Here is a 57,671-nt window from a genome sequence, read left to right as displayed (position 1 = left end):
CACGACTTCGTCGACATGCAGGACGGCAAGGTCCGCAACCGCCTCCAGGCGCGCACGACCATGGCGACCGGCGCCGAGGCGCTCAAGACCTTCGCGGTCTCCCGCCTCCTCTTCGACAACGTCCCGCACGTCAAGGTCTTCTGGGTGATGCACGGCGTGCAGACCGCCCAGCTCGCCCTGCAGCACGGGGCGGACGACATGGACGGCTCGGTCGTCGAGTACAAGATCACGCACGATGCCGACAACTACGGCACGCCCAACAAGCTCTCCCGCGAAGACCTCCTCGACCTGATTCGCGACGCCGGCTTCCAGCCCGTCGAGCGCAACACTCGCTACGAGGTCATCCGCGAGTACCCGGGGCCGGACGCGGAGCGACGGGAGTCGCCGCAGCCGATGCGGCTCTGACGCACGGGGCCACGCCGCGGCCGTGACGTACGGGTCCGGCCGCGGCGCAGACCGACCGCTGTGCTGAGCCCAAAACGGACATGGTTCACTGGACGGGCAGGATTCTCGTCATGAAAAGGGGCCAGCCGTGGCAGCCAAGCTGAACGCCACTCTCCGCTACAGCCTGATGCGCATCGGTATCTTCGCCGCCAGCTTCCTCGTGCTGTGGGCCCTGGTCTACTTCGGCCTGCTGCCGCGCGGCCTGGGCGAATCCAACTACCTGTGGGTGCTGATGCTCGCCATCGTCATCTCCGCCCCGCTCAGCTTCGTCCTCCTGCGCAAGCAGCGCGATGCCATGTCCGAGCAGATCGTCACGGGCGTCGACCGCGCCAAGACCAGGCTCGCGAACAACCGCAGCATGGAAGACGGCATGCTGTAAGGCTCATCACACCCGAAAGCCCCTGGACCCCTGTGTCCAGGGGCTTCGGCGTTCCCGGGCCCCGTCGGCCCAAAGCAGCCCTTTGAGTTCCTCAAAGTTCAAGTGTTAACGTGTTCGACATGAAGACAGCAGCCGCGCCACGCGACCCCCAGGGCATCCCGCTCGTCGCGCGCCTGCACGTCGATCTCTGCCGCTGCCTTTCTGCTGCGTGTACCGCACGGCCGCGCGCGGCCTGTTGCCGCGCCTGACTCAGCGACATTCCGCAGCGGCGCCGTCGAGTCCCTCACGGCAGTCGCTCCGTTGTGAAGTCCGCCGGAACCTCGCCCGCACCCCGCACGAGATTCCACGCAACACGTACGTCCCCATCCCCCCGCGCACCTCACCTGGAGTGCCCCCGTGTCCTCGACTGTCAAGGACTCCTCGCGGAAGCCCGGCTTCCGCATACCGCTGCCCTTCTGGGCGCAGATCCTCATCGGTCTCGTGGTCGGTGTCGGCCTCGGCGCCATCGCCCGCAACGGCGAGGTCGACTGGCTGGTCACCACCCTCGACCAGGTCGGCTCGATCTTCGTCCAGCTCCTGAAGCTGGCCGTCGCCCCGCTGGTCTTCTTCGCGATCCTGGTGTCCATCACCAACCTCCGCAAGGTCAACAACGCGGCCCGCCTGGCCTCGCGCACCCTGCTCTGGTTCATGATCACCTCGCTGATCGCGGTGACCATCGGCCTCGTCATCGGCCTGCTCACCAACCCGGGCTCCGGCACCGGCCTCACCCCCGAGGACGGCGCGAAGCCCGAGCACGCCGGCTCCTGGCTCGACTTCCTGACCGGCATCATCCCGACCGACGTCATCACGCCGTTCACCGAGCTGAACGTGCTGCAGATCGTCTTCATGGCCGCCGTCGCCGGTATCGCCATCCTGAAGATCGGCGAGAAGGCCAAGCCGGTCCTCGAACTCAGCGAGTCCATCCTCGCGCTGCTGCAGAAGGCCCTGTGGTGGGTCATCCTGCTCTCCCCGATCGGCACCGCCGGCCTCATCGGTCGCGCCATCGCCACCTACGGCTGGGACCTGATCAGCAAGTACGCGACCTTCACCGCGGACATCTACATCGGTTGCGCCCTGGTCCTCTTCGGCGTCTACCCGCTGCTGCTCGCGACCGTCGCCAAGGTCAACCCGCTGCAGTTCTTCAAGGGTGCCTGGCCCGCCATCCAGCTGGCCTTCGTCTCCCGCTCCTCGGTCGGCACCATGCCCCTCACCCAGAAGGTCACCGAGCGCCTCGGCGTCCCGAAGGAGTACACCTCCTTCGCCGTCCCGTTCGGCGCCACGACCAAGATGGACGGCTGCGCCGCGATCTACCCGTCGATCGCCGCGATCTTCGTCGCGCACATCTTCGACGTGCAGCTCGGCATCAAGGAGTACCTGCTGATCGTCTTCGTCTCGGTCATCGGCTCCGCGGCCACCGCGGGTCTGACCGGCGCGACGGTCATGCTCACCCTGACCCTCTCCACCCTGGGCCTCCCGATGGAGGGCGTGGGCCTGCTCCTGGCGATCGACCCGATCCTGGACATGATGCGCACCGCCACGAACGTCGCAGGTCAGTCGGTGGTGCCGGTGATCGTCGCGGCCCGTGAGGGCATCCTCGACAAGACGAAGTACGCCAGGGCCTCGGCCTCCCCGATCGACGAGCCGTCCCAGGACGAGGAGCTGGACAACGCCCAGCCGGTCCCGGTCCCGGCCTGACCGGACGAGGCGTACACGCATCGGTGCCCGCACCCCTCCACAGGGGTGCGGGCACCGCGCTGTTTGCCGCGGGTTCCTGCGGGGATGTGCGTCCGCGCTGGTGCTTGACGCGACGACCCTCCGATTCCGGTCAGTCCCCTTCCGGTCCGCAGGAGGACCCTCGGCTCGGGAGCGATCCGTACAGCAGGAAGTCGTTGGCCTTGTCGCGTACGCACTTCGACGAGGCGTAGCCCGTGTGTCCCTCGCCTCGGTTGTCGAGGACCACGGCCGGGTCGCCGAGGCGGCGGGCGGTCTCGATCGTCCAGCGGTAGGGGGTGGCCGGGTCGCCGCGGGTGCCGACGAGCAGCATGTCCGGGGTGTCGACGTCCTTGATCTTGCGGATGAAGTCGGTGCCCTTGGGGCGGCCGGCGCAGAGCATCACCTCGTAGAGCCGGGTGGGGCCGAACACCGGTGAGGCGGCCTCGAAGTCGGCCTCCAGCTTGTTGAGCAGCTCCTCGTTCCCCAGGTCTGCGGCGGTGAACCGGTCCGGGTCGTCGGCGCAGTTCACGGCGATGAGGGAGGCATTCGGGTTGTCGAACGGCACATCCTCCTCGTACGGACCGACCTGGCGGCTGACGGCCTCGGGTGACGGCAGCAGCAGTGCGCCGGAGAGGCGGAGCAGTGAGCGCGGGTCGCCGTCGAGGACCAGGGAGAGCAGGCCCTGTGAGAGGTACGGCCACATGTCGCGGTTGTAGAGCGCGCGGCTCATCGAGACGACGAGGTCGGCGCCCGTGAACTGGCCGAAAGGCGTCTGAGCGGGGAACTCGTTCAGCTGCTCGACCAGCTTGACGATGTTCTCCTTGGCCTCGCGGGAGTTGGGGCCGAGCGCGCAGCCGGTGTTCCGCGAGCACCAGGTGACGAAGTTGTCCAGGGCGGTCTGCTGCCCTTCCGCCCCGGCCAGCGCCTGTTCGGTGAGCGATTCGGTCAGTGTGTCCACGCCGTCGAGGACGAAGCGGCCGACATGGTCCGGGAACTGCGCGGCGTAGACGGCGCCGAGTCGTGTCCCGTAGGAGAAGCCGAGGTAGTCGAGCTTCTTCTCGCCGAGCGCCGCGCGGATGATGTCGAGATCGCGGGAGACGTCCACCGTCCCCATGTGCGCGAGCACCGGTCCGGAGTGCTTGCGGCACACCTTGTACTGGGCCTTGAGCATCTCCAGGGCGAGCACCGTGTCGTCGCCGTCCTGTCCGGGCTGCAGCTGGGGCATGTCCGAGCCGTCGCCGCAGGTCACGGGGGAGCTGAGGCCGACGCCGCGGGGGTCGAAGCTCACCACGTCGTAGGCGTTGGTCAGTTCGCTGAAGATCTTCTCGCCGCCTGCCAGGGCGGGCACTCCGGGGCCGCCCGGCCCGCCGAAGTTCAGCACCACCGAGCCGCGCGGGTCCTTCGCGGAGGAGCGGAAACGAGCCATTTTCAGCTTCAGGCTGTCCTTGCCGGGCTCGGCGTAGTCGAGCGGCACCTCGACCGTGCCGCACTGCAGGTCCTCGGGTGCGTGGGCGAGGCCCGTGCACGTGCCCCATTTGATCCGCTGCTCGTAGAAGCCCCGCAGGTCCGGCTGCTCGTCGTGGTTGTCACGTCCGGGCGGCCCGGCGGTTTCGGCGCCGTCCGCGGGCGCGACGGCCGCGGCTCCGGCCGCGAGCAGTGCCAGAGCGGCCAGTGAGGCGATCGCGCGTATGTGCATGGCAGCCCTTCGCCGGTCTGCCCCTTCGGCCACCATAGGTGGGCTCGGGAGGGGCGGCATCCGGGACGGCGGCGGGCCGCCGGGCTCACCTGGGCGGCGTCCAGGGCTGCCCGTCCAGCAGGTTCGCGAGCCCTGCCCAGGCGAAGTTCATCAGGGTGGTCGCGGCTTCGCGTGCCGTGACGTGGGGCGTCGCATTGGCCCATACGGCCAGTGATTCGGCCGCGCCGACCAGCGCTTCGGCCAGCCCGGCGACCTCGCCTTCGGGCAGCGCCGGATTGCTGTGTGCCGCACGGGCCGCCTCGGCGATGAGCAGGGTCACGAACGCGACGATCTCCTCGCGCATCACCGCCACTTCCCGCGCGAACGGCTCCCCGTGGGTGCGGGCCTGGCTGTGCAGCACCGCCCAGCCGTCCGGGTACTCGGCGGTATGCGTGAAGAACGCGAGCAGCCCGGCCCACAGCTGCCCGTCGGCGGGTTCACCAGGCGTGATCCCGCTGCGTACGGCCTCGACGAGCGCGGCGGCCTCCCGCCGGATGCACGCCGTGAACAGGTCTTCCTTGGAGTTCAGATACAGGTAGACGAGCGGCTTCGACACCCCCGCGAGCTCCGCGATCTCGTCCATCGAGGCGGCCCGGTATCCGCGGCGTCCGAAGGTGGTGACGGCGGCCTCCATCATCTGCCGCTCCCGCTCGGCCCGCGGCATCCGCTTGCCGCGCCGGCCGCCCTTCTTCGCCTCGCCGTTCCCCGCGCCCTGCACCCCGTCCGCCTTCCCCCACGACTCCTGCACGTGAGGGTCACCCTACGCAGGCGTCTGCGGTATGCGGAAAAGGCAGGAGCCCCGCATACCCGTACGTGACGGGGAGGGGGCTCCTTGGGTGGTGCACTCTTGCCTGGGTCAGGAACGGCCCGGGCGGATCAAGCGAGTGTCGCCTCGATCAGATCAGATCAGAGCGGGGTGACGTTCTCCGCCTGCGGGCCCTTCGGGCCCTGCGTGACGTCGAAGTTCACGGCCTGGTTCTCCTCGAGGGAGCGGAAGCCGGACGCGTTGATCGCGGAGTAGTGGACGAAGACATCCGGGCCGCCGCCTTCCTGGGCGATGAAGCCAAAGCCCTTTTCAGCGTTGAACCACTTGACGGTTCCGGTAGCCATAAAGCCCTCCTATGGGCCATAGGGTCGCCCTGCTCCAGAACCTGCGGCGAGTGTCACCACTACTGCGAAAGTCCTAAAACGACGAGAGCCCGCGGTCACATGCTCCGCAGGCTCTGTACTGCAAGGGAAACCAAACTGCAACTTGCGGCGAGCCTAGCACGCAGTCCGCGGCCAGGGATAGAGGGCAAGATCACGTCACTCGAACGTTTGACAGGGTCGATCCGGGCGTTGACGAAGAGTGACATTTCGGTAGGAAACGGGCGAGCCGTGACGGGGCGAGTGGAACCCCCCGGCCTCCGCCGCGCGCCGGGGCGGAGCTAGTCTCGCGATGTGGACATTTCTCCCGTGGGTTTCCGTCGCAGCCGGCCGCGCGTCGGTCATATCCAGTTCCTGAACTGTCTGCCCCTGTATTGGGGACTTGCCAGGACGGGCAGTCTGCTCGACCTCGAGCTCTCCAAGGACACCCCGGAGAAACTCAGCGAACAGCTCGTCCGCGGCGATCTGGACATCGGTCCGGTCACCCTCGTGGAATTCCTGAAGCACGCCGACCAGCTCGTCGCTCTGCCCGATATCGCGGTGGGCTGCGACGGCCCGGTGATGTCCTGCGTGATCGTCTCGCAGACGCCGCTCGACCGGCTCGACGGGGCGCGCGTCGCCCTCGGATCCACCTCGCGCACCTCCGTACGCCTGGCGCAGCTGCTGCTTGCCGAGCAGGTCGGGGTGCGGCCCGACTACTACACGTGCCCGCCCGACCTCGGCCTGATGATGCAGGAGGCGGAGGCGGCCGTACTGATCGGGGACGCCGCCCTGCGCGCGAACCTGCACGATGCGCCGCGGCTCGGTCTGCAGGTGCACGACCTGGGCGCGATGTGGAAGGAGTGGACCGGCCTGCCGTTCGTCTTCGCGGTCTGGGCGGTCCGGCGCGACTACCTGGAGCGTGAACCCGAGGTGGTGGCGAAGGTGCACGAGGCGTTCCTGGCCTCGCGCGATGTCTCCCTGGAGGAGGTCGCCAAGGTCGCCGAGCAGGCCGCGCGCTGGGAGTCCTTCGACGCCGGCGTCCTCGAGCGCTACTTCACGACGCTCGACTTCCGCTTCGGCGCGGAGCAGCTTGCGGGCGTCACGGAGTTCGCCCGCAGGGTCGGGCCGACGACGGGGTTCGCGGCCGATGTGCGGGTGGATCTGCTGACGGCGTAGGGCCGCCCGTCCGCCACGGCTCGCGCCCGTCCGCCCTCGGTGGCGTCCCGTCCGCCCTCCCTCCCCGTCCCGTCCGCCCTCCCCCGAAGACCGGGAACGCGGACCCCAGGGGGCCGGTGCCAGGTTCGGGCCTACTCTGCTGGGTAGCGCACGCAGGCTGGTGACACCCGGGGGAGGCCGACACCATGCAGCCGCTCGAAGCGGGTGAACCCGCCGCCATCGGCCCGTACCGGCTGCTCGGCCGGCTCGGCGCGGGCGGGATGGGCCGGGTCTACCTCGGTCGCAGCGTCGGCGGGCGGACCGTCGCCGTGAAGGTCGTCCATCCGCACTTCGCCCTCGACGAGCAGTTCCGCGAACGCTTCCGCCGCGAGGTCGCGGCCGCCCGCCGCGTCGGCGGCGCCTGGACCGCGCCGGTGCTCGACGCGGACGCCGAGGCCTCCGTGCCCTGGGTGGCCACCGGCTATGTCGCCGGGCCCTCGCTGGCCGACGCGGTCGGCGAGCGCGGCGCGCTGCGCTCGCTGCCCGATCATTCGGTACGGGTCCTGGGCGCCGGACTCGGCGAGGCGCTCGCGGCCGTGCACGCGCTCGGCCTCGTCCACCGGGACGTCAAACCCTCCAACGTACTCCTCGCCCTGGACGGCCCGCGCCTGATCGACTTCGGGATCGCCCGCGCCACGGACGGCACCGCCTCGCTCACCTCCACCGGCGTCTCCATCGGCTCGCCCGGCTACATGGCCCCCGAACAGATCCTCGGCAAGGGCGTCACGGGCGCCTCGGACGTCTTCTCGCTCGGCGCGGTCCTCGCGTACGCGGCCACCGGCGCCGCGCCGTTCACCGGCGACTCCTCGGCGGCCCTGCTCTACCAGGTCGTGCACACCGATCCTGAAGTGCCGCTGCCCGGCGGTGACCTGCGCGAGGTGATCCTCGACTGCCTCGCCAAGGAACCCTCGGCCCGCCCGGCCCCCCAGGAGGTGGCGCGGCGCCTTGCGCCCGGCGGGGCGGCGGAGCTGGTGGCGGCCGGGTGGCTGCCCGGTCCGCTGGTGGAGCAGGTCAGCAGGACCGCGGTGAGGCTGCTCGACCTGGAACCGGAGAGCGCGCCGCCGGATTCCGGGCCCGTGGGGTTCAGCCGGCCGTCGATGGGGGCGGGGGTGTTCGGGCCGCCGGACCCCTCGTACGCCCCGGCTCCTACCTCGGCGCCGGGCTCCATGCCGTCCTCGCCTCCGCCTCCGCCTCCGGCTCCGGCTTCGGAGCCGGCCGGGACCCCGCCCCCGACCTCACCCTCGGAACCGACTCCGCCCCCGGCCTCGGAGCCGATGCCGTCCCCGACCCCACCCCCGGGCCCGCCCGCGCCACCCGGCAAGCTCTCCTTCTCCGTCACCGCGGACTCCACCCGGACCGGCAACGCCCGCGGTCGCCGAGTCAGTTGCACGCTCGCCCTCGCCGTGGCGAGTGCCTTCGCCGCGGTGAGCCTCGGCGCGGTGTTCGTTTTCGACCTGCTGCCCGGCGACGGCGGCAAGGGGGCGCAGGGCGCGAAACCGCCGACGCCCTCGGAGTCGGCGGGGCCTTCGCCGTCCGCGGAGCCCTCCGATGCCCAGACGGAACCCGAGGCCACGGGCGGGCCCGAGACCCTGGACAAGATCCCTGAGCGCTACCTCGGAACCTGGCGGGGCAAGGCCGAGATCCTCGACGGCCTGGTCCCGGCGGGCACCGTGGAGGTGACGGTGCGGCAGGCGGCCGTGGGCGAGCAGCTCGGCAGCGCGAGCATGACCGACGAGCTGGGCGCGAGCACCTGCACCGACATCCTGATTCTGACCTCCGTCACGGACGAGGAACTGGTCGCGAAGGGTCGGGCGAAGAACAAGGGGGACTCCCGCTGCACCCAGAACGACCACGTGGTGCGGCTGACCCCGGTCGACGACGACCTGCTGTACAAGTCGAAGAACCCGGACGGCGGCGATCCCGAGGCCCGGCTGTCGAAGACCGGGTAGGCGTGACCGTCGAAGCCGGGTGGACCCGGCCGTCGAAGACGGGACCTGTCCGGGCGCCGAAGACCGGGTAGGTCCAGGTCGTGTCGGACCCCTGGCGTACGCTGGATCGGTCCGTCCAACCCGTCCGAAAGGGACTGCCCGGTGACCGAGAAGGCCGCACTCCAGTCGATTCTCGACCGCGCCGCAGACGGTGGGCGGATCACCCCGGAAGAGGCCCTCGACCTCTACCGTCACGCCCCGCTGCACGCGCTCGGCAGCGCCGCGGACGCAGTGCGCCGCCGCCGCTACGCCGGTACGGAGCACATCGCCACGTACATCATCGAGCGGAACATCAACTACACCAACGTCTGCGTGACGGCCTGCAAGTTCTGCGCCTTCTACGCCCCGCCGAAGGACACCGCGAAGGGCTGGACCCGCGATCTCGACGACATCCTGCGCCGCTGCGCGGAGACGGTCGAGCTCGGCGGCACGCAGATCATGTTCCAGGGCGGCCACCACCCGGACTACGGCGTGGAGTACTACGAGGAGCACTTCTCGGCGATCAAGAAGGCGTACCCGGAGCTTGTCATCCACTCCCTCGGCGCCTCCGAGGTCGAGCACATGGCCCGGATCTCCGACGTCTCCGTCGAGGAGGCGATCCGCCGGATCCACGCCGCCGGTCTCGACTCCTTCGCGGGCGCGGGCGCCGAGCTGCTGCCCGAGCGGCCCCGCAAGGCGATCGCGCCGCTCAAGGAGTCCGGAGAGCGCTGGCTGGAGATCATGGAGATCGCGCACAACCTGGGCGTGGAGTCCACCTCCACGATGCTCATGGGCACGGGCGAGACCAATGCCGAGCGTATCGAGCACCTGCGGATGATCCGCGACGTCCAGGACCGTACGGGCGGCTTCCGCGCCTTCATCCCGTACACGTACCAGCCGCAGAACAACAAGCTGCGCGGGCAGACACAGGCGACCCTCTTCGAGTATCTGCGGATGATCGCGATCGCCCGCGTCTTCCTGGACAACGTGGCACACATCCAGGGCTCCTGGCTGACCACCGGCAAGGAGGTCGGCCAGCTCACGCTGCACTACGGGGCGGACGACCTCGGCTCGGTGATGCTGGAGGAGAACGTGGTCTCCTCGGCGGGCGCCAAGCACCGCTCGAACCTGCAGGAGATCATCGAGATGATCCGTACCGCGGACCGTGTCCCGGCGCAGCGCTCCACGACGTACGAGCACCTCGCCGTGCACGACGACCCGGCGGACGACCCGGTCGACGCGCGCGTCGCCTCGCACATCTCCTCGACGGCGATCGAGGGCGGCACCGCGCACCCGGAGCTCAAGCTGCTCCCCGCCAACTGAGCGGGCCGCCTTGCTGACACTGCACGCCACGTCCGGCGGGGACGCGGTCCTCGTCTCCGGCGAGATCGTCGAAGCCCTCGGGCCGTACGAGGAACTGTCCGCCGCGCACCCCTCGGCCCGGGTGCGGCGCTGGCCCGGACTGCTCACGCCCGGACTGCTCAACCCGTACGGTCCGGAGATCCTCGAATCGACGTACCACCCGGATCCGCGTGAGGCGGACAGTTTCGGCACGGCGCCGATCGGCGGCGCCCGCGCCCGCGAGATCTTCAGCGCCGAGCCCTCCCGCCTCGGGCCGAGCGCCCGACGGGGCGTGCAGCGGCTGCTCGCGCACGGGACGGTGGCGATCGGCGGCGAGCTGAAGTCCAAGCCCGCGCTGGACGCGGTCCGGGGTGCGGGCCTCGTCTTCGCGGCCCGCCCCGCCCAACTCCCCGGCCCGGTCTCGCTCTCGCCCCGGCCGCTGGTCCTCCTCCCGCCGCTGGCGGTGGGCGGCCCGGCCCGCTTCGCCGTCTTCGACGTCCCGGCCCGCGAGGAGCTGGTCCGCCTCGGCGCGTCCACGTGCGTGGCCACGGTGATCGGCGGACGGCTGGTGTACCGGGGGCGGTGACCCGGCCCCCGGGTGGCCCACCCGCCCGTCGGTGCTCCGCGCAACTGGGCCACAATGGGCGGGTGACCCGCGCATCCCTGGACAAGCAGCCGCACGAAGTCGCCTCGATGTTCGACGACGTCGCGGAGAAGTACGACCTCACCAACGACGTGCTCTCCCTCGGTCAGGACCGGGTGTGGCGCAAGGCCGTGGCGCGGGCGGTGGACGCGAGACCGGCGCAGAAGGTCCTCGACCTCGCCGCCGGCACCGCCACGTCGAGCCTCCCCTTCGCACAGACCGGCGCGTACGTCGTCCCCTGCGACTTCTCCCTCGGCATGCTCCGGGTGGGCAAGCGCAACCACCCGCATCTGCCGTTCACCGCGGGCGATGCGACGAAACTCCCGTTCCGCGACGACAGCTTCGACGCCGTGACGATCTCCTTCGGCCTGCGCAACGTGCAGGAGACGGACCAGGCGCTGCGCGAGCTGTACCGGGTGACGAAGCCCGGCGGCCGCGTCGTCATCTGCGAGTTCAGCCACCCGACGTGGGCCCCGTTCCGCACCGTCTACACCGAGTACCTGATGCGCGCGCTGCCGCCGGTCGCCCGCGCGGTCTCGTCCAACCCCGACGCGTACGTCTATCTCGCCGAGTCCATCCGCGACTGGCCCGACCAGCCCGCACTCGCGGCGAAGCTGCAGAAGGCGGGCTGGTCCGAGGTCGCCTGGCGCAATCTCTCGGGCGGCATCGTCGCGCTGCACCGCGGCTTCAAGCCCGCCTGAGCCGACGGCGGAAGAGCCGGAAGAGCCGGAAGAGCCGGAAGAAGCGGAAGAAGCGGAAGAAAGCGCGGAGAGCTGCCCCATGCCGTACGAGGACCAGGCGCCGAAGGCCGAGGACTATCTGCCGGTGCTCGAGGAGATCGCGGCCGGTGCGCTCACCGGTCTCGGCCGCTCCGCCGACTACATCCCGGCGCTCGCCGGCGTCGATCCTGACCGTTTCGGCATGGCGGTCGCGGATCTCGACGGCGGGGTGTGCGGGGTGGGGGAGTGGCACACCTCGTTCTCCGTCCAGTCGGTCACCAAGGTCTTCGCGCTCGCCCTCGTCCTCGCGCACGAGGGGACCACGCTCTGGGAGCACGTGGGGCGCGAGCCCTCCGGCAACCCCTTCAACTCCCTGGTGCAACTGGAGTACGAGCACGGTCTGCCGCGCAATCCGTTCATCAACGCGGGCGCCCTCGTCGTCACCGACCGGCTGCAGAGCCTGACCGGTGACGCGAGCGCCGACCTGCTCGACTTCCTGCGCGCCGAGAGCGGCAATCCGGCCCTCGACTTCGACCCGGAGGTTGCCGCGTCCGAGGCCGCGCACGGCGACCGCAATGCCGCGCTCGCGCATTTCATGGCCTCGTACGGCCATATCCGCCAGCCCGTGCCGACCCTCCTCGACCACTACTTCCGGCAGTGCTCGATCGAGATGAACTGCGCCGATCTCGCCCGCGCCACCGGCTTCCTGGCCCGGCACGGCCTGCGGGCGGACGGCTCACGGCTGCTCAGCCGCAGCGAGGCCAAGCAGGTCAACGCGGTGATGATGACCTGCGGGACGTACGACGCGGCCGGGGACTTCGCGTACCGGGTCGGGCTGCCTGGCAAGAGCGGCGTCGGCGGCGGGATCGTGGCGGTCGTGCCCGGGAGATGCACGGTGTGCGTGTGGAGCCCGGGGCTCGACGAGCGCGGGAACTCGGTGGCGGGTGTCGCGGCGCTCGACCGGTTCACGACGCTGACGGGGCTGTCCGTCTTCTGAGCGCCGACGGGATATAGCCTCGTGCGGGCCCTGGTCGTACGGGAGTTGACGGGAGTTGACGGGAATCGTCGGCGGGAACCGTGGCGGGGCCGAGCTGAGTCCGTACGGATGCGGAACACCGCTCCCGTCTGTCGTCCCCCGAGGTCCTGGAGCCCGCTTTGTCCCCTGACAGGCCTGAACGGCCTTGCCCTGACTGCGGCACCCCCTTCCTGGAGGAGGCCCGCTTCTGCATGAAGTGCGGGCGGGCGAGGGGGGAAATGCCGCCTCCGGCCGCGGATCCCGGTCCCCCGCCTCCGGCCGCGGATCCCGGTCCCCCGCCTCCGGCCGCGGATCCCGGCACCTTGCCGTCGGCTTCGTCCGCCCCGCCCCAGCCGCCGAACGCCTCCGCGCAGGGAAGCCCGCCGCCTCCGGCCACCGCTCCCGGCGCCCCGACCGCCGCTCCCGGCGTCCCGGCCACCGCTCCCGGCGTCCCGGCCGCCCCGCCGCCACCCGTGTACATACCCGTTCCCACGGCAACCGCCCCCGGCGCGCCCTCCCCGCTCGGTGCCTTCCTCGGCCGTGTGTTCCGCACCGGCTGGGCCGCGTCCGTGCAGGCCGTGCTGTGGCCGGTCGGGATGCTGCTGATCGCCTCGGTCGCGCTCTCCATCCCGTCGTACGGGCTGGACGAGGACGACGTCGTCTCGGGCACCGACCGCTTCCGTATCGTCCTGGCGCTGCTGCTGCAGGGCCTCGGCGGCGGCTTCGAGGTGAGCGGTCCGGGCAGCCGGTACGGCGGTGGTGACGATCTCTTCGGGTCGGGCGACGGCGGGTTCGGGGACGGCGGTGCCTTCGGGCGCGGCGGCGCCCGGTCCGAGATCTTCTCGCTCTCCGTCGCCCCGCTGACCCTCACCGTCCTGTGGATCGTGGCCGTGCTCATCGGCGCCCGGCTGCTGCGCACCCGCCAGGCCCTCGCGCCCGCCCCCTCCCGTACCGCCGGTCTCGAAGCGGCCGTACGGATCGCGCTGCTCGCGAGTGCCGCGGTCCTGGTGCTCGCTCTGATCGCCCAGCCCACCATCGAGGGCGTCGAGTTCTCCTCGCTCCCCTTCCTCGCCGTGCTCGGCACACTGGCCCTCACGCTCGCCACCGCGGGCGCGGTCCTGCACCGGGACGATCTCGCGCAGTGGCTCGCGGCGCGCCCGGGCGCGCAACGTCTCGTACGGGTCACGGCAACCGCCCTGCGTGCCCTGGCCGTTGTGCTCGCGCTCGCCGCCGCCACCGGGTATGCCTGGCTCGCCTCCCTCGATGACATGGGCAAGGAGGGCCTGCTCGTCCTCGTCGCCTTCCTGCCGAACATCGGCGCCGCGGCGCTCGGCCTCGGCTGGGGCGGCGCGCTGGAGCTCACCGCGCGCGGCAGCTCGGGATTCGGCAGTCGTACGGAGACCGAGAAGCTCGACCTGTCCGAGCTCGCCGATCTGACCGGTGACTGGGTCATGGCGGTCGGCCTCGGGCTCGGCGCGGTCTGCGCCCTCACCGTCGCCGTGACGGCGGCCCGCCGCCATCCGAACCGTGGCGAGCAGGCCCTGGCGGCCGGTCTGTTCTTCGGCCTGCTGCTGCTCGTGTGCGCGCTGTCCGCCCTGGGCGTCGACGGCAGAAGCGGGGGGATCGTCGGCCTCGGCGGCGCGGGCGCGGCCGAGGCCGCGCTGGACATCCCGGAGATGCTGCTGTTCGGTCTGCTGTGGCTGTCGGCGGCGACGTTCCTCGGGCCGTACGTGCAGCGGATGCTGGGCACGAACACGATGCCGCCCGCACCCTACGCATCGACAGCGGCGCCGGGGCTGTCCGCACCGACAACGGCAACGGGTCCGTACGCTCCGACACCGGCCCCGGGTCCGTACGCTCCGACACCGCCCCCGGGCCCGTACGCGCCGCAGCAGGGACCCGGGGCCGACACGGCCCCGGCGCCCTTGCCGGCGGATCCGTCCCCGACCGGGGAACGGCCGCAGGCCCCCACCGCGCCGCCCGAGCCCGTGTACGACCTCGGGACGGTGGGGCAGCCGGAGACGCTGGCCTCCGGCCCGGCGGCTCCGCCCGCCGAGCGCTCCCGCGTCACCCTCTGGATCGTCACCCTCACCGCGGCCCTGGCGCTCGGCGGCGGTGCGGCGGCCGGGTTCCTGCTGTTGCAGGACGAGGGGAGGGAGCCGGGCGGCGACGGCGATGCCAAGCCCACCGCCTCCGCGAGCCCGGGTCGGAGTGAGCACGAGAGCCCGGGTGCGAGCGGCAGCGAGCCCCCGGGTCCGGAGCGTTCCACCGCCCCCACCGCTGAGGACTCCGAGAGCCCGGCGACGCAGGCCGACATCCGTATCGTCACCGACCCGGCAGGCTTCTCCTTCGCCATCCCGAAACTGTGGAGCCGGGCGGGCGAGGAGAACGGGCAGGTCACGTACGCCGGTTCGACCGGGTTCGCGCACTTCCTGGTCGGCGTCGTGCCGGACGCCGAGGTCTCCTCGTACGAGAACTTCCGGAAGATCGAGGAGCGCTCGCGGCAGAAGACCGACTACCGGCGGATCCGCCTGGAGGAGAACACCTTCCGCGGGCAGCCGGGCGCGATCTGGGAGTACACGTACACGGAGGAGCAGACCGGGCGCACCGTGCACGCCATCGACCAGGGCTATGTCGCCGAGGACGGCACGGAGTACGCCATCTACTACACGGACTACGAGGACGGCTGGGAGCTGAGCGGCCAGGACTTCTTCGACAAGGCCCTCGCCACCTGGAGGGTCATCGACTGAGCCCAGGCACGAACCGGACCTCGTGCACGGAACCGGACCCCGTGCACGGGACCGACCCCCGTGCACGGGACCGACCCCCGTGCACGGAACGACCCCGTGCACGGAACTACCCCGTGCACGGGACCGGACCTCACGGCGGTGCCGGGCGGTGTGCTCAGAGCGTCAGCCGGTACCGGTGCCCGCGCTTGCCGCCCACCGGTGTCGTGAACACCTCCGCGAGCTCCATTCCCAGCCGCTCGGTCACCGCGATCGACCGCTGGTTGCGGGCATCGACCATCGCGACCACATCCGCCACCCCGGCGGCCCGCAGCCGTTCCAGCGTGGTCAGCGCGGCGGCCGTCGCGAGCCCCTTCCCCCAGGCGCCCCGCCCGAGCCGCCAGCCAATCTCTATCGCCCCGTACGGCCCCCAGTCCCGGTGCGGCCAGGGCTGCGCCCCGGTGAAGCCGACGACGTGCCCCTCCTCGTCCAGAATCGTCCACAGACAGAACCCGAGCTCGGCGTCGTGCCGCCGCTGCCGGGCCGTCAGCTCCTCGTAAACCGAGAGCTCGGCGGACCTGCCGCCGTGGAACTCCATCACCTCGGGGTCGTCGAACACCCGGTGCCAGGCGTACGCGTCCTCCTCGGTCGGGACACGCAGGCGGTCGGCGGGCAGAGGGGCGTAAGAGCGAGGTGTATCCGGCGTCATCCGGGCAGCCCTTCGGTTCGTGATCAAGTCGCCCCCATAGACTGCCCTTGTCCAGTGCTTTCGGCACGCAGATTCCGTGACTCCAGGGGAGAACCCGCCGTGACCGAGCCGCTCGCCCCGAAGAACCAGCCGCCCACGATCGACTCGGAGCACTCCGCGGACGTGATCGTCGTCGGAGCCGGACCGGCCGGATCCACGACCGCGTACTACCTCGCGAAGGCCGGACTCGACGTCCTGCTCCTGGAGAAGACGGCGTTCCCGCGCGAGAAGGTGTGCGGCGACGGCCTGACACCGCGCGCCACCAAGCAGCTGGTGTCGATGGGCATCGACATCTCCGAGGAGGCCGGCTGGCTGCGTAACAAGGGCCTGCGCATCATCGGCGGCGGCGTACGGCTCCAGCTCGACTGGCCGGACCTCGCCTCGTACCCGGACTACGGACTCGTCCGCAAGCGCGACGACTTCGACGAGCAACTGGCCCGCCAGGCGCAGAAGGCGGGAGCACGGCTGTACGAGCGCTGCAACGTCGGCGCGCCGATTCTCGACGACCGCACGGGGCATGTCACGGGCGTGCACGCGAAGCTGGGCGAGGACAAGCGGGAAGTCACCTTCCACGCCCCGCTCGTGGTCGCCGCCGACGGCAACTCCTCGCGTATCTCGCTGGCCATGGGCCTGCACCGCCGCGAGGACCGTCCCATGGGCGTGGCCGTCCGCACGTACTTCACCTCGCCGCGCCATGACGACGACTACCTGGAGTCCTGGCTGGAACTCTGGGACCGCCGCGGCTCCGAGGACCGGCTGCTTCCCGGCTACGGCTGGATCTTCGGCATGGGCGACGGCACCTCCAACGTGGGCCTGGGCATCCTCAACTCCTCCAAGGCCTTCCGCGAACTCGACTGGCGCGAGGTCCTCAAGGCCTGGTGCGCCTCGATGCCGGAGGACTGGGGCTACACGCCGGAGAACATGACGGGCCCGATCCGCGGCGCGGCCCTCCCCATGGCCTTCAACCGCCAGCCGCACTACTCCAAGGGCCTGCTCCTCGTCGGCGACGCGGGCGGCCTCGTCAACCCGTTCAACGGCGAGGGCATCGCCTACGCGATGGAATCCGGCCAGATCGCCGCCGACGTCATCACCCAGGCCCACGCCCGGGCCACCCCCGCCCAGCGCGAACTGGCCCTGCACCACTACCCGAAGGTCCTCAAGGAGACCTACGGCGGTTACTACACCCTGGGCCGCGCCTTCGTGAAGCTGATCGGCAATCCGAAGGTCATGAAGATCGCCACCCAGCGCGGTCTGACCCACCCGATGCTGATGCGCTTCACCCTGAAGATGCTCGCCAACCTCACCGACCCCTCGGGCGGCGACGCCATGGACCGCATCATCAACGGCCTCTCGAAGGTGGCCCCGAAGGCATAAGCCCCGGTTCTCCGGAACGCCACGGCGTAACCCCGGTCCCCGGTCCCCCGGGCACACATAAGGGCCGCTGCATCCCCCGAGAGGAAGCAGCGGCCCTTGGCTCTGTGGTCGGCCGTGTGCGTCAGAGCACGCGCACCGCACCCGAGGCCGGGTAGCCCGAGAGGTCCTGAATGACGACGCCCTTCGAGGGGTTGGCCGCGTCCAGGTACTGGCCGTTCCCGATGTAGACGCCCGTGTGGTACGCCGAGCCCTTGCCGCCCCAGTAGAGGATGTCGCCGACCTGGAGGTTGGACGTGCCGACCTCGGTGCCGACCATCGACTGGTCCTGGGAGACGCGGGGCAGGTCCACACCGGCCTGGCGGAAGGCGGCCTGGACGAGGGAGGAGCAGTCCCACGCGTTGGGGCCGGTGGCGCCCATGACGTAGGCGTCGCCGAGCTGGGCCTTGAGGAAGGAGATGACGGCCGAGACCGAACCCGAGGCGGGCGCGGGGGCGGTCGAGGTGGTGGAGGCGGTGCTGAGCGTGGCGCGCTCGGCGGTGCGGGCGGCGCGCTCCTGCGCGGCACGCTCGGCGGCCTTCTTCTTGGCCTCCGCCTCGGCCTCGGCCTTCGCCTCGGCCTTTGCCTTGGCCTTCTTGGCGTCCTTCGCGGCCTGCTCGGCAGCCGCGTCCTTGTCCGCCTGGAGCTGGTACGCGTCGGCCGCCTGCTGGGTGGCGTCGGCCGTGGCGGCCACTGCGCTCTCCAGGTCGGCGGAGAGCGTGGGCATCTCGATGGTCTCGGTCACCGGTTCGGCGGCGTGGGCCGAGCCGGAGGAGCCTGCCACCGCGAGGGTGCTGAGGACGCCACCGGCAACTCCGGCGCGCAGCTTGGTGGTGCGCTGCGGGCGGGGCTTCCGGTGGCTGGGTATGTGAGCGGAGTGGGACATGAGAACAACGGGTATCAGGGCGCCCGGGTTCCCTTCAAGAAACGTGTCCTGCGCCACAGTTGTGACCGAAGCGTGTCGAACGCCGGGCGTGTCGGGCCTTATTGACGCCGTAACGGGCAAAAGGGACAGCCTTGATTGGGGCTGTGATCACGGGTTTCCGGGATTACGTCCGGTTTGCCCCGCGCTTACCACCGTTGGATGTTGTTGGCCAAGCCCGGCTGTTCGGCGGGTCCGCGCGTGTGGTGGAGGTCACGGAATGGTTACCGCGGCAACCCGCGGCGGCCGTTCGCCGTCCGGATGTCACTGTCCGGGCGCCGGGTCGGTGCGCCTCCACCGCCGATCGATCGTGAACGTGTGCACAGGTTCGGCCGCCGGGTGGATGTGTGGCAGTCGTCGGGCGAGGGTGCGGCGGTCGTCGGGCGGGATCGCGGTGGGGTCGCGGTGGGTCGCGGTGGGTCGCGGTGGGGTCGCCCGCGTCAGGCAAGGCTCCCCTTATCAGGTGGTTGCCCGAGCCGCCAATTTGCTTGCCACCGCCAACGCTTGATAGTGCAAGCAGTCTCTTGACCAGCGTCGACGAGCCAATTGATCACCATTGGTGACCGCCTCGGAGCTTCGCGTATGAAGATCACCGCTCATCCGACTTCATGATCGTTCGTCAGGTGGTGGAGATCACAAAGGCGTTGTCGTACCCCGTGTCGCAGATCACAGACCGGCGGGCATAGGATGCGGGGCAGTTGGGCTTGTGAACTGCCTCACATAAGCGCGATCTTGGTGAGGTGGGCCACGCGCCCGATGCCGGGACAGGTGACGGGAGAGAACCCCGTACGCAGGTCCGTCCGCCGAAGCAGTCACTGTCGACTGAGAGGAGCGAGGAGCGGTGAACGCCTATGCGCCCATCCTCGTACTGGGAGCCCTAGCGGCCGGCTTTGCGATCTTCTCCGTGGTGATGGCCACGCTTATCGGTCCAAAGCGGTACAACCGCGCCAAACTCGCAGCCTATGAGTGCGGTATCGAGCCGACGCCGACTCCGGCCGGCGGCGGGCGTTTCCCGATCAAGTACTACCTGACGGCGATGCTCTTCATCATTTTCGATATCGAGATCGTCTTCCTCTATCCCTGGGCCGTCAGCTTCGACGCCCTGGGTGTTTTCGGGCTCGTGGAGATGTTGCTCTTCGTGCTCACCGTCTTCGTCGCCTACGCGTACGTATGGCGGCGCGGCGGCCTGGAATGGGACTGAGGGGCTGAGGGGTCTACCAATGGGACTCGAAGAGAAGCTGCCGAGCGGATTTCTGCTCACGACGGTCGAACAGGCAGCGGGCTGGGTGCGCAAGGCATCCGTCTTCCCCGCGACCTTCGGCCTCGCCTGCTGCGCCATCGAGATGATGACGACCGGAGCGGGGCGCTATGACCTCGCCCGCTTCGGCATGGAGGTGTTCCGCGGTTCCCCGCGGCAGGCGGATCTGATGATCGTCGCGGGCCGGGTCAGCCAGAAGATGGCGCCGGTCCTCAGGCAGGTCTACGACCAGATGCCGAACCCCAAGTGGGTCATCTCCATGGGGGTGTGCGCCTCCTCCGGCGGCATGTTCAACAACTACGCGATCGTCCAGGGCGTCGACCACGTCGTGCCCGTCGACATCTATCTGCCCGGCTGCCCGCCGCGGCCCGAGATGCTGTTGGACGCGATCCTCAAGCTGCACGAGAAGATCCAGACCTCGAAGCTCGGCGTCAACGCCGAGGAGGCCGCCCGCGAGGCGGAGGAAGCAGCACTCAAGGCACTCCCCACGATCGAGATGAAGGGGCTGCTCCGGTGAGTGACAACTCCTCAGCGAACGACGGGACCAACGGCTCCGACGGCGTGAACCCCGAGAAGGACCTCGGCGCCTCCAACCTCCCCGGTCAGCGCGGCGAACACGGCGAGGAGATCCGCGTCCAGCGCGGCATGTTCGGCGCCAACAACGGCGGCGACACCTCCGGCTACGGCGGCCTCGTCCGCTCCGTACGCCTGCCGGGCCCGTCCACACGGCCGTACGGCGGGTACTTCGACGAGGTCGCCGACGAACTCGAAGGCGCTCTGGAGGAGCAGGACCTGCTGCCGGAGAACGCGATCGAGAAGACGGTCGTCGACCGCGACGAGCTGACCTTCCACATCGCACGCGAGCACCTCGTCCAGGTCGCCCGCACCCTGCGCGACGATCCGGCGCTGCGCTTCGAGCTGTGCACCGGCGTCTCGGGTGTCCACTACCCGAACGACAAGGGCCGCGAGCTGCACGCCGTCTACCACCTGCGCTCGCTCACCCACGGCCGGCTCATCCGGCTGGAGGTCAGCGCCCCCGACGGTGATCCGCACGTCCCGTCCCTGGTCGGCATCTATCCGACCAACGACTGGCACGAGCGCGAGACCTACGACTTCTTCGGGCTGGTCTTCGACGGTCACCCGGCGCTGACGCGGATCATGATGCCGGACGACTGGCAGGGCTTCCCGCAGCGCAAGGACTACCCGCTCGGCGGCGTCGCGGTCGAGTACAAGGGCGCCCAGATCCCGGCTCCGGACCAGCGGAGGTCGTACAGCTGATGTCCACTTCCCACGAAACCTCCCAGGCCTCCGCGCGCGAGACCACCGAGGGCACCGTCTACACGGTCACCGGCGGCGACTGGGACGAGATCGCCCAGAGCGCGGCGAAGTCGGACGATGAGCGGATCATCGTCAACATGGGCCCGCAGCACCCGTCCACGCACGGTGTGCTCCGCCTGATCCTGGAGATCGACGGCGAGACCGTCACCGAGGCCCGCTGCGGCATCGGCTATCTCCACACCGGCATCGAGAAGAACCTCGAATACCGGACCTGGACGCAGGGCACCACCTTCGTCACGCGCATGGACTATCTGACGTCGTTCTACAACGAGACGGCGTACTGCCTGGGCGTCGAGAAACTTCTCGGCATCGAGGACGAGATCCCGGACCGCGCGAACATCATCCGCGTCCTGCTCATGGAGCTGAACCGGCTCTCCTCGCACCTCGTCGCCATCGCCACCGGCGGCATGGAGCTCGGCGCGACCACGATCATGATCTACGGGTTCCGGGACCGCGAACTGATCCTCGACCTGTACGAGCTGATCACCGGCCTGCGCATGAACCACGCGTACATCCGCCCGGGCGGCCTCGCCCAGGACCTGCCGCCGGGCGCGATGGACCGGATGCGCGAGTTCGTGAAGACCATGAAGAAGAACCTTCCCGAGTACGACAAGCTCGCCACCGGGAACCCGATCTTCAAGGCCCGCATGCAGGACGTCGGCTACCTCGACCTCGCGGGCTGCATGGCGCTCGGCGCCACCGGACCGATCCTGCGCTCGGCGGGGCTCCCACACGATCTGCGCAAGACCGACCCGTACTGCGGTTACGAGACCTACGACTTCGAGGTACCGACCGCCGAGACCTGCGACTCCTACGGGCGCTTCCTGATCCGGCTCGAAGAGATGCGGCAGTCGCTGCGGATCGTCGAGCAGTGTCTGGACCGCCTGGAACCCGGGCCGGTCATGGTCGGCGACAAGAAGATCGCCTGGCCCGCGCAGCTCGCGCTCGGCCCGGACGGGCTCGGCAACTCGCTCGACCACATCAAGAAGATCATGGGCACCTCCATGGAGGCCCTGATCCACCACTTCAAGCTGGTGACCGAGGGCTTCCGGGTCCCGCCCGGACAGACCTACGCGGCCGTCGAGTCACCCAAGGGCGAACTCGGTGTCCATGTCGTCTCCGACGGCGGCACCCGCCCCTACCGGGTCCACTTCCGCGACCCGTCCTTCACCAATCTGCAGGCCATGGCGGCGATGTGCGAGGGCGGCCAGGTCGCCGACGTCATCGTCGCCGTCGCATCCATCGACCCCGTGATGGGAGGCGTCGACCGGTGACCATGTCACAGGGTTCCTCCGAGGGCGTCAGCCTGGGCATGCCCCAGCTGCCGGCCCCCGACTACCCGGCCGATGTCCGTGCCCGGCTCGAAGCGGATGCCAAGGAGGTGATCGCCCGCTATCCGGACTCGCGCTCGGCGCTGCTGCCGCTGCTGCATCTCGTGCAGTCCGAGGAGGGCCATGTCACCCGGACCGGCATGCAGTTCTGCGCCGACGTGCTCGGGCTGACGACGGCCGAGGTCACGGCGGTGGCGACCTTCTACACGATGTACCGCCGCAAGCCCTCCGGCGACTACCAGGTCGGCGTCTGCACCAACACACTGTGCGCGGTGATGGGCGGCGACGCCATCTTCGAGGACCTCAAGGCGCATCTCGGTGTCGGCAACAACGAGACCACCGAGGACGGCAAGGTCACCCTCGAGCACATCGAGTGCAACGCGGCCTGCGATTTCGCGCCCGTCGTGATGGTGAACTGGGAGTTCTTCGACAACCAGACCCCCACCAGCGCGCGGCAGCTCGTCGACGACCTGCGCGCGGGGCGCGAGGTGCAGCCCACGCGCGGCGCGCGCCTGTGCACCTTCAGGGAGACCGCGCGGATCCTGGCCGGCTTCCCCGATGAGCGCGAGGGCGCGGTGGACGAGTCCGGCGGCGCCGGGCCCGCCTCGCTCGTGGGCCTGAGGTTCGCCAAGGGCGAGACCCCGGTGCCGCACCCCCGTGACGAGGCGCGCTCCGAACGCACGGACACCGAGGAGGGGGAGTGATGACGATGGCGGCCGAAATCAACGAGACGAGCCCGGAGAAGCTGCTCGCTCCCGTGCTCTCCGCGTTCTGGGACGAGGACAAGCCCTGGACCCTGGAGACCTACCGGCGCCACGAGGGCTACGAGGGCCTGCGCAAGGCGCTCGCGATGACGCCCGACGACCTCATCGCGTACGTCAAGGACTCAGGTCTTCGCGGACGCGGCGGCGCGGGCTTCCCCACCGGCATGAAGTGGCAGTTCATCCCGCAGGGTGACGGAAAGCCGCACTATCTGGTTGTCAACGCCGACGAATCGGAGCCGGGGACGTGCAAGGACATCCCGCTCCTGTTCGCGAACCCGCACAGCCTCATCGAGGGCATTGTCATCGCCTGTTATGCCATCAGGTCCTCGCATGCCTTCATCTATCTGCGCGGTGAAGTCGTCCCGGTGCTGCGGCGGTTGCACGAGGCCGTGCGTGAGGCCTACGAGGCCGGCTACCTCGGCGAGAACATCCTGGGCAGTGGCCTCGACCTGGACCTCACCGTGCACGCGGGCGCGGGTGCGTACATCTGCGGTGAGGAGACCGCACTGCTCGACTCGCTCGAAGGCCGCCGTGGTCAACCGCGGCTCCGTCCCCCCTTTCCTGCTGTGGCAGGTCTCTACGCCTGCCCGACTGTGGTGAACAACGTGGAATCGATCGCGTCGGTTCCCGCGATCCTCAACAAGGGCAAGGACTGGTTCCGTTCGATGGGCAGCGAGAAGTCCCCGGGCTTCACGCTCTACTCGCTCAGCGGCCATGTCGCGGGCCCCGGCCAGTACGAGGCGCCGCTGGGGATCACACTCCGGCAGCTGCTCGACATGAGCGGCGGGATGCGGCCGGGCCACCGCCTCAAGTTCTGGACCCCGGGCGGCTCCTCCACTCCCATGTTCACGGATGAGCACCTCGACGTCCCGCTGGACTACGAGGGCGTGGGCGCCGCGGGCTCGATGCTCGGCACCAAGGCGCTGCAGTGCTTCGACGAGACCACCTGTGTGGTCCGGGCCGTCACCCGCTGGACCGAGTTCTACGCCCATGAGTCCTGCGGCAAGTGCACGCCCTGCCGCGAAGGCACCTACTGGCTGGTCCAGTTGCTCCGCGACATCGAGGCCGGCAAGGGAACGATGTCCGATCTCGACAAGCTGAACGACATCGCCGACAACATCAACGGCAAGTCCTTCTGCGCCCTCGGCGACGGCGCCGCCTCGCCGATCTTCTCCTCGCTCAAGTACTTCCGCGAGGAGTACGAGCAGCACATCACCGGCAAGGGCTGCCCCTTCGACCCCGCCAGGTCGACGCTCTGGGCGGACAACCACACGGAGGTGAACGCATGACGGTCACAACTAGCGCTCCCTCCGGGGGCGGGGAGGCGGCGGTACCGCCGGAAGACCTGGTCTCGCTGACCATCGACGGCGTGGAACTGACCGTCCCCAAGGGCACCTTGGTGATCCGCGCCGCCGAGCAGCTCGGCATCGAGATCCCGCGCTTCTGCGACCACCCGCTGCTCGACCCCGCGGGCGCCTGCCGCCAGTGCATCGTCGAGGTCGAGGGCCAGCGCAAGCCGATGGCCTCCTGCACCATCACCTGCACCGACGGCATGGTCGTCAAGACCCATCTGACCTCGCCGGTCGCGGAGAAGGCGCAGAAGGGTGTGATGGAGCTGCTGCTCATCAACCACCCGCTCGACTGCCCGGTCTGCGACAAGGGCGGCGAGTGCCCGCTGCAGAACCAGGCCATGTCGCACGGCCAGTCCGACTCGCGCTTCGAGGGGCAGAAGCGCACGTACGAGAAGCCCGTTCCGATCTCCACGCAGGTGCTGCTCGACCGTGAGCGCTGTGTGCTCTGCGCGCGCTGCACCCGGTTCTCGAACCAGGTCGCGGGCGATCCGATGATCGAACTGATCGAGCGCGGTGCGCTGCAGCAGGTCGGCACCGGTGAGGGCGACCCCTTCGAGTCGTACTTCTCCGGGAACACCATCCAGATCTGCCCGGTGGGCGCGCTGACCTCGGCCGCGTACCGCTTCCGCTCCCGCCCCTTCGACCTGGTCTCCTCGCCGTCGGTGTGCGAGCACTGTGCGGGCGGCTGCGCCACCCGCACCGACCACCGGCGCGGCAAGGTGATGCGGCGCCTCGCCGAGAACGACCCCGAGGTCAACGAGGAGTGGATGTGCGACAAGGGGAGGTTCGGCTTCCGGTACGCGCAGCAGCGTGACCGGCTGACGACTCCGCTCGTACGGTCCGCCGAAGGCGTCCTTGAGCCCGCTTCGTGGCCCGAAGCGCTCGAAACGGCCGCTCAGGGACTGCTCGCCGCCCGCGGTCGCGCCGGCGTCCTGGCCGGCGGCCGCCTGACCGCCGAGGACGCCTACGCGTACAGCAAGTTCGCGCGCGTGGCCCTCGGCACCAACGACGTCGACTTCCGCGCCCGCGTCCACTCCGCCGAGGAGGCCGACTTCCTGGCCGCCCAGGTGGCCGGACGGGGCCGCGACCTCGACGGTTCGGGGGTCACGTACAAGAAGCTGGAGCAGGCGCCCGCGGTCCTGCTCGTCGGGATCGAGGCCGAGGAGGAGGCGCCCGGCGTCTTCCTGAAGCTGCGCAAGGCCTGGCGCAAGTCCGGCCAGCGCACCTTCGGCCTTGCGCCCTACGCGACCCGCGGCCTGGAGAAGGCGGGCGGCACCCTGCTTCCCGCCGCCCCCGGCACCGAGACCGAGTGGCTCGACGCGCTCGCCTCCGGCGTCGGGCTCGACGAGGCGGGCTCGAAGGCCGCCGAGGCGCTGCGCGGCGAAGGCTCTGTGATCATCGTCGGCGAGCGGCTCGCCTCCGTCGCGGGCGCGCTGACCGCGGCCGTACGGGCGGCCACCGCGACCGGCGCGCAGCTGCTCTGGATCCCGCGCAGGGCGGGGGAGCGCGGCGCCATCGAGGCCGGGGCGCTGCCCTCGCTCCTGCCGTCCGGACGACCGGCGACCGACCCGCGGGCCCGCGAGGAGGTAGCCGTCGCCTGGGGACTCGCCGAACTCCCGCACCGCTACGGGCGCGACACCGGCCAGATGGTCGAGGCCGCGGCCACCGGGGAGCTCGGTGCACTGGTCGTCTCGGGCGTCGAACCGGCGGATCTGCCGGATCCGGCGCGGGCCCGCGAGGCGCTGAAGGCGGCGTTCGTGGTCTCGCTCGAGCTGCGGCCGGGCGAGGTCACCGAGGTCGCCGACGTCGTCCTCCCGGTCGCGGCGGTCGCCGAGAAGTCCGGGACCTTCCTCAACTGGGAGGGCCGGGCCCGGCCCTTCCAGGCCGCCCTGAAGCCGGACATGATGACCCGCACCCTCTCGCCCACCGACGCCCGCGTCCTGCACATGCTCGCGGACGCCATGGACGTGCACCTCGCGCTGCCGGACAACGCGTCCATCCACCGCGAGCTGGCCCGCCTCGGCCCCTGGGACGGGCCGCGCGCCACCGAACCCCTGGAGTCCGCAGGGCAGTTGCCCCGTCCCGGCTCAGGCGAGGCGGTGCTCGCGGGGCACCGGCTGCTGCTCGACCGGGGCAGGCTCCAGGAGGGCGACACGGCACTCGCGGGCACCCGGCACGCGGCCGTCGCCCGGCTCTCCGCGGCCACGGCCGCCGAGGCCGGAGTCAAGGACGGCGACACGCTCGCCGTCGCCGGGCCCGCCGGATCCGTGCAACTTCCGCTGCAGGTCACCGAGATGCCCGACCGGGTGGTCTGGCTCCCGCTGAACTCGGTCGGCGGCGGTATCGCCTCCGACACCGGGGCGCACCCGGGTGAGCTGGTCAGGATCGGCCCGGCCACGGGCGCCGCGGGCGCAACCGGTGCTCCGGGTGCGTCGGGCGCCGGGGACGCGTCGGGCGCTTCGGGTGCGCCGGGCGCTTCGGGCGCTTCGGGTCCCGAGGATGTCGCGGAGGTGGAGGCATGAGCCCCGTACTGAGTCTTGCCGCGGAAGTGGAAGAGGACCTGTCGCTCTTCGGCACGGACCCCTGGTGGCTGATCGCGATCAAGGCCGTCTTCTGCTTCGCGTTCCTGATGCTGACCGTGCTGCTCTGCATTGTGTGGGAGCGCAAGGTCGTCGCCTGGATGCAGCGGCGCATCGGCCCCAACCGGCACGGCCCCTGGGGCTTGCTTCAGTCCCTCGCGGACGGCGTGAAGCTCATGCTCAAGGAAGACGTCATCGTCAAGCGCGCCGACAAGGCCGTGTACGTCCTGGCGCCGATCCTCGCCGCCATCCCCGCCTTCATGGCGGTCGCGGTGATCCCCTTCGGGCCCGCCGGCAACGAGGTCTCGATCTTCGGGACGCGCACCACGATGCAGCTCACCGACCTGCCGGTCGCGATGCTGTACATCCTGGCGATCGGCTCCGTCGGCGTGTACGGCTTCGTCCTCGGCGGCTGGTCCTCGGGCTCGACGTACCCGCTGCTCGGCGGTCTGCGCTCGGTGGCCCAGATGATCTCGTACGAGATCGCCATGGGCGCGGCCTTCGCCTCCGTGTTCCTGTACTCGGGCTCGATGTCGACCTCGACGATCGTGGAATCGCAGCAGGACCGCTGGTACATGGTGCTGCTGCCGGTCTCCTTCCTGATCTACATGGTGACGATGGTCGGCGAGTCCAGCCGCGCCCCCTTCGACATGCCGGAGTCCGAGGGCGACCTGGTCGGCGGCTTCAACACCGAGTACAGCTCCATCAAGTTCGCGCTCTTCATGCTCGCCGAGTACGTGCACATGGTGACCGTGTCGATGATCGCGGTGACGCTGTTCCTCGGCGGCTGGCGGGCCCCGTACCCGGTCAGCGGCTTCTGGGAGGGCGCGAACCACGGCTGGTGGCCGATGCTCTGGTTCGTCCTCAAGACCCAGGTGCTCGTCTTCTTCTTCATCTGGCTGCGCGGCACGCTGCCCCGCGTGCGCTACGACCAGCTGATGAAGCTCGGCTGGAAGGTGCTCATCCCGGTCTCCGTGGCCTGGCTGATGCTCGTCGCGACCGTGTCCACGCTCCGCAAGGAGGGCTTCGAGTTCACCGAGATCGTGATGTACGTGGCGGGCGGTGTGGTCGCGCTGCTGCTCCTGTCGTTCGTGGCGGACATGTACCGCGACCGGAAGGCGGCGGAGCCCGCCGAACAGCAGCCGGAACCCGCCGTCTTCGACCCGATGGCCGGCGGATTCCCCGTACCGCCGAAGCCCGGCCAGACGCTTCCCCCGGTGCCGCGGCGGCGCTCGCGGCAGGAGCGGGAGCTCGTTGTCAGTGGCGGGACGGATACTCCCAGTGACGGAAAGGAGGCGGACGGTGTCTGAGGAAAAAGCTGAGCCGATCGAGCCGGCGGAGCCCGCCGGGTCCGGCGGGCTGCCCGCGCGGCCTGTCGTTTCGGGTGAGGGCAAGGACACGGCGCAGGGGTTCCACAACCCCGTGGCCGGGTTCGCGGTCACGTTCACCGCCATGTTCAAGAAGCGGCTGACCGAGCAGTACCCGGAGCAGCCGAAGACCACGGCGCCGCGCTTCCACGGCCGGCATCAGCTCAACCGGCACCCCGACGGGCTCGAGAAGTGCGTCGGCTGCGAGTTGTGCGCCTGGGCCTGTCCTGCCGATGCGATCTACGTGGAAGGCGCGGACAACACCGAGGAGGAGCGCTACTCGCCCGGTGAGCGCTACGGGCGGGTCTACCAGATCAACTACGCCCGCTGCATTCTCTGCGGGCTGTGCATCGAGGCCTGCCCCACCCGCGCGCTGACCATGACCAACGAGTTCGAGCTCGCCGACTCCAGCCGCGCCAACCTCATCTACACGAAGGAGCAGCTGCTCGCCGGGCTCGAAGAGGGCATGGTCGACAGCCCGCACGCCATCTACCCGGGGATGGACGAGGGTGACTACTACCGGGGGCTCGTCACCGAGGCGGCGCCCGGGACCGAGCGCCAGGTCGCCCTCTCCAAGGGCGAGGTGCAGGAGGGCGATTCGACCTTCGGCGAGTCCGAGCCGGCCTCCGAGAAGGTGATCGGCCGATGAGCACACTCGCCGCCTACGCCACCTCCACCGGTGAGGCCGTCCAGTTCTGGGTGCTCGCCACCGTCGCCGTGATCGGCGCGCTGTGCACCATCCTGATGAAGAAGTCCGTGCACAGCGCGCTGTGCCTGGCCGGCACGATGGTCATCCTGGCGGTGTTCTACCTCGCCAACGGCGCGTACTTCCTGGGCATCGTGCAGATCGTCGTCTACACCGGCGCGATCATGATGCTGTTCCTCTTCGTGGTCATGCTCGTCGGTGTCACCGCGGCGGACTCCCTGAAGGAGACCATCAAGGGCCAGCGCTGGCTGGCTGCCCTGTGCGGCCTCGGCTTCGCGGTGCTGCTCACCGCGGGCATCGGGAACGCCGCGCTGCAGGAGTTCAACGGCCTCGCGGCGGCCAATGCCAACGGCAACGTCTGGGGACTGGCGAACCTGCTCTTCTCCAAGTACGTCTTCGCCTTCGAGGTCACCGGCGCCCTGCTCATCACGGCCGCGGTCGGCGCGATGGTGCTCACCCACCGCGAGCGCACCGAACGCGCCAAGACCCAGCGCGAGCTGGCCGAACAGCGCGTTCGCGAGGGCAAGCACCTGCCCCCGCTGCCCGCACCCGGCGTCTACGCCCGGCACAACGCCGTGGACATCGCCGGTCTGCTCCCCGACGGCACCCCCTCCGAACTGACCGTCAACCCGACGCTGCGGGAGCGCGGCCAGATCCGGGACGTATCCGCCGAGGCGCTGAACGACCTGGCGGCCCTGGAGCAGCGTTCCGCCGAGCGGCTCGGCCGGGAGCTCGAACCGGAGGCCGGCGGCCGGAGCACCGGCACGGACGTGGGCGAGGACGCCGACCGTATCTCCCACCGGAACTCCGACCGGAACTCCGACCGGAACTCCGACCGTGAAGAGGAGGCTGCGAAGTGAATCCGGTCAACTACCTCTACCTCGCCGCCCTGTTGTTCGCGATCGGCGCCACCGGCGTGCTGATCCGGCGGAACGCGATCGTCGTGTTCATGTGCATCGAGCTGATGCTCAACGCCTGCAACCTGACGCTCGTGACGTTCTCGCGGATGCACGGCAACCTCGACGGCCAGGTCATCGCCTTCTTCACGATGGTCGTCGCCGCCGCCGAGGTCGTGGTCGGTCTCGCGATCATCGTGTCCCTGTTCCGTGCCCGCCACTCGGCCTCGGTCGACGACGCCAGCCTGATGAAGCTCTAAAGGGGCCGGGAGAATCGTGGAGAATCTGATTGCGCTGCTCATCGCGGCGCCTCTGCTCGGAGCGGTGGTCCTGCTGTGCGGCGGGCGCCGGCTCGACAAGACCGGTCATGTGATCGGCACGGCCCTCGCGTTCGCCTCGTTCGGTGTGGCGGTGGCGCTGTTCACCGACCTGCTCGGGCGGGGCGCCGAGGACCGCAGCCTGCACCAGCACCTGTTCAGCTGGATCCCCGTCGGCGGCTTCCAGGCCGATGTTGCCTTCCAGCTCGACCAGCTGTCGATGACGTTCGTACTCCTGATCACCGGCGTGGGCTCACTGATCCACGTCTATTCGATGGGGTACATGGCGCACGACGAGCGCAGGCGCCGCTTCTTCGGCTATCTGAACCTGTTCCTCGCGGCGATGCTGATCCTGGTCCTCGCCGACAACTACCTGCTGCTCTACGTGGGCTGGGAGGGCGTCGGTCTGGCGTCGTACCTGCTCATCGGCTTCTGGCAGCACAAGCCGAGCGCGGCCACCGCGGCCAAGAAGGCCTTCCTGGTCAACCGCGTCGGCGACGTGGGCCTGTCCATCGCGATCATGCTGATGTTCACCACGTTCGGGACCTTCGCCTTCGGCGATGTGCTCACGGCCACCGGTGAGACCAGCGAGGGCAAGCTGACCGCGATCGGCCTGATGTTGCTGCTCGCCGCCTGCGGCAAGTCGGCCCAGGTGCCGCTGCAGTCCTGGCTCGGGGACGCGATGGAGGGCCCGACCCCGGTCTCGGCCCTCATCCACGCCGCGACCATGGTGACCGCGGGCGTGTACCTGATCACCCGCTCCGGGGCCATCTTCGAGGGCGCGCCGAACGCCCAACTCGCCGTGGTCATCGTCGGGGCGGTCACGCTGCTCTTCGGTGCGATCGTCGGTTGCGCCAAGGACGACATCAAGAAGGCCCTCGCGGGCTCCACGATGTCGCAGATCGGCTACATGATCCTGGCCGCCGGTCTCGGTCCGATCGGCTACGCCTTCGCGATCATGCACCTGGTGACGCACGGCTTCTTCAAGGCCGGACTCTTCCTCGGCGCCGGATCCGTCATGCACGGCATGAACGACGAGGTCGACATGCGCAAGTACGGAGGCCTGCGCAAGTACATGCCGGTCACGTTCATCACGTTCGGCCTCGGCTACCTCGCCATCATCGGCTTCCCGGGCCTGTCCGGCTTCTGGTCCAAGGACAAGATCATCGAAGCGGCGTTCGCGTACGACGACGGGATCCGCGGCTGGATCTTCGGCGGCGTCGCGCTCCTGGGCGCGGGCATCACCGCGTTCTACATGACCCGCGTGATGCTGATGACCTTCTTCGGCGAGAAGCGCTGGCAGCCCGACGCGGAGGGCCGAGAGCCGCACCCGCACGAGTCGCCCAGGTCGATGACGATCCCGATGATCGTGCTCGCCTTCGGCTCGGTCTTCGCCGGCGGTCTCTTCTCGCTGAACGAGTCCTTCGTGAAGTGGCTCGAACCGGTCACGAAGTTCGAGCACCCGCACCCGGTGCTGAGCATCCCGGCGATCACGGCCTCCACCATCGTGGTGCTCCTGATCGGTGTCGCCGTCGCCTGGTTCATGTACGGCAGGCGGCCGGTGCCGGTGGCCGCCCCGCGCGGCTCGCTGCTCACCCGGGCCGCCCGCCGCGACCTCCTCCAGGACGACTTCAACCACGTGGTCCTGGTCCGCGGCGGCGAGCACCTCACGCGCTCCCTGGTGTACGTCGACCACAGCCTGGTGGACGGCGTAGTCAACGGCACGGCCGCCTCGTTCGGCGGGCTCTCCGGCCGGCTGCGCCGACTGCAGAACGGCTTCGCCCGCAGTTACGCGGTCTCGATGTTGGGCGGTACGGCGGTCCTGGTTGCCGCGACCCTGCTGATGAGGGCGGTCTGATCCATGTCCTTTCTTCTGACAGCCACGGCCGCGGTGCCTGCGGTCGGTGCGATCGCCACCGCCGCCGTACCCGCCGCCAGGCGCACCGCGGCCAAATGGCTCGCGCTGTTCTTCTCGCTTGCCACGCTGGCCCTGGCGGCCGTCGTCGCGCTCCGGTTCGACACCGCAGCCGGCGCCGAGCGCTACCAGCTCACCGAATCGCATGCCTGGATCGCGGACTTCGGCGTCCGTTACGAACTGGGCGTGGACGGCATCGGGGTGGCCCTCATCGGGCTGACCGCGCTGCTCATCCCGTTCATCATCATGGCGGGCTGGCATGATGCCGACCCGCAGGAGACAGGCAGCAGCCGCTGGAGGCCCACCCAGGGTTTCTTCGCGCTGATCCTGATGGTGGAAGCGATGGTGATCCTCTCCTTCGAGGCCACCGACGTCTTCCTCTTCTACATCCTGTTCGAAGCCATGCTCATCCCGATGTACTTCCTCATCGGCGGCTTCGGCGACCGCGCCCACTCGGGCTCGGACCAGAACGCGGCGGCCCAGCGCTCCTACGCCGCCGTGAAGTTCCTGCTCTACAACCTGGTCGGCGGCCTGATCATGCTGGCCGCGGTGATCGGCCTCTACGTCGTCGCCGGCACCTTCTCGCTGAGCGAGATCGCCTCGATGCGGGCCTCCGGCGAACTGGAGATGGCCACCAACACCGAGCGGCTGCTCTTCCTCGGCTTCTTCTTCGCCTTCGCGGTGAAGGCCCCGCTGTGGCCGCTGCACACCTGGCTGCCGAACGCGATGGGCGAGGCCACGGCCCCGGTCGCGGTGCTCATCACGGCGGTCGTCGACAAGGTCGGCACCTTCGCGATGCTCCGCTTCTGCCTGGGCCTCTTCCCCAACGCCTCGGAATGGGCCACCCCGGTCATCCTGGCCCTGGCCCTGGTCTCCATCGTCTACGGGGCGCTGCTCGCCGTCGGCCAGCGGGACATCAAGCGCCTGGTGGCGTACGCGTCGATCTCGCACTTCGGGTTCATCATCATGGGCATCTTCGCGATGACCACCCAAGGCCAGTCCGGCGCGACGCTCTACATGGTCAACCACGGCATCTCGACCGCCGCGCTGATGCTGGTCGCCGGGTTCCTGATCTCCCGGCGCGGCTCGCGGCTCATCGCGGACTACGGCGGAGTGCAGAAGGTGGCGCCGGTCCTTGCCGGCACCTTCCTGATCGGCTCGCTCGCCACCCTCTCGCTGCCCGGGCTCGCCCCGTTCGTCAGCGAATTCCTGGTCCTGGTCGGCACGTTCTCCCGCTATCCGGTGATCGGCATCATCGCCACCCTCGGCATCGTGCTCGGCGCGCTGTACTCGCTGGTCCTCTACCAGCGGACGATGACGGGTCCGGTGAAGAACGAAACGGTCAGGATGCCCGATCTCAGGCTGCGTGAACTGCTCGTCGCAGGCCCGCTGATCGTGCTCCTCGTCGTCCTCGGCGTGTACCCGAAGCCGGTGACCGAACTGGTCGACCCGGCGGTCAAGCACACGCTGTCCGATGTGTACGGGGACGAGAACCCCGACCCCGAGCCTGAGGTGGAGGCGGCCAAGTGAGTGCAACAGCCGTCCACAGCCTGTGGACAATCGCGGCGGAGAAGCCGCCCATCGACGCCCCGCATATCGAGTACAGCCTGATCGCCCCCACGCTGATCGTGATCGGCGCGGCGGTGCTCGGCATCCTCGTCGAGGCGTTCGTACCGCGCCGCTCGCGGTACCACGCGCAGCTCTTCCTCTCCGTGGTCGCGCTCGTCGCGGCCTTCGCCTCGGTGGTGGCCCTCGCGGTACAGGGCCATGCGACCACCGAGTCGGGGATCGCGGCCATGGGCGCGCTCGCGGTCGACGGGCCCGCCCTGTTCCTGCAGGGCACGATTCTCCTGGTCGGCCTGGTCTCCGTCTTCACCTTCGCCGAGCGCCGGCTCGACCCGGCGGCACACGGCAACAAGGTGGACTCGTTCGCGGCCCAGGCCGCGTCCGTGCCCGGCGGCGAGAGCGAGCAGGCCGCGGTGAAGGCCGGGTTCACCACGACCGAGGTCTTCCCGCTCGTGCTGTTCGCGATCGGCGGCATGCTGATCTTCCCCGCGGCGAACGACCTCCTGACGCTCTTCATCGCCCTTGAGGTCTTCTCCCTCCCGCTCTACCTGCTCTGCGCCCTGGCCCGCCGCAAGCGGCTCCTGTCCCAGGAAGCGGCGGTCAAGTACTTCCTCCTCGGCGCCTTCTCCTCCGCCTTCCTGCTCTTCGGCATCGCGCTGCTCTACGGATACGCGGGGACGGCCTCGTACGCCGGCATCGCGGACGTCGTCGACGGCGCGGTGGAGAACGTGAACCCCGCGCTCATCGGCACCATGGGCAACGACGCGCTGCTGCTGCTCGGCTCCGCGCTGATCCTGATGGGCCTGCTCTTCAAGGTCGGCGCCGTCCCGTTCCACATGTGGACCCCGGACGTCTACCAGGGCGCGCCCACCCCGGTCACCGGCTTCATGGCGGCGGCCACGAAGGTCGCGGCCTTCGGCGCGCTGCTGCGTCTGCTGTACGTCGTTCTCCCCGGTCTGCGCTGGGACTGGCGCCCGGTCATGTGGGGCGTCGCGATCGTCACGATGCTGCTCGGCGCGATCGTCGCGATCACGCAGACCGACATCAAGCGGCTGCTCGCGTACTCCTCCATCGCGCACGCGGGCTTCATCCTCGCGGGTGTCATCGCGACGACTCCGGACGGCATCTCCTCCGTTCTCTTCTACCTCCTGGCCTACTCCTTCGTGACGATCGGCGCGTTCGCCGTGGTCACGCTGGTGCGGGACGCGGGTGGCGAGGCGAGTCACCTGTCCAAGTGGGCGGGCCTGGGGCGGCGTTCACCGCTCGTGGCGGCCGTCTTCGCGGTCTTCCTGCTCGCCTTCGCGGGCATCCCGCTGACGTCCGGCTTCGCGGGCAAGTTCGCGGTCTTCAAGGCGGCGGCGGAGGGTGGCGCGGGCGCGCTGGTCGTGGTCGGCGTCATCTCCTCGGCGATCGCGGCGTTCTTCTACATCCGCGTGATCGTCCTGATGTTCTTCAGCGAACCCAAGCCCGAGGGCCCGACGGTGGCGGTCCCGTCGCCCCTGACGATGACGGCCATCGCCTTCGGCGTCGCGGTCACGGTGGTCCTGGGCGTGGCCCCGCAGTACTTCCTGGACTTGGCGGGCCAGGCGAGCGTGTTCGTGCGCTGAGGTTTCTGGGAGGTGGGGGCGCTGGGCGCCCCCACCTCCACCTGGCTGTGGGCAGTCGTGCCGCAGGGCGGCACGTGTGGGCACAGCGGCACCCGCGACCGGGGCGGTCCCCGGGGGCCACCCCGCCGCACGCAAACGCGCCTGCACCCGTGCCGGCCACCCCCACGTCCCGAGTTATCCACAGGGCTGTGGATAACTCGGGACGTGTCCGATGCGACCTCTATCGTGAAGGGAGAGGTCGAAAGACGGCCCATGGGACACGGGGGACAGAATGATGGGCGGTATCGCAGTGATGGACGAGACGAGGCCGGCGGACCCCGCCGACCCCGCGCTCTCGGAGAGCGACACCCGGCGCACCTTGCGCAGAGTCTTCGGATACGACCGCTTCCGCGGCGACCAGGAAGCGATCATCGACCACATCGTCGCCGGCGGCGACGCCGTCGTCCTGATGCCGACCGGCGGCGGAAAATCCCTCTGCTACCAGATCCCGTCCCTCGTCAGACCCGGCACCGGCGTGGTGATCTCCCCACTCATCGCCCTGATGCAGGACCAGGTCGACGCCCTGCGCACCCTCGGCGTCCGCGCCGGCTTCATCAACTCCACGCTGGACTACGACGAGCAGCGCATGGTGGAGGCCGAGTTCGTGGCGGGCGAGCTCGACCTGCTCTATCTCGCCCCCGAGCGCCTGCGCCTCGACTCCACCCTGGACCTCCTGACCCGCGGCAAGATCTCCCTCTTCGCCATCGACGAGGCCCACTGCGTGGCCCAGTGGGGTCACGACTTCCGCCCCGACTACCTCGCCCTCTCCCTCCTCGGCGAGCGCTGGCCCGACGTCCCGCGGATCGCTCTGACGGCGACGGCGACCCGGGCCACCCACCAGGAGATCACCAAGAACCTCGGCATGGACGGCGCCCGCCACTTCGAGGCGAGTTTCGACCGGCCCAACATCCAGTACCGCATCGTCGGCAAGGACGACCCCAAGAAGCAGCTCCTGCGCTTCCTCAAGGAGGAGCACCCGGGCGATGCGGGCATCGTCTACTGCCTCTCGCGCAACTCCGTGGAGAAGACCGCGGAGTTCCTGAGCCGCAACGGCATCCCGGCCGTGCCGTATCACGCGGGCCTGGACGCTCGGACCCGCGCGCTGCACCAGTCCCGCTTCCTGCGCGAGGAGGGCCTGGTGGTCGTCGCCACCATCGCCTTCGGCATGGGCATCGACAAGCCGGACGTCCGTTTCGTGGCCCACCTCGACCTGCCCAAGTCCGTCGAGGGCTACTACCAGGAGACGGGCCGCGCGGGCCGCGACGGGCTGCCGTCCACGGCCTGGATGGCCTACGGCCTGCAGGACGTGGTGCAGCAGCGCAAGCTGATCCAGAGCGGCGAGGGCGATCAGGCCTTCCAGCGCCGGGCCGCCGCCCATCTCGACGCGATGCTGGCGCTGTGCGAGACGGTGCAGTGCCGCAGGTCCCAGCTCCTCGCGTACTTCGGACAGCGTCAGGAGAGCGCGGCCTGCGGCAACTGCGACACCTGCCTCACCCCGCCGCAGAGCTGGGACGGCACGGTCGCCGCGCAGAAGGTGCTCTCCACCGTCGTGCGGCTGCAGCGCGAGCGCGGCCAGAAGTTCGGTACGGGGCAGATCATCGACATCCTGCTCGGCCGCAGGACGGCGAAGGTGATCCAGTTCGACCACGATCAGCTGTCGGTGTTCGGCATCGGCGAAGAGCTGTCGGAGGCCGAATGGCGGGGCGTCGTCAGGCAGTTGCTGGCGCAGCGGCTGCTCGCGGTGGAGGGGGAGTACGGGACCCTGGTGCTCACCCCGGACAGCGGCTCGGTGCTGGCCCGGCAGCGTGAGGTGCCGCTGCGCAAGGAGCCCGCGAGGGCTCCCGCGGCGAAGAGCGCGGCGGCCAAGGGGGAGCGCAGGGCAAAGGCGGCGGCGGATCTGCCCGAGGAGCTGCAGCCGCTCTTCGAGACGCTGCGGTCCTGGCGGGCGGCTCAGGCCAAGGAGCAGGGCGTCCCGGCGTATGTGGTCTTCCCCGACGCGACCCTCAGGGAGATCACTCTCGTCGCCCCGTCCTCGATCGACGAACTGGCCGCGATCAGCGGCGTGGGCGAGAAGAAGCTGGCGACGTACGGGGAGAAGGTCCTCGCGGTGCTGGCCGAGTGGAACGCAGGCGGGGCCGGGGAGCTGACCGCGGGGGACGCTCCGGAACCGGCGGCCGGGGAGACGACCGAGGAGGCGACCGGGGTGACGGCCGAGGAGGCGACGGGGTGATGACCGGGTGACGGCCGGGGAGACGACCGAGGGGGAGTGACCGTCCCGCCCGGCCCGTGACCACGGACCGGGCGGGGGAGTGGCCGCAGGGAGCGGCCGGGGAGCGCGGCCGGGCTCAGCCCGGGACCACCCTGCCCGTCACCTCGCCGAGGCCGACCCGTACGCCGTCCGGGCCGGGAGCCCAGGCTGTGAGGGTCACCTCGTCGCCGTCCTCCAGGAAGGTGCGCTTGCCGGAGGGGAGTTCGAGCGGGGTCCTGCCGTTCCAGGTCAGCTCGATCAGCGAGCCGCGCTGGTGCGGCTCGGGCCCGCTGACCGTGCCCGAGGCGTACAGGTCACCGGTGCGCAGCGAGGCGCCGCCGACCGTCATGTGCGCGAGCATCTGCGCGGGCGACCAGTACATGCCGGCGTACGGGGGCTCGGAGATGACCTCTCCGTTGAGCTTGACGGTGATGCGCAGGTCGTAGCCGCCGGGCTCCTCCTCGCCGGAGTCGTCAAGATACGGAAGGAGCGGCACATCACGCGGGGGCAGGGCGACCCGCGCCGAGTCCAGCGCTTCGAGCGGGGTGATCCACGCGGAGACGGAGGTGGCGAAGGACTTGGCCACGTGCGGGCCGAGCGGCACGTACTCCCAGGGCTGGATGTCGCGGGCCGACCAGTCGTTGAGCAGGCAGAGACCGAAGACATGATCACGGAAGGAGGACAGCGGAACGGGCGAACCCATCGGTGAGGGCGCACCGACCACGAAGCCGACCTCGGACTCGATGTCCAGCTTCGCCGAAGCACCGAAGCTCGGCGCCTCGTCCGCGGGCGCCTTGCGCTGGCCGCTCGGGCGGATCACATCGGTGCCGGAGACCACCACGGTGCCGGCCCGGCCGTGGTAACCCACCGGCAGATGCTTCCAGTTGGGCAGCAGCGCATCGCCGTTCGGGCGGAACATCCGGCCGAGGTTGGTCGCGTGGTGCTCGCTCGCGTAGAAGTCGACGTAGTCCGCGACCTCGAAGGGCAGGTGCAGCTCGACGGTGTCGAGGGGGTGCAGGAGCGGCGCCACGACATCACGGTGCGCGGGCACGGTCACCCAGGCGGTGAGCGCGCGGCGGACATCGCGCCAGGTCTGGCGGCCCGCCGCGAGCAGCGGGTTCAGGGTGGGCTGGGCGAGCAGTGGCGCGTACGGGGAGCCGAGCGCGTGCGCGGCAGCCCCGGCGTCGAGCACCCGGTCGCCGAGCCGTACGCCGACCCTGCGCAGCGGCTCACCCGTGGAGGTGGGCAGGGAGAAGACGCCGTACGGCAGGTTGTGCGGGCCGAAGGGGTCGCCCTCGGGAAGGTCGAGCGGGGTGGGCTCGGGCATGGGACGCTGCCTCGCTTTCCATGTGCGGTTGGCCACACGGTACAAGCGGGAGGCGGCGGAGGGGCAGGGTGTCCCGGGCCGTCGGCCCGGGTGACGGGTGTGGTTCCGGTGACGCCAGGCGATTATGGTCGATCCATGTCGGCTTGTCCGAGGTCTATCGATATATCCGTATCCTGGACCGCATGGCAGGACCACCCGCGTACGACCTGATCGCCACCGACCTCGACGGCACGTTGCTGCGCGGTGGCGACACCGTCTCGGTGCGCTCGCGCGCCGCATTGAAGCGGGCCGCCGCGGCCGGCGCTCGGCACATTGTCGTCACCGGACGGCCGGTGCCGCACGTGCGCCATCTGCTCCTCGAGCTCGGCTACGAGGGGCTCGCGGTCTGCGGTCAGGGTGCACAGGTCTATGACGCGGGCAGCAACGAGCTGGTCGGTTCGCTGACCATGGACCGGGCTCTCGCCGATGTGGCGCTCGGCAAGATCGAGGCCGAGGTCGGTGAGGTCTTCGCGGCCGTGAACCAGGACGGTGTCGAGGGCCTGATGCTCATGGAGCCGGGCTACGAGACGCAGCACCCCGCTTTGCCGGCGGTGCGGGTGCCGGACCGTTCCGAGCTGTGGACCGAACCGATCACCAAGGTCCTGATGCGCCATGCCTCCCTCTCCGACGACGCACTGGCCGCGGCGGCCCGCAGTGCGGCGGACGGCCTGGTCTCGGTGACGATGGCGGGCCCGGGGACGGTCGAACTGCAGCCGCTCGGCGTCACGAAGGCCACCGGCCTCGTGCTCGCCGCCGAGCGGATGGGCATCGCCCCGGAGGCGACGATCGCCTTCGGCGACATGCCGAACGACATCCCGATGTTCCGCTGGGCGGGCCACGGCGTGGCGATGGCGAACGCCCACGCGGAGCTGAAGGCGGTGGCGGACGAGGTCACCACGTCGAACGAGGAGGACGGTGTCGCGGCGGTCCTGGAGCGGATCTTCGCCGGGTGAGGCGACCTCGACCGGGCAGGCGCTCGCCGTGATCGAAACGCGACCGGATACGCTGACTTGAGTGATGGCAGCGACACATCGACAAACCGTGTCATCGACCGTGTGAGTGCCGTGTGACCGACCCTGTGTTCGTCAGCAGACAGGAGAACCCCTCGTGACCGTCGTCGGGCCGTTCGGGCTGAACGTGCGGGACCAGGCCCTCGAAGCCGATGTCCAGGCCGGGTTGGCTGCCGTCGAGGAGGGGCTCCTCGAGGCCACCAAGAGCGGGGTCCCGTTCATCACGGAGGCCGCGCAGCATCTCGTACGCGCGGGCGGCAAGCGGTTCAGGCCGCTGCTCGTGCATCTCGCGGCCCAGTTCGGCGATCCGTACGCGCCGGGCATCGTGCCCGCCGCGGTCGTCGTCGAGCTGACGCATCTCGCGACGCTCTACCACGACGACGTGATGGACGAGGCGGATGTCCGCCGCGGCGTCGAGAGCGCCAACCAGCGCTGGGGCAATTCGGTGGCCGTCCTGACCGGCGACTTCCTCTTCGCCCGCGCCTCCTACATCCTGGCCGACCTCGGCCCGGACGCCGTCCGTATCCAGGCGGAGGCCTTCGAACGCCTTGTCACCGGCCAGATCCTGGAGACCGCGGGCCCGACGGAGGGCCGCGACCCGGTCGACCACTATCTGGACGTGCTCGGCGGCAAGACCGGTTCGCTGGTCGCCGTGTCCTGCCGTTTCGGCGCCATGATGTCGGGCGCCGACGAGACGGTCGTCGATGTCCTGACCCAGTACGGCGAGCGCCTCGGTGTCGCCTTCCAGCTCGCCGACGACGTCCTGGACATCGCCTCCGACTCCCACGAGTCCGGCAAGACCCCCGGCACCGACCTGCGCGAGGGCATCCCCACGCTGCCGGTCCTGCATCTGCGTGCCCAGGCCGCGCAGCACGGCCGCCCCGAGGACCTCGCCCTGTGCGAGCTGCTCGACGGCGACCTCACCGACGACGCCCGGCACGCCGAGGCCCTCGCCCTGCTGCGGGTGCACCCGGCCCTCGACCAGGCCCGCCGCGACACCGTGCGCTACGCGGAGGAGGCCCGTGCCGCCCTCGCCCCGCTGCCGGACTGCGATGCCAAGGCCGCGCTGCGCGAGCTGTGCGACGCGGTGGTGCACCGGGCGGGCTGAGCCCTGGCCGGTGCGCGCCCCGGGCCTTCGGCCGGGTCAGCGCCCCGCAGGCCCGGCGGCCCATCCCTTACGGGTGGGGGAGGCCGGCACCCCCGTATGTCATCCCACAGAAGTACGTGGAGTTGATTCCGGGGGCTGACGCTTCCGGGCGGGCGATTTGGTCGTATGGAGAGGTACACACGACGACGAGATCAGCCCGCCGCACCACGGAGGTATGGCACACATGGCACCGAACGCACCCTACGAACCGGCTCCCGTTCGCGATGAGGCCGATGACCTGCGCAGCGGCCGGCGCAAGGCGGCGCGTTACCTCGTGCCCGCCGCCGTGGCCGGTGTGGCCGCGCTGACGATCGGTCTCGTACCGGCGTTCGCCGGCTCGGGCGATCCCGATCTGCCGGAGATCAGCGCGCAGGAACTGATCGAGAAGATCGCCGCTTCGAAGACCGAGCAGTTCTCCGGCAATGTGAAGATCACGACCGACCTGGGCCTGCCGGCCATCGCCTCCTTCGCCGAGTCCTTCACCTCCGGCCTCGGCGAGGACGGCGCGGACGGCAAGGGGACACCGGACCCGCAGAGCAAGCTCCTGGAGCTCGCCACCGGCACGCACCACCTGCGCGTCGCCGCCGACGGCCCCGAGAAGCAGAAGCTGACGATCCTCGGCAAGGGCTCCGACTTCAGCCTGATCCACAACGGCGAGGACTCCTGGGCGTACGACAGCGGCTCCAAGGAGGCCGTGCACACGGAGGGCGAGCCGGGCGAGGCGCACGAGGGGCCCGAGGTGCCCGAGCAGCCGGCGACCCCGGCGGAGCTGGCCGAGGAGGTCCTGGAGGCCGCCGACCCGAGCACGAAGCTCAGCGTCGACGGCACCTCGCGGATCGCGGGCCAGGAGGCCTACCGGCTGAAGCTGGAGCCGAAGCAGTCCGGCTCCACGATCGGCTCGGTCACGATCGACGTGGACGCGGACACCTACGTACCGCTGAAGTTCGCCCTCCACGCCACCGACGGCGGCAAGCCCGTCATCGACGCGGGCTTCACCAAGGTCGACTTCTCGCAGCCCGCGGCCTCGGAGTTCACCCTGCCGAAGGGCACCAAGGTCACGGAGGCCGAGGACCTGGAGAAGGACTTCGAGGACGACTTCGAGGACTTCGGGAAGGACTTCGAGAAGGAGTTCGGGAAGGACGGCTTCGGCAAGGGCGACAAGCACCCCTGGGGCGAGGGCGAGGGCGCCGACTTCGCCGAGAACGTGAACGTCATCGGCGAGGGCTGGTCCACCATCCTCGCCTTCGACACCGGCGGCCAGGGCATGCCGGACGCCGACGAGATGAAGGACGCCCCGGCCGGGCTCTCCGGGCTGCTCGACTCCTTCGGAGACAAGGTCTCCGGCGACTTCGGCTCGGGCACGGTCTTCAAGACCCGGCTGATCAACGTCCTGATGACGGAGGACGGCAAGGTCTACGCCGGCGCGGTCACCAAGGACGCGCTGGTGAAGGCGGCGGACGAGGCCGCGAAGTAGCCGTACGGCACGGACGAGGCCTCGAAGCAGCCGCACGGCACCGACAAGGCCTCGAAGCAGCCGCACGGCAGGTTTACGGCCCATGAGCGGGGCCGGAGGGCAAGCCGCCCTCCGGGCCCGCTCGGGCACGTCCGGTGCGCGGCCCCGCTACGAGGAGGCGTGCTCCCGGGCGGGCGCGGACGGGGCACCCGCGGACGGGGCACCCGCGGACTGCGCCTCGGCCGCCGCCGCGAGCCGCTGCACCTCGGCCCGGTTGCGCCGGGAGGTCCGCAGCGCGTCCCAGGTCAGAGTGGTCAGCGCCAGCCAGACGAGGGCGAAACCGGCCCAGCGCTCGGCGGGCATGGCCTCGTGGAAGTACCAGACGCCGAGCAGGAACTGGAAGACCGGCGCCAGGTACTGCAGCAGCCCGAGCGTCGAGAGCGGCACGCGGATGGCGGCCGCCCCGAAGAGCACCAGCGGCAGCGCCGTGACCACACCGGTTGCCGCGAGCAGCGCGGCATGCCCGCCCCCGTGCATGCCGAAGGCGGCCTCGCCGCGCGAGCCGAGCCACAGCAGATAGCCGAGCGCGGGCAGGAACTGCACGGCGGTCTCGGCGGCGAGCGATTCGAGCCCGCCGAGGCCCAGCTTCTTCTTGACCAGGCCGTAGGTGGCGAAGGAGAAGGCGAGCGTGAGGGAGATCCAGGGCGGCTGCCCGTAGCCGACGGCGAGCACGAGCACCGCCGCGAAGCCGATGCCGACGGCCGCCCATTGGGCGGGCCGCAGCCGTTCCTTGAGCAGCAGGACGCCCATGGAGATGGTGACGAGCGGATTGATGAAGTAGCCGAGCGAGGCCTCAACGACATGGCCGGTGTTCACCGACCAGATGTACAGGCCCCAGTTCACGGTGATGACACCCGCGGCGAGGGTCACGAGCCCGAGTCTGCGCGGGCTGCGGAGCAGTTCGCCGGCCCAGGCCCAGCGCCGTACGAAGAGCAGCGCGAGCAGCACGAACGCGAGGGACCACACCATCCGGTGCGCGAGGATCTCGACCGATCCGGCGGGTTTGAGCAGCGGCCAGAACAGCGGCACGAGCCCCCACAGCCCGTACGCGGTAAACCCGTAGACCAGTCCGGCACGACCCTCACCCGACGGTTTCACGGCCCCTCCTCGTCTCACATCGTGACCCGCACACGAAGGTAGCGGCCGAAGGCCTCCGCTGTCATGCCCGTATCGCTATACGGTCATGACAGCCGCGTCCGTGCGTGCGACCTGGGCTGTGGCGCAGGCCCGCATGCTTCGCACACGCCGTCATCCTTCGCACCTGCCCGCACACGACGAGGCCCGGCCCTGAGCAGACTCAGGACCGGGCCTCGTGCCAGAGGTGGTGCGGACTAGCCGACGACCGTCCAGGTGTCGCCGCCCGCGAGCAGCGCCCCCAGATCCCCCTTGCCGTCTCTCTCGATGGCCTCGTCGAGCTGGTCGGCCATGAGGGTGTCGTAGACGGGGCGGTCGGTGGAGCGGAAGACGCCGATCGGGGTGTGGTGCAGGGTGTCCGGATCGGCGAGGCGGGAGAGGGCGAAGGCCGTGGTGGGGGACGCGGCGTGGGCGTCGTGGACCAGGATCTGCGACTGGTTCTCCTCGCTGACCTCGACGACCTTGAGGTCACCGGTCACGGAGTCCCGTACGACGCCCTTGGCGCGGTCCGCGCCGAAGCGGATCGGCTGACCGTGCTCCAGGCGGATCACCGCCTCCTCGGCCTGCTGCTTGTCCTTCAGCACCTCGAAGGCGCCGTCGTTGAAGATGTTGCAGTTCTGGTAGATCTCCACGAGGGCGGTGCCCGGGTGGTCGGCGGCCTGGCGCAGCACCTCGGTGAGGTGCTTGCGGTCGGAGTCGACCGTCCGCGCCACGAACGAGGCCTCGGCGCCGATCGCGAGCGACACCGGGTTGAAGGGCGCGTCCAGCGAGCCCATCGGCGTCGACTTGGTGATCTTGCCGACCTCGGAGGTGGGCGAGTACTGGCCCTTGGTGAGGCCGTAGATCCGGTTGTTGAACAGCAGGATCTTGAGGTTCACATTGCGGCGCAGCGCGTGGATCAGGTGGTTGCCGCCGATGGACAGCGCGTCGCCGTCACCGGTGACGACCCAGACGCTCAGGTCGCGGCGCGAGGAGGCGAGGCCGGTGGCGATCGCCGGGGCGCGGCCGTGGATGGAGTGCATCCCGTACGTGTTCATGTAGTACGGGAAGCGGCTGGAGCAGCCGATGCCCGAGACGAAGACGATGTTCTCCCTGGCCAGTCCGAGCTCGGGCATGAAGCCCTGCACCGCGGCGAGCACCGCGTAGTCGCCGCAGCCGGGGCACCAGCGCACTTCCTGATCGGACTTGAAGTCCTTCATGGACTGCTTGGCCTCGGCCTTCGGCACGAGGGAGAGCGCCTCGGTCGTGCCCGGACCTTCCGTGATCGTCTCAGCCATCGATGGCCTCCTTGAGAGCCGTGGCGAGCTGCTCGGCCTTGAACGGCATGCCGTTGACCTGGTTGTACGAGTGGGCGTCGACCAGGTACTTCGCGCGCAACAGGCCGGCGAGCTGGCCGAGGTTCATCTCGGGAACCACCACCTTGTCGTAACGCTTGAGGACCTCGCCGAGATTCCGCGGGAACGGGTTGAGGTGCCGCAGATGGGCCTGCGCCACGCTCTGTCCGGCCGTGCGCAGGCGGCGTACGGCCGCCGTGATCGGTCCGTACGTCGAACCCCAGCCGAGGACGAGGAGGCGGGCCTCGCCGTTGGGGTCGTCGACCTCCAGGTCCGGGACCTCGATGCCGTCGATCTTGGCCTGGCGGGTGCGGACCATGAAGTCGTGGTTGGCCGGGTCGTAGGAGATGTTGCCGGTGCCGTCCTGCTTCTCGATGCCGCCGATGCGGTGTTCGAGACCGGGAGTGCCGGGGACGGCCCACGGACGGGCGAGGGTCTGCGGATCGCGCTTGTACGGCCAGAAGACCTCGGTGCCGTCGTCGAGGGTGTGGTTGGGCCCCTGGGCGAACCGGGTGCGCAGGTCCGGCAGCTCGTCGACCTCCGGGATCCGCCACGGTTCGGAGCCGTTGGCGAGGTAGCCGTCGGAGAGCAGGAACACCGGGGTGCGGTATTCGAGCGCGATCCGGGCCGCCTCGATCGCCGCGTCGAAGCAGTCGGCCGGGGTCTGCGGGGCGACAACCGGCACCGGTGCCTCGCCGTTGCGGCCGTACATGGCCTGCAGCAGGTCGGCCTGCTCGGTCTTGGTCGGCAGGCCGGTGGACGGGCCGCCGCGCTGGATGTCGACGATGAGCAGCGGCAGCTCCAGGCTGACCGCGAGACCGATCGTCTCGGACTTCAGCGCCACGCCCGGTCCCGAGGTGGTGGTCACCGCGAGGCTGCCGCCGAAGGCCGCGCCGAGCGCGGCGCCGATGCCGGCGATCTCGTCCTCGGCCTGGAAGGTCCGCACACCGAAGTTCTTGTGCTTGGACAGCTCGTGCAGGATGTCGGAGGCCGGGGTGATCGGGTACGAGCCCAGGTAGAGCGGCAGGTCCGCCTGCTGCGAGGCGGCGACCAGGCCGTACGAGAGGGCCAGGTTGCCGGAGATGTTGCGGTAGGTGCCCGTCGGGAACGCCTTCGCCGCCGGCAGCACCTCGTAGGAGACCGCGAAGTCCTCGGTGGTCTCGCCGAAGTTCCAGCCTGCGCGGAACGCCGCGAGGTTGGCCTTCATGATCTCGGGCTTGCGGGCGAACTTCTGCTTGAGGAAGTTCTCCGTGCCCTCGGTCGGGCGGTGGTACATCCAGCTCAGCAGGCCGAGCGCGAACATGTTCTTCGAACGGCCCGCGTCCTTGCGCGAGAGTTCGAAGTTCTTGAGCGCCTCGACGGTGAGCGTGGTCAGCGGCACCGGGTGCACGCTGTAGCCGTCCAGCGAGCCGTCCTCCAGGGGACTGGTCTCGTAGCCGACCTTCTGCATCGCGCGCTTGCTGAATTCATCGGTGTTGATGATGACCTCGGCGCCGCGCGGCACATCGCCGATATTGGCCTTGAGCGCGGCCGGGTTCATCGCCACCAGCACGTTCGGGGCGTCGCCCGGCGTGAGGATGTCGTGATCGGCGAAGTGCAGCTGGAAGCTGGAGACGCCCGGGAGCGTGCCGGCGGGCGCGCGGATCTCGGCCGGGAAGTTCGGCAGGGTGGACAGATCGTTGCCGAACGACGCGGTCTCGGAGGTGAAACGGTCACCCGTCAGCTGCATTCCGTCGCCCGAGTCGCCCGCGAACCGGATGATCACCCGGTCCAGACGGCGGACCTCTTTGTCCGCGGACGGTTTGCGCTGTTCACCGACAACGTCACCCACCACGGCATCGCCTGCGGCGCTCTCTGCCTGCTCGGCTGGGCTACTGACCTGGCTGGTCACTGAACTGGACCTCCCTCGAGGCTGCGGCACGGGAAGTGACCGGCCGACCGGTCCTTCCAGGGCCACCCTACGTCGGTAAGGGTCGCCTTCCTGAGGGCGCTCAGATGGTGGACGCCCAAATGAGACGGTCGGCTGTCCGGATCCGCCCCCATTTGCTCACCCACCGACCTCTTGCCGCCCTTCACTGGAGACGCTCCGTGCTCATCCTTTGGTTCTAGGTCCCCGGCCCTGGTCCGGGAGTTCGCGGCCGGACCCCGTCATCATCTGACAGGGTGTCAGCTCGCTAGGAGTTGAGATAGGTCAGGACCGCCAGAACGCGACGGTGATCCCCGTCACTGGGTGACAGGCCGAGCTTCAGGAAGATGTTGCTGACGTGCTTCTCCACCGCCCCGTCGCTCACCACCAGCTGCCGGGCGATCGCCGAATTGGTCCTGCCCTCGGCCATCAGGCCCAGCACCTCGCGCTCGCGCGGGGTCAGCCCGGCCAGCACATCCTGCTTCCGGCTGCGCCCGAGCAGCTGCGCGACCACCTCCGGGTCGAGGGCCGTACCTCCCTCGGCGACCCGTACGACCGCGTCGACGAACTCCCTGACCTCCGCCACCCGGTCCTTGAGCAGATAGCCGATGCCGCGGCTCGACCCGGCGATCAGCTCGGTCGCGTACTGCTCCTCCACATACTGCGAAAGGACCAGGACCCCCAGATCCGGGTACTTCGCGCGCAGCTGGACGGCCGCGCGCACGCCTTCGTCCGTATGGGTCGGCGGCATCCGCACGTCCGCCACGACCACATCGGGGAGGCTGCCCTGCCCGTCGAGCTCGTCGACGGTCTTCACCAGCGCGTCCCCGTCACCCACGCCCGCCACCACGTCATGCCCCAGGTCGGTCAGCAACCGGGTCAGGCCCTCCCTGAGCAGCACTGAATCCTCGGCGATGACCACCCGCACCCTGTCCTCCACGATCCGTCCGTCCCCCCGGCTCCGGGGAGCGTGCCGGCGGACCCCCGTCGACACGCTCCGAGTCTGCCTCCAGCATCCCAGGGTCCGGGGGGATCCGCGGTTGACTTGGGGAGGCGGGCGTGTGCTTCGGAAGCTGTACTCAGACCCCGCTCCGGGCCCGAGGCGCCTGGGCCTGATCCGAAGCGGGGTCTGGCAACAACTTCTTTTCTGGCAACAACTTCTTATCGGCCGCGCCAGGGCAGCTCGGCCGTGACCGACGTCGGCCCGCCCTCCGGCGAGTCGACCGCCAGGATCCCGTCCACCGCGTCGAGCCGCTCGGCCAGACCACTCAGCCCGGAGCCCTGGCCGAGCCCGGCCCCGCCGATCCCGTCATCCATGACCTGCAGCATCAGCCGGTCCTCCGAGCGCCACACATCCACCGTGGCCCGCCGGGCCCGGGCGTGCTTGCTGACGTTCTGCAGCAGCTCCGAGACCGTGTAGTACGCGATTCCCTCGATCGCCGCCGCCGGGCGGTACGGCAGATCCACCTCGACCTGCACCGGAACCGTGCACTTGGCCGCGAGCGAGGAGAGCGCGGCATCGAGCCCGCGGTCGGTGAGCACCGCCGGATGGATCCCACGGGCCAGATCCCGCAGCTCCTGCAGTGCCGTCTTCACCTCGCCGTGCGCCTCGTCGACCATCCGCGCCGCGGCCTGCGGGTCCTCCCGGAGCTTCTCCTTGGCCAGGCCCAGATCCATCGCGAGACCCACCAGGCGGGCCTGCGCGCCGTCGTGCAGATCGCGCTCGATCCGCCGCAGATCCGCCGCCGCGGTGTCCACGACCGCGCCGCGGTCCGACTCCAGCTCCACGACCCGGGTGACGAGCCGGGAAGGACCGAGCAGCCCGAGCACCATCAGCCGGTCCACGCCGGTCAGCGCCCGCAGCACCCACGGTGTCACCAGCACCACGAGCAGGCCGATCAGGCAGGTCACGCCGATCTCGAAGGGGTTGTCCAGATAGAACTGGTGCGTTTCGTCGCCGTAGAGCTGGAGCCCGTCCTGCCCGGCGTACATCGGGAAGACCCACTGCCACAGCGGATACGTGAACAAGGTCCAGCCGACGCTCCAGAACGTCACCGCCACCACGAACGCGAACGTCGCCCACGGGAAGTGCAGCAGCGCGTAGAGCACATGCCGCCAGGACGAGCCGCTCTTGAGCACCGCGCCCATCCACGCCAGCGCGCCCTGCTTCCGCTGCCGCAGCGGCTCCGGGCTCTCCACGTCGAGGCCGAGCAGCGCGCGGGCACGGGCGCGCTCCACCGCGCCGAGGCCGCGCAGTCCCACGAGGCAGCCGGCGAGCACCGGGACGCCGAGGAAGGTGACGAGCAGGCCCGCGCCGAGCGAGATCATCGTGACGGCGAAGCTGAAGGTCAGGACGGCCATCGGCAGGCTGACAAGGAGATAGCCGAACTCCCGCCAGGTCCGCGCCTCGACGGGCGCCCGCAGCGCGGGCGGGAGGAAGTGGGAGCGCCCGGGCGTGCGCCGGGCCGGGCCGCTGCCCGCGGAGTCCGTGCCCTCGTCCTCGAACCGGGACCAGGCCTGCTGTCCGTATTCGGTAGCCATCGGTGTCGTCCGTTCTCCTCGTTGCAGCCTTCTGTGGCCTTCTGTGGCCTTCTGCGTCCTCTGCGGCCCTCTTCGACACGTCCAGCCTCGCGATCCGAGGCCCCCGGCACCATGCGGCCCGTCTCCGTTTCCACCCGGGGGTTTTCCCCACCCCGAGTGGAGCGAGGGCTACGCCCGGTCCCGCCACGGCACCTCGGCCGTCACCGTCGTCCCCTCGCCCCGGGGTGACTCGACCACGAACAGCCCGTCCACCGCGCCGAGCCGCTCGGCCAGGCCCGCCATCCCCGTACCGCCGTCGAGGCGCGCGCCGCCGAGGCCGTCATCGCTGACCTGCAGCATCAGCCGCTGCTCCGAGCGCCAGACGTCCACCGCCGCCACCCGGGCGGAGCTGTGCTTGCTGATGTTCTGCAGCAGCTCGGAGACCGTGAAGTACGCGATGCCCTCGATCGCGGGCGCCGGTCGCTCGGCCAGATCGACCGTGACCTTCACCGGCACGGTGCACCGCGAGGCCACCGAGGACAGTGCGGCATCGAGCCCGCGGTCGGTGAGGACCGCGGGATGGATCCCGCGGGCCAGATCGCGCAGCTCCTGCAGGGCGAGCTTCACCTCACCGTGTGCCTCGTCGACCATCGAGGCCGCCGCATCCGGATCCTGGAGCAGCTTCTCCTTGGCGAGGCCGAGCCCCATCGCCAGATTCACCAGCCGGGCCTGCGCGCCGTCGTGCAGATCGCGCTCGATCCGCCGCAGATCCGCCGCCGCGGTGTCGACGACCACCCCGCGGTCGGATTCGAGCTCGGCGATCCGCCGCTCCAGCTCATCCGAGGGCGAGAGCAGTCCGCGCACCATCGCCCGGTCCGCGTTGGTCAGCATCCGCGCGATGAACGGCAGCACCGGCCACAGCACGAACAGCGAGGTCAGGGTCATGGCGAAGGTGAACACGCCCCACGGAAGCCGGATGAACCCGTACAGCACCGTGCGCCAGCCGACCGGGTCCTTCAGCCCGTTCCACACCCGGGCCACCGCCCCGTCGCCCTGCCGGGGCAGCGGGCTCGGCTCCTCGATCCGCAGGCCGAGCAGCCCGCGCGCCCGCGCCCGTTCCCAGCGGCCGAGCAGCCGGGCGCCCGCCAGGCCGAGCGCGAGTACGGGCAGCCCGATCACCGTGAGGGAGAGCATCCCGCCGGTGAACAGCACGGTCACCACGTACACGAAACCGAGCAGCGAGACCGGGAGGTTGATCAGCAGATGGGCTATCTCCTGCCAGGTCTGCCGGTCGTAGGCGAAGCGTGCAGGCGGCAGCGGCTCGCCGCCCGTCTGCGGAGCGGTACGTGTGGTCATGCCGCCAAGCGTGCCGTCTCGCGCGCGCCGGTGCCATGAGGTCCGCCGCACGGATCAACTGGGGAAAACCCCACCCCGGTGCCGACGGCCTGCTCACCCCCGAAGGGGTAACCCCTAGACTCCCGTGCGTACAGATCGTCGAACGGGCGGATCGCCGGACGGAACACAGGCGACAGCGCGGCCGTCGGCGCCGACAACTGCAGCGAGCTGAGGGAGCGAGGTCCACACGTGCCGGAACCAACGGGCGGTGCACCGCTTCTGGCTGCCGAGTACTTCGAAAGCTACTCGGTCGTCGGACTGCTCGCCGTCGTCGGCGTGCTCTTCGTCGCGGTCGCCTTCGGCGCCGGCCGACTGCTGCGGCCCGTCGTGCCGACGCAGGAGAAGTTCCTGACGTACGAGTGCGGAGTCGACCCCGTCGGCGAGGGCTGGGCCCACACCCAGGTCCGCTACTACGTCTACGCCTTCCTGTACGTGATCTTCGCCGTGGACTCCATCTTCCTGTTCCCCTGGGCCACGGTCTTCGCCGCGGGCGGATACGGCTGGGCGACGCTCGTGGAGATGTTCATCTTCCTGGGCTTCCTCACCATCGGTCTGCTGTACGCATGGAAGAAGGGCGTCCTCACATGGACGTGACACCCCGCCCGCAGCCCGCCACCGGCACCGGCACAGCCCCCGGCACCGGCACAGCCCCCGGCACAGGCGCAGCCCCCGGCACGGGCCTGCAGTCCGTCACCGGCCCGCAGCCCGTGGACCTGCCGATGCCGAAGCTCGGCCCGCTGGCCCGGCTCGCACCGCAGCCCATGAAGGTGGTCCTCAACTGGGGCCGCCGCTACAGCCTGTGGGTCTTCAACTTCGGCCTCGCCTGCTGCGCCATCGAGTTCATCGCCGCGTCCATGGCGCGCCACGACTTCATCCGGCTCGGCGTGATCCCGTTCGCGCCCGGGCCGCGCCAGGCCGATCTGATGATCGTCTCCGGCACGGTGACGGACAAGATGGCGCCCGCGGTCAAGCGGCTCTACGAGCAGATGCCCGAGCCCAAGTACGTGATCTCCTTCGGCGCCTGCTCCAACTGCGGCGGGCCCTACTGGGATTCGTACTCCGTGACCAAGGGCGTCGACCAGATCATCCCGGTCGACGTCTACGTGCCCGGCTGCCCGCCCCGGCCGGAGGCGCTGCTGCAGGGCGTTCTCAAGCTGCAGGAGAAGATCGCACGGGAGTCGCTCGGCGAGCGCTACACACCGGCGTCACCCGCCGCGCTCCGGAGCGGCCTGGTGAAGCCGCCGGCTCCGGCGCAGGCTTCGGGACCGGCTCCGGACTCGGCTCCGGACTCGGCTCCGGCTTCGGGACCGGCTCCGGACTCGGCTTCGGATGCGGCTCCGGCCTCGGGGGAGGACGCGCGGTGACCGGCTGGCTCCCTGGTGAGGCGACCGCGCTGTTCGGTCCCGATGCGACGGCCGAAGAGGCGTACGACCTGCTCACGGTCGACGTCCCCGCCGAGTCCTGGACCGAGGCGCTCACGGTCGCGCGCTCCACGCTCGGCTGCACGTACTTCGACTGGCTGAGCGCCGTCGACGAGCCCGGTGTGGGCTTCCGGGTCTGCGCCCATGTCGCGGCGCTGCACCCCCTGCGCCGCCTCCTCCTCCGTACGACGGTCCCGCACGAGGCCGCACGGCTCGACTCGGCGATCGAGGTGTACGCGGGCGCGGGCTGGCACGAGCGGGAGACGCACGAAATGTTCGGCGTCGACTTCACCGGCCATCCCGGACTCGACCCGCTGCTGCTGCCCGAGGGCTTCGAAGGCCACCCGCTGCGCAAGGACTTCGTGCTCGCGGCGCGCGTCGTGAAGGCATGGCCGGGCGCGAAGGAACCGGGGGAGTCCGAGCACGGCGGCCCCAAGCGCCGCCAGATGCTGCCGCCGGGCGTCCCGGACCCCAATGAGTGGGGCCCGCTGAAGGGCCAGCTCCCGCCCGCACCGGCGCGTCCGGCACGTGGCGCGGGACGGGCCGCGGGCGCGGGTGCGCGCGCGGGGGGCGCCGGAGCCCGTGCCGCCGCAGCCGCCGGGGAGCGCCCGGCGCGCCGGACCCGCAGCGCGAGCGAGGGCTCGGCCAGCCAGGCGGCGGCCCCTGCTTCCGCCACCGAAGCCCCCGCCGACCCGCCGGAGTCCGCCGCCGAGGCCGCCCCGCGTCCACGGCGCACCCGCAGCGCGAGCGAGGGGTCCGCCAGTCAGGCGGGTACGGGCACACCGCGGCGTAACCGCAGCGCGAGCCAGGGGTCCGCGAGCCAGGCAGCCGAGGGCATGCCCGGCGCCGGCCGTACGGACGGCGCGAGCGAGACGTCACCCGGCCCGGCGGCAGGCGCTGCAGGGGCCGATGCTCCCTGGCACAACCCCCGTTCGGCGTTCGGCGACGAGGAACCGCCCGCCGACACGGCCGCCAAGTCGGCCACGGAACCTGCCCCTGTGCAGCCGCCCGCGGACACCACACCTCGCCTCGCCGAGGACGCCACCCCGGAGCCCCCGGCCACCCCGGAGCCCCCGGCCACCCCGGCCACCCCCGACCTGTCGGCCGACCCGGACTCTGCCGCTGCGGACTCCACTGACTCCGACCGCACCGACACCGACCCAGAACCCCCCACCGGAGGCGACCGCGCATGAACGACGTACTCGACGTCGCCCTGCGACTGCTCGTCGTCTTCGTCGTCTTCCTGACCTTCCCGCTCATCGTGGGGCAGACCGAGCACAAGGTCATGGCCCATATGCAAGGCCGCCTCGGCCCGATGTACGCGGGCGGGTTCCACGGCTGGGCGCAGCTCATCGCCGACGGCGTGAAGTTCGCGCAGAAGGAGGACGTCGTCCCGGCCGAGGCCGACCGGAAGGTCTTCCAGCTCGCGCCCGCCGTCGCCCTGCTGCCGTACCTCCTCGTCCTGGTCGCGATCCCCATCGGTCCGGGCGAGGGCGCGGTCGGCCAGGTCATCGACGCCGGGATCTTCTTCGTGCTCGCCGTGATGGGCGTCGGCGTCCTCGGCTCGCTGATGGCCGGCTGGGCCTCCGCCAACAAGTTCTCCCTGCTCGGCGGTCTGCGTACCGCGGCCCAGCTGCTCGCGTACGAGCTGCCGATGCTGCTCGCCGCCGCCTCCGTGGCGATGGCGGCCGGGACGGTCTCGCTGCCCGGGATCCTCGACGCCTTCGAGTGGTGGTGGCTGCCGTGGCAGATCATCGGCGCCCTGGTCTTCTTCGTGGCCGGGCTCGCCGAACTGCAGCGCCCGCCCTTCGACATGCCGGTCGCCGACTCGGAGATCATTTTCGGCGCGTACACCGAGTACACGGGCCTGCGGTTCGCTCTCTTCCTCCTTGCCGAGTACGCGGGGATCGTCATCCTGTGTGCTCTGACCACCGTCCTCTTCCTCGGCGGCTGGCACGGCCCGTTCGGCGCCGACGGTCTCGGCTGGCTGTGGACCCTGGTCAAGACCGGCATCCTCGCCTTCCTCGTGATCTGGCTCCGGGTGAGCTATCCGCGCCTGCGCGAGGACCAGCTGCAGAAGCTCGCCTGGACCGCCCTCGTCCCGCTCGCGCTCGCGCAGATCGCGCTCACCGGCATCGTGAAGGTGGCGATCAACTAAATGGCCCCGATCCCCGGAAGCGGCCTGGCCAAGGGCCTCGCCGTCACCCTGCGCACCCTGACGAAGAAGACCGTCACGGCGCAGTACCCCGATGTGCAGCCCGAACTCCCGCCCCGTACGCGCGGTGTGATCGGCCTGTTCGAGGAGAACTGCACGGTCTGCATGCTCTGTGCCCGCGAGTGCCCCGACTGGTGCATCTACATCGACTCCCACAAGGAGACGGTCCCGGCCGCGACGCCGGGCGGCCGCGAGCGCAGCCGCAACGTCCTCGACCGCTTCGCCATCGACTTCTCGCTCTGCATGTACTGCGGTATCTGCATCGAGGTCTGTCCTTTCGACGCGCTCTTCTGGTCACCGGAGTTCGAGTACGCGGAGACGGACATCCACGAACTCACCCACGAGCGCGACAAGCTCCGCGAGTGGATGTGGACGGTGCCCGCCCCGCCGGCGCTCGACGAGGGCGCCGAGGAGCCCAAGGAGATCGCCGCCGCCCGCAAGGCGGCCGAGAAGCGCGCCGCCGAGCAGGCCCAGGCGGCCGAGCAGGCCGCGGCCCAGGAACCCGCCCCCGATCCCGGCCCACAGGAGGGACAGTCGTGACGTCCGCAGCCGTCAGCTCCCTCGCTGCCACCGCCCCCCAGGGCTTCCTCTCGCCCACCGGCGTGGAGATCGCGTTCGTCCTCGTGGGCATCGCGAGTCTCGGCGCGGCGATCGTCACGGTCACCACGAAGCAGCTGGTGCACGCGGCCCTGTGGCTGGTCGTCGCGCTCGGCGGGCTCGCCGTCGAGTACCTCCTGCTCACCGCCGAGTTCATCGCCTGGGTGCAGGTACTGATCTACGTCGGTTCCGTGGTCGTCCTCCTGCTGTTCGGTCTGATGCTCACCCGGGCCCCGATCGGCCGCTCCCCGGACGCCGACTCCGGCAACCGCTGGGCCGCGCTCGCCGTCGCCCTCGCCTCCGCGGGCGCCCTCGTCTGGGTCGTCGTCGACGCCTTCCGTACGCAGTGGATCGACCTCGACGGCGCGGTCCAGGGCTCCACCCAGGTCACCGGCTCGATCCTCTTCCGGCACTGGGTGCTGCCCTTCGAGGCCCTGTCCGTCCTGCTCCTGGCCGCCCTGGTCGGAGCGATCGTGCTGGCTCGCAAGAACGGCGGATCCGCGGGCACCGAAGCGGGCGCCGATGCCAAGGGCCCCGGCGCCACGGGCCCCGGCGCCACGGGCCCCGGAGTGGCGGCCGGATCGGCCGGCACACCCGAGCCCCCGGCCACGGACAAGGAGCAGCGCTGATGCACCTCGCCTATCCCGCCGTGCTCGCGGCCCTGCTCTTCTGCGTCGGCCTCTACGGAGTCCTGGCCCGCCGGAACGCGATCCTGGTCCTGATGTCCGTCGAGCTGATGCTCAACGCCGTCAACCTCAACCTCGTCGCCTTCGACGTCTGGCTGCGCGACGCCCTGCACGCCGGCCAGGCCCTCACCCTCTTCACGATCGCCATCGCCGCCGCCGAGATCGGCATCGGCCTCTCGATCGTGCTGATGGTGTACCGCAACCGCGGCACCTCCGACATCGACAAGCTCCGCGACACCGCCGAGCGCCACGGGCCCGACGACGGCGGCGGCGACGACACCGCCGCAGCGGCCCCCGGGGCACCGGCACACAGGACAGAGGCCGCCGCGTGACGACCACGACCCTCGCCGTTCTCGTACCCCTCCTTCCGTTCCTGGGCGCTGTCGCCGGTCTGCTCCTGGGCCGCAAGGCACCTGGTTTCGTCCGGCCGCTCGCGGTCCTGCCCACGCTGGCCGCGCTCGTCCTCGCGGTTCTCGTGGCCGCACGCCATGGCGGCGGCAGCCCGGTCGAGGCCTCGACCCAGCTGACCCCGACCGGCTCGGTGCCGATCGAACTCGCCCTCCACCTGGACGGCTTCGCGGCCCTGACCGCCGTCCTGGTGGGCGTCGTCGCCTCCTGCGTGCAGATCTACTCGACGGCGTATCTGCGCGAGGACCCGCGCTACCCCTCGTATGCCGCCCTCGTCTCGCTCTTCACCTCCGCGATGCTGCTCGTCGTCTACTCCGGCGACCTGATGGTGCTCCTGGTCGGCTGGGAGATCATGGGCATCTGCTCGTACTTCCTGGTCGGCCACTACTGGGAGACCCCGGAGGCGCGCGCCGCCTCGCTGAAGGCCTTCCTCGTCACCAAGCTCGGTGACGTCCCCTTCCTGATCGGTCTGTTCGCGCTCGCCACGGACACCGGCTCGTTCCGGATCACCACGATCCTCGGCGAGGTGGCGAGCGGCGGCCTCGACCACCCGACCCTGATCGCGCTGCTCCTGCTCGCCGGTGTGGCGGGCAAGTCGGCGCAGTTCCCGCTGCACACGTGGCTGCCCGACGCGATGGCCGGTCCCACGCCGGTCTCCGCGCTGATCCACGCCGCGACGATGGTCGCCGCCGGTGTCTACTTCGTGGCCCGTCTCCTCCCGGTGTTCGCCGCCTCCGCGGCGGCGCTCGTCGTACTCGCCGTCATGGCCGCCGTCACGATGGCCGGTTCGGCGCTCGCCGCCCTCGCGCAGGACGACATCAAGCGCGTCCTCGCCTACTCGACGATCGGCCAGCTCGGCTACATGACCGGCGCGCTCGCGGTCGGTGACCGCGGCGCCGGCGCCTTCCACCTCCTGTCGCACGGCGCCTTCAAGGCGCTGCTCTTCCTCGCCGCGGGCGTGATCATCCATGCCGCGGGCACCAACTCGCTCGCCGCCATGTCCCGGATGGGCGGCCTGCGCCACCGTGTCCCGGACGCCTTCTGGACGATGACCGTGGCGCTGCTCGCGCTCGCCGCGATCCCGCCCTTCAGCGGCTTCTTCTCGAAGGAGAGCGTGCTCGGGGCCGCCGAGCACACGGCCACCGGGCACAGCGCCTTCGCCCCCGCCGCCGCGGGTTGGACCGTCCTCGTGGCAGGCCTGGTGACGGCCCTGCTGACCGCCGCCTACGCCACCCGTCTGTGGCTGCTCGCCTTCCGCGGCACCGGCCCCGAGGCCCCCGACCACGGCAGGCAACCGCTCGCCATGACCTCGGTGCTGTGGATCCTGGCCGTCCCCTCCCTCACCGCGGGCCTGACCTACGGCGTGCTCCCCGACTGGTTCGACGGCCGCGAGCTCACTCCCACGCTCACCACCTCGGTCCTGTCGACGGGCCTGGCTCTGGTCGGCATCGTGGTGACCTACGGAGCCTGGCGGCACAGCACCGCGATGGCCGCCCACGCACCCCAAGCCCCCCTCGGCGCGGTCGCCCCCGAGCCGGCGCCTGCCCCCGCCCCCGAGACTCCCGCCCCCGAGACCCCCGCCCCCGAGACCC

49 protein-coding genes (1 of these 49 running past the window's edge) are annotated in these 57,671 nt (G+C 70.3%); 37 read left to right on the top strand and 12 right to left on the bottom strand.

The window, feature by feature from the left end:
- The 3 genes from mqnE to ACLF6P_RS17170 all read left to right on the top strand — a co-directional run.
- Nucleotides 1-405 carry the end of an aminofutalosine synthase MqnE gene (gene mqnE / locus ACLF6P_RS17180; protein ID WP_415951262.1) on the top strand. Its footprint begins 759 nt before the window's first position, so only the last 405 of its 1,164 coding nucleotides appear in the window; the start codon falls outside the window, past its left edge; the stop codon is at nt 403-405.
- A 127-nt stretch (nt 406-532) separates the two neighbouring features.
- The gene (locus tag ACLF6P_RS17175) at nt 533-823 is read left to right on the top strand and encodes a DUF4229 domain-containing protein (RefSeq protein WP_415951261.1); all 291 of its coding nucleotides are present in this window, start codon (nt 533-535) and stop codon (nt 821-823) included.
- A 396-nt stretch (nt 824-1,219) separates the two neighbouring features.
- Entirely contained in the window at nt 1,220-2,557 is a 1,338-nt protein-coding gene (locus tag ACLF6P_RS17170) for a dicarboxylate/amino acid:cation symporter (protein WP_415951259.1), read from the top strand.
- A gap of 130 nt (nt 2,558-2,687) precedes the next feature.
- Here the strand turns inward: ACLF6P_RS17170 and ACLF6P_RS17165 are convergent, their stop codons facing one another.
- From ACLF6P_RS17165 to ACLF6P_RS17155, 3 genes are all read right to left on the bottom strand, one after another.
- Nucleotides 2,688-4,271 carry an alpha/beta hydrolase gene (locus ACLF6P_RS17165; protein WP_415951258.1) on the bottom strand — a complete coding sequence of 528 codons (1,584 nt, stop codon included), beginning with the start codon at nt 4,269-4,271 and terminating at the stop codon, nt 2,688-2,690.
- Between the two features lie 85 nt (nt 4,272-4,356).
- Nucleotides 4,357-4,974: a TetR/AcrR family transcriptional regulator gene (locus ACLF6P_RS17160; RefSeq protein WP_415951304.1), complete on the bottom strand. Its 618-nt coding sequence runs from the start codon at nt 4,972-4,974 to the stop codon at nt 4,357-4,359.
- Nucleotides 4,975-5,216: 242 nt separating this feature from the next.
- Complete coding sequence (locus ACLF6P_RS17155; RefSeq protein ID WP_415951257.1) at nt 5,217-5,420, bottom strand: cold-shock protein; 204 nt, start codon at nt 5,418-5,420, stop codon at nt 5,217-5,219.
- Between the two features lie 330 nt (nt 5,421-5,750).
- On the opposite strand from ACLF6P_RS17155, the gene ACLF6P_RS17150 reads away from it, so the two are divergent.
- The 7 genes from ACLF6P_RS17150 (at nt 5,751) to ACLF6P_RS17120 (ending at nt 15,088) form a co-directional block, all read left to right on the top strand.
- Nucleotides 5,751-6,614 carry a menaquinone biosynthetic enzyme MqnA/MqnD family protein gene (locus ACLF6P_RS17150; RefSeq protein WP_415951256.1) on the top strand — a complete coding sequence of 288 codons (864 nt, stop codon included), beginning with the start codon at nt 5,751-5,753 and terminating at the stop codon, nt 6,612-6,614.
- A 185-nt stretch (nt 6,615-6,799) separates the two neighbouring features.
- Nucleotides 6,800-8,602, top strand: coding sequence for a serine/threonine-protein kinase (locus tag ACLF6P_RS17145; RefSeq protein WP_415951255.1), 1,803 nt, complete (start codon nt 6,800-6,802; stop codon nt 8,600-8,602).
- Between the two features lie 141 nt (nt 8,603-8,743).
- The gene (mqnC, locus tag ACLF6P_RS17140) at nt 8,744-9,943 is read left to right on the top strand and encodes a cyclic dehypoxanthinyl futalosine synthase (RefSeq protein WP_415951253.1); all 1,200 of its coding nucleotides are present in this window, start codon (nt 8,744-8,746) and stop codon (nt 9,941-9,943) included.
- Nucleotides 9,944-9,953: 10 nt separating this feature from the next.
- Nucleotides 9,954-10,547 (top strand): imidazolonepropionase-like domain-containing protein, encoded by a 594-nt coding sequence (locus ACLF6P_RS17135; RefSeq protein WP_415951252.1) that lies wholly within the window; start codon nt 9,954-9,956, stop codon nt 10,545-10,547.
- A 62-nt stretch (nt 10,548-10,609) separates the two neighbouring features.
- Nucleotides 10,610-11,305: a demethylmenaquinone methyltransferase gene (locus ACLF6P_RS17130; RefSeq protein WP_415951251.1), complete on the top strand. Its 696-nt coding sequence runs from the start codon at nt 10,610-10,612 to the stop codon at nt 11,303-11,305.
- A 79-nt stretch (nt 11,306-11,384) separates the two neighbouring features.
- Nucleotides 11,385-12,320, top strand: a complete 936-nt coding sequence (locus ACLF6P_RS17125) for a glutaminase (RefSeq protein WP_415951250.1) — start codon at nt 11,385-11,387, stop codon at nt 12,318-12,320.
- Between the two features lie 560 nt (nt 12,321-12,880).
- Nucleotides 12,881-15,088: a hypothetical protein gene (locus tag ACLF6P_RS17120; protein WP_415951249.1), complete on the top strand. Its 2,208-nt coding sequence runs from the start codon at nt 12,881-12,883 to the stop codon at nt 15,086-15,088.
- 154 nt (nt 15,089-15,242) lie between these two features.
- On the opposite strand, the gene ACLF6P_RS17115 is transcribed toward ACLF6P_RS17120, so the two are convergent.
- Nucleotides 15,243-15,773 (bottom strand): GNAT family N-acetyltransferase, encoded by a 531-nt coding sequence (locus ACLF6P_RS17115; RefSeq protein ID WP_415951248.1) that lies wholly within the window; start codon nt 15,771-15,773, stop codon nt 15,243-15,245.
- Nucleotides 15,774-15,911: 138 nt separating this feature from the next.
- Here ACLF6P_RS17115 and ACLF6P_RS17110 point away from each other — a divergent pair, with 138 nt between their 5' ends.
- Complete coding sequence (locus tag ACLF6P_RS17110; RefSeq protein WP_415951303.1) at nt 15,912-17,186, top strand: geranylgeranyl reductase family protein; 1,275 nt, start codon at nt 15,912-15,914, stop codon at nt 17,184-17,186.
- A 121-nt stretch (nt 17,187-17,307) separates the two neighbouring features.
- On the opposite strand, the gene ACLF6P_RS17105 is transcribed toward ACLF6P_RS17110, so the two are convergent.
- A complete protein-coding gene (locus ACLF6P_RS17105) occupies nt 17,308-18,108 on the bottom strand; it encodes a C40 family peptidase (RefSeq protein ID WP_415951246.1) in 801 nt (266 codons plus the stop codon).
- A gap of 877 nt (nt 18,109-18,985) precedes the next feature.
- On the opposite strand from ACLF6P_RS17105, the gene ACLF6P_RS17100 reads away from it, so the two are divergent.
- The 15 genes from ACLF6P_RS17100 to recQ all read left to right on the top strand — a co-directional run bounded on the left by ACLF6P_RS17100 (nt 18,986) and on the right by recQ (nt 37,409).
- Nucleotides 18,986-19,345: an NADH-quinone oxidoreductase subunit A gene (locus ACLF6P_RS17100; RefSeq protein WP_415951245.1), complete on the top strand. Its 360-nt coding sequence runs from the start codon at nt 18,986-18,988 to the stop codon at nt 19,343-19,345.
- A 19-nt stretch (nt 19,346-19,364) separates the two neighbouring features.
- Nucleotides 19,365-19,919 carry a NuoB/complex I 20 kDa subunit family protein gene (locus ACLF6P_RS17095; protein ID WP_385494988.1) on the top strand — a complete coding sequence of 185 codons (555 nt, stop codon included), beginning with the start codon at nt 19,365-19,367 and terminating at the stop codon, nt 19,917-19,919.
- Entirely contained in the window at nt 19,916-20,680 is a 765-nt protein-coding gene (locus tag ACLF6P_RS17090) for an NADH-quinone oxidoreductase subunit C (protein WP_415951244.1), read from the top strand. Before ACLF6P_RS17095 ends, ACLF6P_RS17090 begins: the two co-directional genes overlap by 4 nt.
- Nucleotides 20,680-22,014, top strand: coding sequence for an NADH-quinone oxidoreductase subunit D (locus tag ACLF6P_RS17085; RefSeq protein ID WP_415951243.1), 1,335 nt, complete (start codon nt 20,680-20,682; stop codon nt 22,012-22,014). Before ACLF6P_RS17090 ends, ACLF6P_RS17085 begins: the two co-directional genes overlap by 1 nt.
- Before the next feature lie 2 nt (nt 22,015-22,016).
- A complete protein-coding gene (nuoE, locus tag ACLF6P_RS17080; RefSeq protein ID WP_415951302.1) occupies nt 22,017-22,775 on the top strand; it encodes an NADH-quinone oxidoreductase subunit NuoE in 759 nt (252 codons plus the stop codon).
- Nucleotides 22,772-24,124: an NADH-quinone oxidoreductase subunit NuoF gene (nuoF, locus tag ACLF6P_RS17075; RefSeq protein ID WP_415951242.1), complete on the top strand. Its 1,353-nt coding sequence runs from the start codon at nt 22,772-22,774 to the stop codon at nt 24,122-24,124. Before nuoE ends, nuoF begins: the two co-directional genes overlap by 4 nt.
- A complete protein-coding gene (locus ACLF6P_RS17070) occupies nt 24,121-26,709 on the top strand; it encodes an NADH-quinone oxidoreductase subunit G (RefSeq protein ID WP_415951240.1) in 2,589 nt (862 codons plus the stop codon). The genes nuoF and ACLF6P_RS17070 overlap by 4 nt, the downstream gene beginning before the upstream one ends.
- Entirely contained in the window at nt 26,706-28,076 is a 1,371-nt protein-coding gene (gene nuoH / locus ACLF6P_RS17065) for an NADH-quinone oxidoreductase subunit NuoH (protein ID WP_415951239.1), read from the top strand. The genes ACLF6P_RS17070 and nuoH overlap by 4 nt, the downstream gene beginning before the upstream one ends.
- A gap of 49 nt (nt 28,077-28,125) precedes the next feature.
- On the top strand, nt 28,126-28,782 hold the full coding sequence (gene nuoI / locus ACLF6P_RS17060; protein WP_415951300.1) for an NADH-quinone oxidoreductase subunit NuoI: 657 nt from the start codon (nt 28,126-28,128) through the stop codon (nt 28,780-28,782).
- Nucleotides 28,779-29,699, top strand: a complete 921-nt coding sequence (locus tag ACLF6P_RS17055; RefSeq protein WP_415951238.1) for an NADH-quinone oxidoreductase subunit J — start codon at nt 28,779-28,781, stop codon at nt 29,697-29,699. Before nuoI ends, ACLF6P_RS17055 begins: the two co-directional genes overlap by 4 nt.
- Entirely contained in the window at nt 29,696-29,995 is a 300-nt protein-coding gene (gene nuoK / locus ACLF6P_RS17050) for an NADH-quinone oxidoreductase subunit NuoK (RefSeq protein WP_415951236.1), read from the top strand. Before ACLF6P_RS17055 ends, nuoK (ACLF6P_RS17050) begins: the two co-directional genes overlap by 4 nt.
- 16 nt (nt 29,996-30,011) lie before the next feature.
- Nucleotides 30,012-31,910, top strand: a complete 1,899-nt coding sequence (gene nuoL / locus ACLF6P_RS17045) for an NADH-quinone oxidoreductase subunit L (RefSeq protein WP_415951234.1) — start codon at nt 30,012-30,014, stop codon at nt 31,908-31,910.
- 3 nt (nt 31,911-31,913) lie between these two features.
- Complete coding sequence (locus tag ACLF6P_RS17040) at nt 31,914-33,497, top strand: NADH-quinone oxidoreductase subunit M (protein WP_415951233.1); 1,584 nt, start codon at nt 31,914-31,916, stop codon at nt 33,495-33,497.
- Nucleotides 33,494-35,140, top strand: coding sequence for an NADH-quinone oxidoreductase subunit NuoN (nuoN, locus tag ACLF6P_RS17035; protein WP_415951232.1), 1,647 nt, complete (start codon nt 33,494-33,496; stop codon nt 35,138-35,140). Before ACLF6P_RS17040 ends, nuoN begins: the two co-directional genes overlap by 4 nt.
- A gap of 292 nt (nt 35,141-35,432) precedes the next feature.
- Nucleotides 35,433-37,409, top strand: coding sequence for a DNA helicase RecQ (gene recQ, locus ACLF6P_RS17030; RefSeq protein ID WP_415951230.1), 1,977 nt, complete (start codon nt 35,433-35,435; stop codon nt 37,407-37,409).
- A 115-nt stretch (nt 37,410-37,524) separates the two neighbouring features.
- Here the strand turns inward: recQ and fahA are convergent, their stop codons facing one another.
- A complete protein-coding gene (fahA, locus tag ACLF6P_RS17025; protein ID WP_415951229.1) occupies nt 37,525-38,754 on the bottom strand; it encodes a fumarylacetoacetase in 1,230 nt (409 codons plus the stop codon).
- Between the two features lie 182 nt (nt 38,755-38,936).
- On the opposite strand from fahA, the gene ACLF6P_RS17020 reads away from it, so the two are divergent.
- The 3 genes from ACLF6P_RS17020 to ACLF6P_RS17010 all read left to right on the top strand — a co-directional run bounded on the left by ACLF6P_RS17020 (nt 38,937) and on the right by ACLF6P_RS17010 (nt 42,424).
- The gene (locus tag ACLF6P_RS17020; protein WP_415951227.1) at nt 38,937-39,746 is read left to right on the top strand and encodes an HAD family hydrolase; all 810 of its coding nucleotides are present in this window, start codon (nt 38,937-38,939) and stop codon (nt 39,744-39,746) included.
- A gap of 154 nt (nt 39,747-39,900) precedes the next feature.
- Nucleotides 39,901-40,911 (top strand): polyprenyl synthetase family protein, encoded by a 1,011-nt coding sequence (locus tag ACLF6P_RS17015; protein ID WP_415951226.1) that lies wholly within the window; start codon nt 39,901-39,903, stop codon nt 40,909-40,911.
- 223 nt (nt 40,912-41,134) lie between these two features.
- Nucleotides 41,135-42,424: a LolA family protein gene (locus ACLF6P_RS17010; protein ID WP_415951224.1), complete on the top strand. Its 1,290-nt coding sequence runs from the start codon at nt 41,135-41,137 to the stop codon at nt 42,422-42,424.
- Nucleotides 42,425-42,571: 147 nt separating this feature from the next.
- Here ACLF6P_RS17010 and rarD read toward each other — a convergent pair whose 3' ends face one another.
- From rarD to ACLF6P_RS16980, 6 genes are all read right to left on the bottom strand, one after another.
- Complete coding sequence (rarD, locus tag ACLF6P_RS17005) at nt 42,572-43,561, bottom strand: EamA family transporter RarD (RefSeq protein ID WP_415951223.1); 990 nt, start codon at nt 43,559-43,561, stop codon at nt 42,572-42,574.
- Between the two features lie 233 nt (nt 43,562-43,794).
- A complete protein-coding gene (locus ACLF6P_RS17000; RefSeq protein WP_415951222.1) occupies nt 43,795-44,874 on the bottom strand; it encodes a 2-oxoacid:ferredoxin oxidoreductase subunit beta in 1,080 nt (359 codons plus the stop codon).
- Nucleotides 44,867-46,822, bottom strand: a complete 1,956-nt coding sequence (locus ACLF6P_RS16995; RefSeq protein WP_415951221.1) for a 2-oxoacid:acceptor oxidoreductase subunit alpha — start codon at nt 46,820-46,822, stop codon at nt 44,867-44,869. Before ACLF6P_RS16995 ends, ACLF6P_RS17000 begins: the two co-directional genes overlap by 8 nt.
- 283 nt (nt 46,823-47,105) lie before the next feature.
- Nucleotides 47,106-47,765 (bottom strand): LuxR C-terminal-related transcriptional regulator, encoded by a 660-nt coding sequence (locus ACLF6P_RS16990; protein WP_415951299.1) that lies wholly within the window; start codon nt 47,763-47,765, stop codon nt 47,106-47,108.
- 233 nt (nt 47,766-47,998) lie between these two features.
- A complete protein-coding gene (locus ACLF6P_RS16985; protein ID WP_415951220.1) occupies nt 47,999-49,378 on the bottom strand; it encodes a sensor histidine kinase in 1,380 nt (459 codons plus the stop codon).
- A gap of 168 nt (nt 49,379-49,546) precedes the next feature.
- Nucleotides 49,547-50,713 carry a sensor histidine kinase gene (locus ACLF6P_RS16980; RefSeq protein ID WP_415951218.1) on the bottom strand — a complete coding sequence of 389 codons (1,167 nt, stop codon included), beginning with the start codon at nt 50,711-50,713 and terminating at the stop codon, nt 49,547-49,549.
- A 228-nt stretch (nt 50,714-50,941) separates the two neighbouring features.
- Between ACLF6P_RS16980 and ACLF6P_RS16975 the strand changes: the two genes are divergently transcribed.
- The 8 genes from ACLF6P_RS16975 to ACLF6P_RS16940 form a co-directional block, all read left to right on the top strand.
- The gene (locus ACLF6P_RS16975; RefSeq protein ID WP_415951216.1) at nt 50,942-51,346 is read left to right on the top strand and encodes an NADH-quinone oxidoreductase subunit A; all 405 of its coding nucleotides are present in this window, start codon (nt 50,942-50,944) and stop codon (nt 51,344-51,346) included.
- Entirely contained in the window at nt 51,337-52,116 is a 780-nt protein-coding gene (locus ACLF6P_RS16970) for an NADH-quinone oxidoreductase subunit B (protein WP_415951214.1), read from the top strand. Before ACLF6P_RS16975 ends, ACLF6P_RS16970 begins: the two co-directional genes overlap by 10 nt.
- Nucleotides 52,113-53,366 carry an NADH-quinone oxidoreductase subunit C gene (locus ACLF6P_RS16965; protein WP_415951212.1) on the top strand — a complete coding sequence of 418 codons (1,254 nt, stop codon included), beginning with the start codon at nt 52,113-52,115 and terminating at the stop codon, nt 53,364-53,366. Before ACLF6P_RS16970 ends, ACLF6P_RS16965 begins: the two co-directional genes overlap by 4 nt.
- Nucleotides 53,363-54,331 carry a complex I subunit 1/NuoH family protein gene (locus ACLF6P_RS16960; RefSeq protein WP_415951211.1) on the top strand — a complete coding sequence of 323 codons (969 nt, stop codon included), beginning with the start codon at nt 53,363-53,365 and terminating at the stop codon, nt 54,329-54,331. Before ACLF6P_RS16965 ends, ACLF6P_RS16960 begins: the two co-directional genes overlap by 4 nt.
- Nucleotides 54,332-54,928 carry a NuoI/complex I 23 kDa subunit family protein gene (locus ACLF6P_RS16955; protein ID WP_415951209.1) on the top strand — a complete coding sequence of 199 codons (597 nt, stop codon included), beginning with the start codon at nt 54,332-54,334 and terminating at the stop codon, nt 54,926-54,928. It begins immediately after the preceding gene.
- Nucleotides 54,925-55,614: an NADH-quinone oxidoreductase subunit J family protein gene (locus ACLF6P_RS16950; RefSeq protein ID WP_415951208.1), complete on the top strand. Its 690-nt coding sequence runs from the start codon at nt 54,925-54,927 to the stop codon at nt 55,612-55,614. The genes ACLF6P_RS16955 and ACLF6P_RS16950 overlap by 4 nt, the downstream gene beginning before the upstream one ends.
- On the top strand, nt 55,614-56,003 hold the full coding sequence (nuoK, locus tag ACLF6P_RS16945) for an NADH-quinone oxidoreductase subunit NuoK (RefSeq protein WP_415951207.1): 390 nt from the start codon (nt 55,614-55,616) through the stop codon (nt 56,001-56,003). Before ACLF6P_RS16950 ends, nuoK (ACLF6P_RS16945) begins: the two co-directional genes overlap by 1 nt.
- On the top strand, nt 56,000-57,671 hold a 1,672-nt coding region (locus ACLF6P_RS16940), incomplete at its 3' end, for an NADH-quinone oxidoreductase subunit 5 family protein (RefSeq protein ID WP_415951206.1). The genes nuoK (ACLF6P_RS16945) and ACLF6P_RS16940, both read left to right, overlap by 4 nt.

Origin of the sequence: Streptomyces lothianensis (genome assembly GCF_047779955.1) — a bacterium.
GTDB lineage: Bacteria > Actinomycetota > Actinomycetes > Streptomycetales > Streptomycetaceae > Streptomyces.
Note: the sequence above shows the minus strand (reverse complement) of the source record. Positions and strands in the feature narration are given on the sequence as shown.

Bases quoted from the DNA above. Each gene is read 5' to 3' on its own strand.
- ACLF6P_RS17155 (WP_415951257.1), bottom strand. From the start codon at position 5,420: ATGGCTACCGGAACCGTCAAGTGGTTCAACGCTGAAAAGGGCTTTGGC.
- ACLF6P_RS17160 (WP_415951304.1), bottom strand. From the start codon at position 4,974: ATGCCGCGGGCCGAGCGGGAGCGGCAGATGATGGAGGCCGCCGTCACC.
- recQ (WP_415951230.1), top strand. From the start codon at position 35,433: ATGGACGAGACGAGGCCGGCGGACCCCGCCGACCCCGCGCTCTCGGAG.
- nuoK (WP_415951207.1), top strand. From the start codon at position 55,614: ATGCACCTCGCCTATCCCGCCGTGCTCGCGGCCCTGCTCTTCTGCGTC.
- ACLF6P_RS17145 (WP_415951255.1), top strand. From the start codon at position 6,800: ATGCAGCCGCTCGAAGCGGGTGAACCCGCCGCCATCGGCCCGTACCGG.
- nuoE (WP_415951302.1), top strand. From the start codon at position 22,017: ATGTCACAGGGTTCCTCCGAGGGCGTCAGCCTGGGCATGCCCCAGCTG.
- ACLF6P_RS17070 (WP_415951240.1), top strand. From the start codon at position 24,121: ATGACGGTCACAACTAGCGCTCCCTCCGGGGGCGGGGAGGCGGCGGTA.
- nuoH (WP_415951239.1), top strand. From the start codon at position 26,706: ATGAGCCCCGTACTGAGTCTTGCCGCGGAAGTGGAAGAGGACCTGTCG.
- ACLF6P_RS17125 (WP_415951250.1), top strand. From the start codon at position 11,385: ATGCCGTACGAGGACCAGGCGCCGAAGGCCGAGGACTATCTGCCGGTG.
- ACLF6P_RS16985 (WP_415951220.1), bottom strand. From the start codon at position 49,378: ATGGCTACCGAATACGGACAGCAGGCCTGGTCCCGGTTCGAGGACGAG.
- ACLF6P_RS17115 (WP_415951248.1), bottom strand. From the start codon at position 15,773: ATGACGCCGGATACACCTCGCTCTTACGCCCCTCTGCCCGCCGACCGC.
- ACLF6P_RS16960 (WP_415951211.1), top strand. From the start codon at position 53,363: ATGAACGACGTACTCGACGTCGCCCTGCGACTGCTCGTCGTCTTCGTC.
- ACLF6P_RS17055 (WP_415951238.1), top strand. From the start codon at position 28,779: ATGAGCACACTCGCCGCCTACGCCACCTCCACCGGTGAGGCCGTCCAG.
- ACLF6P_RS17000 (WP_415951222.1), bottom strand. From the start codon at position 44,874: ATGGCTGAGACGATCACGGAAGGTCCGGGCACGACCGAGGCGCTCTCC.
- fahA (WP_415951229.1), bottom strand. From the start codon at position 38,754: ATGCCCGAGCCCACCCCGCTCGACCTTCCCGAGGGCGACCCCTTCGGC.
- ACLF6P_RS17040 (WP_415951233.1), top strand. From the start codon at position 31,914: ATGTCCTTTCTTCTGACAGCCACGGCCGCGGTGCCTGCGGTCGGTGCG.
- ACLF6P_RS17165 (WP_415951258.1), bottom strand. From the start codon at position 4,271: ATGCACATACGCGCGATCGCCTCACTGGCCGCTCTGGCACTGCTCGCG.
- ACLF6P_RS17095 (WP_385494988.1), top strand. From the start codon at position 19,365: ATGGGACTCGAAGAGAAGCTGCCGAGCGGATTTCTGCTCACGACGGTC.
- ACLF6P_RS17010 (WP_415951224.1), top strand. From the start codon at position 41,135: ATGGCACCGAACGCACCCTACGAACCGGCTCCCGTTCGCGATGAGGCC.
- ACLF6P_RS17105 (WP_415951246.1), bottom strand. From the start codon at position 18,108: ATGTCCCACTCCGCTCACATACCCAGCCACCGGAAGCCCCGCCCGCAG.
- ACLF6P_RS17020 (WP_415951227.1), top strand. From the start codon at position 38,937: ATGGCAGGACCACCCGCGTACGACCTGATCGCCACCGACCTCGACGGC.
- ACLF6P_RS16980 (WP_415951218.1), bottom strand. From the start codon at position 50,713: ATGACCACACGTACCGCTCCGCAGACGGGCGGCGAGCCGCTGCCGCCT.
- ACLF6P_RS16955 (WP_415951209.1), top strand. From the start codon at position 54,332: ATGGCCCCGATCCCCGGAAGCGGCCTGGCCAAGGGCCTCGCCGTCACC.
- ACLF6P_RS16970 (WP_415951214.1), top strand. From the start codon at position 51,337: ATGGACGTGACACCCCGCCCGCAGCCCGCCACCGGCACCGGCACAGCC.
- ACLF6P_RS17085 (WP_415951243.1), top strand. From the start codon at position 20,680: ATGTCCACTTCCCACGAAACCTCCCAGGCCTCCGCGCGCGAGACCACC.